Source organism: Gilliamella sp. B3127, from assembly GCF_026536935.1.
Taxonomy (GTDB): Bacteria; Pseudomonadota; Gammaproteobacteria; order Enterobacterales; family Orbaceae; genus Gilliamella; species Gilliamella apicola_E.
The window spans coordinates 57,672-115,342 of the sequence record NZ_JAFNNI010000006.1 but is presented as its reverse complement, the minus strand read 5'-3'; the positions used below and the strand labels follow the sequence as shown (position 1 = coordinate 115,342).

At 33.4% G+C, this 57,671-nt stretch carries 50 protein-coding genes (2 of these 50 cut by a window edge); 14 read left to right on the top strand and 36 right to left on the bottom strand.

Annotated elements, in window-relative coordinates; all coding sequences use genetic code 11:
• A protein-coding gene (locus tag J3U00_RS09985; RefSeq protein ID WP_267332314.1) for an MFS transporter crosses the window boundary here: on the bottom strand, positions 1 to 876 show its 5' portion. Its footprint begins 513 nt before the window's first position; 876 of the gene's 1,389 nt are visible here — the first part of the coding sequence; it begins with the start codon at positions 874 to 876; its stop codon lies off the left edge, out of view.
• A gap of 556 nt (positions 877 to 1,432) precedes the next feature.
• Here J3U00_RS09985 and pntA point away from each other — a divergent pair.
• Positions 1,433 to 2,965: a Re/Si-specific NAD(P)(+) transhydrogenase subunit alpha gene (gene pntA, locus J3U00_RS09980; RefSeq protein ID WP_267332313.1), complete on the top strand. Its 1,533-nt coding sequence runs from the start codon at positions 1,433 to 1,435 to the stop codon at positions 2,963 to 2,965.
• Positions 2,966 to 2,980: 15 nt separating this feature from the next.
• A complete protein-coding gene (gene pntB, locus J3U00_RS09975; RefSeq protein ID WP_267332312.1) occupies positions 2,981 to 4,375 on the top strand; it encodes a Re/Si-specific NAD(P)(+) transhydrogenase subunit beta in 1,395 nt (464 codons plus the stop codon).
• A gap of 66 nt (positions 4,376 to 4,441) precedes the next feature.
• Here the strand turns inward: pntB and J3U00_RS09970 are convergent, their stop codons facing one another.
• From J3U00_RS09970 to oxyR, 3 genes are all read right to left on the bottom strand, one after another.
• Positions 4,442 to 5,470 carry an alpha/beta hydrolase family protein gene (locus J3U00_RS09970; protein ID WP_267332311.1) on the bottom strand — a complete coding sequence of 343 codons (1,029 nt, stop codon included), beginning with the start codon at positions 5,468 to 5,470 and terminating at the stop codon, positions 4,442 to 4,444.
• Positions 5,471 to 5,569: 99 nt separating this feature from the next.
• Positions 5,570 to 6,214, bottom strand: coding sequence for an HTH-type transcriptional repressor FabR (fabR, locus tag J3U00_RS09965; protein WP_065562367.1), 645 nt, complete (start codon positions 6,212 to 6,214; stop codon positions 5,570 to 5,572).
• 31 nt (positions 6,215 to 6,245) lie between these two features.
• The gene (gene oxyR, locus J3U00_RS09960) at positions 6,246 to 7,169 is read right to left on the bottom strand and encodes a DNA-binding transcriptional regulator OxyR (protein WP_065562368.1); all 924 of its coding nucleotides are present in this window, start codon (positions 7,167 to 7,169) and stop codon (positions 6,246 to 6,248) included.
• Positions 7,170 to 7,579: 410 nt separating this feature from the next.
• Between oxyR and pcnB the strand changes: the two genes are divergently transcribed.
• The 6 genes from pcnB to sppA all read left to right on the top strand — a co-directional run bounded on the left by pcnB (position 7,580) and on the right by sppA (position 16,176).
• Positions 7,580 to 8,881 carry a polynucleotide adenylyltransferase PcnB gene (pcnB, locus tag J3U00_RS09955; RefSeq protein ID WP_267332310.1) on the top strand — a complete coding sequence of 434 codons (1,302 nt, stop codon included), beginning with the start codon at positions 7,580 to 7,582 and terminating at the stop codon, positions 8,879 to 8,881.
• 74 nt (positions 8,882 to 8,955) lie between these two features.
• Positions 8,956 to 11,343 carry an LPS assembly protein LptD gene (gene lptD / locus J3U00_RS09950; protein ID WP_267332309.1) on the top strand — a complete coding sequence of 796 codons (2,388 nt, stop codon included), beginning with the start codon at positions 8,956 to 8,958 and terminating at the stop codon, positions 11,341 to 11,343.
• A 62-nt stretch (positions 11,344 to 11,405) separates the two neighbouring features.
• Positions 11,406 to 12,719 carry a peptidylprolyl isomerase SurA gene (gene surA / locus J3U00_RS09945; RefSeq protein WP_267332308.1) on the top strand — a complete coding sequence of 438 codons (1,314 nt, stop codon included), beginning with the start codon at positions 11,406 to 11,408 and terminating at the stop codon, positions 12,717 to 12,719.
• Positions 12,712 to 13,509, top strand: a complete 798-nt coding sequence (rsmA, locus tag J3U00_RS09940) for a 16S rRNA (adenine(1518)-N(6)/adenine(1519)-N(6))-dimethyltransferase RsmA (RefSeq protein ID WP_267332307.1) — start codon at positions 12,712 to 12,714, stop codon at positions 13,507 to 13,509. The genes surA and rsmA overlap by 8 nt, the downstream gene beginning before the upstream one ends.
• A 4-nt stretch (positions 13,510 to 13,513) precedes the next feature.
• Positions 13,514 to 14,326, top strand: coding sequence for a bis(5'-nucleosyl)-tetraphosphatase (symmetrical) ApaH (gene apaH / locus J3U00_RS09935; protein WP_065562373.1), 813 nt, complete (start codon positions 13,514 to 13,516; stop codon positions 14,324 to 14,326).
• Between the two features lie 32 nt (positions 14,327 to 14,358).
• Entirely contained in the window at positions 14,359 to 16,176 is a 1,818-nt protein-coding gene (sppA, locus tag J3U00_RS09930; protein ID WP_267332306.1) for a signal peptide peptidase SppA, read from the top strand.
• A 27-nt stretch (positions 16,177 to 16,203) separates the two neighbouring features.
• On the opposite strand, the gene J3U00_RS09925 is transcribed toward sppA, so the two are convergent.
• The 4 genes from J3U00_RS09925 to moaC form a co-directional block, all read right to left on the bottom strand.
• The gene (locus J3U00_RS09925) at positions 16,204 to 18,018 is read right to left on the bottom strand and encodes a sulfatase-like hydrolase/transferase (RefSeq protein ID WP_267332305.1); all 1,815 of its coding nucleotides are present in this window, start codon (positions 18,016 to 18,018) and stop codon (positions 16,204 to 16,206) included.
• 192 nt (positions 18,019 to 18,210) lie between these two features.
• Positions 18,211 to 18,654 carry a molybdopterin synthase catalytic subunit MoaE gene (gene moaE / locus J3U00_RS09920; RefSeq protein ID WP_267332304.1) on the bottom strand — a complete coding sequence of 148 codons (444 nt, stop codon included), beginning with the start codon at positions 18,652 to 18,654 and terminating at the stop codon, positions 18,211 to 18,213.
• Between the two features lie 4 nt (positions 18,655 to 18,658).
• The gene (moaD, locus tag J3U00_RS09915) at positions 18,659 to 18,904 is read right to left on the bottom strand and encodes a molybdopterin synthase sulfur carrier subunit (protein ID WP_267332303.1); all 246 of its coding nucleotides are present in this window, start codon (positions 18,902 to 18,904) and stop codon (positions 18,659 to 18,661) included.
• Between the two features lie 4 nt (positions 18,905 to 18,908).
• On the bottom strand, positions 18,909 to 19,394 hold the full coding sequence (moaC, locus tag J3U00_RS09910; protein ID WP_267332302.1) for a cyclic pyranopterin monophosphate synthase MoaC: 486 nt from the start codon (positions 19,392 to 19,394) through the stop codon (positions 18,909 to 18,911).
• A gap of 188 nt (positions 19,395 to 19,582) precedes the next feature.
• Between moaC and priA the strand changes: the two genes are divergently transcribed.
• Positions 19,583 to 21,739, top strand: coding sequence for a primosomal protein N' (gene priA, locus J3U00_RS09905; protein ID WP_267332301.1), 2,157 nt, complete (start codon positions 19,583 to 19,585; stop codon positions 21,737 to 21,739).
• A gap of 44 nt (positions 21,740 to 21,783) precedes the next feature.
• On the opposite strand, the gene J3U00_RS09900 is transcribed toward priA, so the two are convergent.
• From J3U00_RS09900 to accD, 21 genes are all read right to left on the bottom strand, one after another.
• Positions 21,784 to 22,083, bottom strand: coding sequence for a ComEA family DNA-binding protein (locus tag J3U00_RS09900; RefSeq protein WP_267332300.1), 300 nt, complete (start codon positions 22,081 to 22,083; stop codon positions 21,784 to 21,786).
• A 152-nt stretch (positions 22,084 to 22,235) separates the two neighbouring features.
• Positions 22,236 to 24,107 carry a SurA N-terminal domain-containing protein gene (locus J3U00_RS09895; protein ID WP_267332299.1) on the bottom strand — a complete coding sequence of 624 codons (1,872 nt, stop codon included), beginning with the start codon at positions 24,105 to 24,107 and terminating at the stop codon, positions 22,236 to 22,238.
• Between the two features lie 127 nt (positions 24,108 to 24,234).
• Entirely contained in the window at positions 24,235 to 26,670 is a 2,436-nt protein-coding gene (lon, locus tag J3U00_RS09890) for an endopeptidase La (protein WP_267332298.1), read from the bottom strand.
• Positions 26,671 to 26,831: 161 nt separating this feature from the next.
• Entirely contained in the window at positions 26,832 to 28,097 is a 1,266-nt protein-coding gene (gene clpX, locus J3U00_RS09885; protein ID WP_065734766.1) for an ATP-dependent protease ATP-binding subunit ClpX, read from the bottom strand.
• Between the two features lie 19 nt (positions 28,098 to 28,116).
• Positions 28,117 to 28,719 carry an ATP-dependent Clp endopeptidase proteolytic subunit ClpP gene (gene clpP, locus J3U00_RS09880; RefSeq protein WP_305054763.1) on the bottom strand — a complete coding sequence of 201 codons (603 nt, stop codon included), beginning with the start codon at positions 28,717 to 28,719 and terminating at the stop codon, positions 28,117 to 28,119.
• An 89-nt stretch (positions 28,720 to 28,808) separates the two neighbouring features.
• On the bottom strand, positions 28,809 to 30,110 hold the full coding sequence (gene tig / locus J3U00_RS09875) for a trigger factor (RefSeq protein WP_267332297.1): 1,302 nt from the start codon (positions 30,108 to 30,110) through the stop codon (positions 28,809 to 28,811).
• Between the two features lie 105 nt (positions 30,111 to 30,215).
• Positions 30,216 to 31,244, bottom strand: a complete 1,029-nt coding sequence (gene lpxD / locus J3U00_RS09870; protein ID WP_267332296.1) for a UDP-3-O-(3-hydroxymyristoyl)glucosamine N-acyltransferase — start codon at positions 31,242 to 31,244, stop codon at positions 30,216 to 30,218.
• Positions 31,244 to 31,732 (bottom strand): OmpH family outer membrane protein, encoded by a 489-nt coding sequence (locus tag J3U00_RS09865; RefSeq protein ID WP_267332295.1) that lies wholly within the window; start codon positions 31,730 to 31,732, stop codon positions 31,244 to 31,246. Before J3U00_RS09865 ends, lpxD begins: the two co-directional genes overlap by 1 nt.
• Positions 31,733 to 31,773: 41 nt before the next feature.
• A complete protein-coding gene (gene bamA, locus J3U00_RS09860; RefSeq protein ID WP_267332294.1) occupies positions 31,774 to 34,203 on the bottom strand; it encodes an outer membrane protein assembly factor BamA in 2,430 nt (809 codons plus the stop codon).
• Positions 34,204 to 34,228: 25 nt separating this feature from the next.
• A complete protein-coding gene (rseP, locus tag J3U00_RS09855) occupies positions 34,229 to 35,539 on the bottom strand; it encodes an RIP metalloprotease RseP (RefSeq protein WP_267332293.1) in 1,311 nt (436 codons plus the stop codon).
• Between the two features lie 13 nt (positions 35,540 to 35,552).
• Positions 35,553 to 36,389, bottom strand: coding sequence for a phosphatidate cytidylyltransferase (locus J3U00_RS09850; protein ID WP_267332292.1), 837 nt, complete (start codon positions 36,387 to 36,389; stop codon positions 35,553 to 35,555).
• A complete protein-coding gene (locus J3U00_RS09845; RefSeq protein WP_267332291.1) occupies positions 36,383 to 37,108 on the bottom strand; it encodes an isoprenyl transferase in 726 nt (241 codons plus the stop codon). Before J3U00_RS09845 ends, J3U00_RS09850 begins: the two co-directional genes overlap by 7 nt.
• Positions 37,109 to 37,155: 47 nt before the next feature.
• Positions 37,156 to 37,788, bottom strand: a complete 633-nt coding sequence (gene crp, locus J3U00_RS09840; RefSeq protein ID WP_034903327.1) for a cAMP-activated global transcriptional regulator CRP — start codon at positions 37,786 to 37,788, stop codon at positions 37,156 to 37,158.
• 85 nt (positions 37,789 to 37,873) lie between these two features.
• Positions 37,874 to 38,080: a YheU family protein gene (locus J3U00_RS09835; RefSeq protein WP_267332290.1), complete on the bottom strand. Its 207-nt coding sequence runs from the start codon at positions 38,078 to 38,080 to the stop codon at positions 37,874 to 37,876.
• Between the two features lie 126 nt (positions 38,081 to 38,206).
• A complete protein-coding gene (locus J3U00_RS09830; protein WP_267332289.1) occupies positions 38,207 to 39,298 on the bottom strand; it encodes a hypothetical protein in 1,092 nt (363 codons plus the stop codon).
• A gap of 117 nt (positions 39,299 to 39,415) precedes the next feature.
• Positions 39,416 to 42,091, bottom strand: coding sequence for an inverse autotransporter beta domain-containing protein (locus J3U00_RS09825; RefSeq protein WP_267332288.1), 2,676 nt, complete (start codon positions 42,089 to 42,091; stop codon positions 39,416 to 39,418).
• Positions 42,092 to 42,557: 466 nt separating this feature from the next.
• On the bottom strand, positions 42,558 to 44,072 hold the full coding sequence (gene purF / locus J3U00_RS09820) for an amidophosphoribosyltransferase (RefSeq protein ID WP_267332287.1): 1,515 nt from the start codon (positions 44,070 to 44,072) through the stop codon (positions 42,558 to 42,560).
• An 18-nt stretch (positions 44,073 to 44,090) separates the two neighbouring features.
• Positions 44,091 to 44,576, bottom strand: coding sequence for a CvpA family protein (locus J3U00_RS09815; protein ID WP_416379913.1), 486 nt, complete (start codon positions 44,574 to 44,576; stop codon positions 44,091 to 44,093).
• Between the two features lie 70 nt (positions 44,577 to 44,646).
• On the bottom strand, positions 44,647 to 45,201 hold the full coding sequence (locus J3U00_RS09810; RefSeq protein WP_267332285.1) for an SPOR domain-containing protein: 555 nt from the start codon (positions 45,199 to 45,201) through the stop codon (positions 44,647 to 44,649).
• Entirely contained in the window at positions 45,191 to 46,480 is a 1,290-nt protein-coding gene (gene folC, locus J3U00_RS09805) for a bifunctional tetrahydrofolate synthase/dihydrofolate synthase (RefSeq protein WP_416379914.1), read from the bottom strand. The genes J3U00_RS09810 and folC overlap by 11 nt, the downstream gene beginning before the upstream one ends.
• 3 nt (positions 46,481 to 46,483) lie before the next feature.
• Positions 46,484 to 47,374, bottom strand: coding sequence for an acetyl-CoA carboxylase, carboxyltransferase subunit beta (gene accD / locus J3U00_RS09800; protein WP_267332283.1), 891 nt, complete (start codon positions 47,372 to 47,374; stop codon positions 46,484 to 46,486).
• A 307-nt stretch (positions 47,375 to 47,681) separates the two neighbouring features.
• Between accD and tmaR the strand changes: the two genes are divergently transcribed.
• Positions 47,682 to 48,002: a PTS system regulator TmaR gene (gene tmaR, locus J3U00_RS09795; RefSeq protein WP_065562399.1), complete on the top strand. Its 321-nt coding sequence runs from the start codon at positions 47,682 to 47,684 to the stop codon at positions 48,000 to 48,002.
• A gap of 56 nt (positions 48,003 to 48,058) precedes the next feature.
• Here the strand turns inward: tmaR and yciH are convergent, their stop codons facing one another.
• The 7 genes from yciH to tmk are packed head-to-tail and all read right to left on the bottom strand — an operon-like array spanning position 48,059 to position 54,679.
• Complete coding sequence (gene yciH / locus J3U00_RS09790; protein WP_065562400.1) at positions 48,059 to 48,379, bottom strand: stress response translation initiation inhibitor YciH; 321 nt, start codon at positions 48,377 to 48,379, stop codon at positions 48,059 to 48,061.
• A 5-nt stretch (positions 48,380 to 48,384) separates the two neighbouring features.
• A complete protein-coding gene (pyrF, locus tag J3U00_RS09785; RefSeq protein WP_267332282.1) occupies positions 48,385 to 49,089 on the bottom strand; it encodes an orotidine-5'-phosphate decarboxylase in 705 nt (234 codons plus the stop codon).
• Positions 49,090 to 49,119: 30 nt separating this feature from the next.
• Positions 49,120 to 50,295, bottom strand: coding sequence for a GDSL-type esterase/lipase family protein (locus J3U00_RS09780; protein ID WP_267332281.1), 1,176 nt, complete (start codon positions 50,293 to 50,295; stop codon positions 49,120 to 49,122).
• Complete coding sequence (locus tag J3U00_RS09775) at positions 50,288 to 51,574, bottom strand: DUF459 domain-containing protein (protein WP_267332280.1); 1,287 nt, start codon at positions 51,572 to 51,574, stop codon at positions 50,288 to 50,290. The genes J3U00_RS09780 and J3U00_RS09775 overlap by 8 nt, the downstream gene beginning before the upstream one ends.
• Before the next feature lie 18 nt (positions 51,575 to 51,592).
• Complete coding sequence (locus J3U00_RS09770) at positions 51,593 to 52,993, bottom strand: MBOAT family O-acyltransferase (RefSeq protein WP_267332279.1); 1,401 nt, start codon at positions 52,991 to 52,993, stop codon at positions 51,593 to 51,595.
• A gap of 58 nt (positions 52,994 to 53,051) precedes the next feature.
• Complete coding sequence (gene holB, locus J3U00_RS09765) at positions 53,052 to 54,041, bottom strand: DNA polymerase III subunit delta' (protein WP_267332278.1); 990 nt, start codon at positions 54,039 to 54,041, stop codon at positions 53,052 to 53,054.
• A gap of 11 nt (positions 54,042 to 54,052) precedes the next feature.
• Positions 54,053 to 54,679, bottom strand: a complete 627-nt coding sequence (gene tmk, locus J3U00_RS09760; RefSeq protein WP_065562405.1) for a dTMP kinase — start codon at positions 54,677 to 54,679, stop codon at positions 54,053 to 54,055.
• Between the two features lie 427 nt (positions 54,680 to 55,106).
• Here tmk and J3U00_RS09755 point away from each other — a divergent pair, with 427 nt between their 5' ends.
• From J3U00_RS09755 to J3U00_RS09740, 4 genes are all read left to right on the top strand, one after another.
• Complete coding sequence (locus J3U00_RS09755; protein ID WP_267332277.1) at positions 55,107 to 55,598, top strand: hypothetical protein; 492 nt, start codon at positions 55,107 to 55,109, stop codon at positions 55,596 to 55,598.
• Between the two features lie 258 nt (positions 55,599 to 55,856).
• Positions 55,857 to 56,378, top strand: coding sequence for a hypothetical protein (locus J3U00_RS09750; protein WP_267332276.1), 522 nt, complete (start codon positions 55,857 to 55,859; stop codon positions 56,376 to 56,378).
• Between the two features lie 266 nt (positions 56,379 to 56,644).
• Positions 56,645 to 57,115 carry a hypothetical protein gene (locus J3U00_RS09745; RefSeq protein WP_065562407.1) on the top strand — a complete coding sequence of 157 codons (471 nt, stop codon included), beginning with the start codon at positions 56,645 to 56,647 and terminating at the stop codon, positions 57,113 to 57,115.
• A gap of 172 nt (positions 57,116 to 57,287) precedes the next feature.
• On the top strand, positions 57,288 to 57,671 hold the 5' portion of the coding sequence (locus J3U00_RS09740; RefSeq protein WP_065562408.1) for a hypothetical protein. 129 nt of this gene lie beyond the right edge of the window; the window shows 384 of its 513 coding nt (coding positions 1–384); its start codon is at positions 57,288 to 57,290; the stop codon falls past the right edge of the window.

The following is a 57,671-nucleotide window of genomic DNA, read 5'->3' as shown; positions in this document are numbered from 1 at the left end:
TGACATCACTAAACCATTAACGATGGCAAAGATCCCAGTCATGGTTAATGTGGTTGTTAATAACAACGCCCAGGTGGCACGCTTTTTCAAATGATTGATTGTGACTAAAGGTTGCTTACTTCTTTTTTCTACATTCCAAAATAAAATAAAACATAAAAAAGCCAATAAACTTAAACCACTAACAATCAGCCAATTAGCATTGCCAAGTTTACCGGCTTCATTAAGTGCAAGTAATAACGCAGCTATTGTTAAAACAATTAACAAAACGCCTAACCAATCCATCTTGGTACCTTTAGAGGGCTGAGATTCTGACGCAAAACGATGAACAAAAAAAGTCGAAATTGCTGCAACAATAGCTATAATCCAAAATACAGACCGGAAGCCAAAATGCGTAGCAAGTAAACCTCCCGCAATAGCATCAACACCAGCAATACCACCATTTACTGCTGTTATGATACCCATTAACATACCATATTGCTTAACGTCTTTTACTTCAAAACTTAACATTAACAAACATAATGGAACCACTGGCCCTGATACACCTTGAATAATGCGAGCAACATACAAAACTTCAATATTCGGCGCAATAGCAGCAATGACTGTACCTAAAGTCATTATAATCAACATGGCTGTTAATACTTTTTTTCGCCCTTTTATATCACTTAATCGGGGCAAGAATAGTGAAAATAGTGCAGCTGCTGTAAAAAAAGAAGTTTGAGATAGTCCGACAGCTGCATCATTAGTTCCTAATTCTTTCGCTATAGTAACTAACACTGGGCTTAACATACTTGCATTAAGTTGGAAAGCAACACATGCAGCAAGCAAAGCAACCATTAAAGCCAAGATATTATTTTTTTTCTGGCTTAGATCTGCCATATATTTACCTCATTAAATGTTTCAATTGATCGGCATTTGAATATCATTAATAACTATACTCAAATGAGATGATCCTTTATTTGTATCTATTTGATATATAATTAAATATCAATAATTTTATTTTCTCACGTATAAAACCAATAAAAGGTTATTATCAGAGATCGTGCTGTCGTTGATGTTTTCAGCTGACTATGAAATATTAATTAAAGTTCAAATTAACCTTGTTGAATTATCAGATAATTGCAAAACTTAGTCTGATAACCCACTCACCAATTGAAATATCTAATTAATATTTAACCATAGGTAGAAAAAACAATTTTTGGCAAACAGAGATGTTCTTAATGGCGATTAAGATAGTTCACTTTTAAAACAAACTATTCACACTGATTACAAGAGAAATATTCTAATTTCAATTCTCAGATTTAAAATCCACTTATTATTAAATTTAATATTAAGATTTCGATAATAAAAAATAAATTACCTACTCGCACTGTCGCTAATTTGTGCTAAAATCGGGAGACATGAATAATCTTTTTTAACATAAGGATGTAACGTAATGCATATCGGTATACCAAAAGAACGGTTAGCCAATGAAGCTAGGGTTGCAGCAACACCTCAAACTGTTGGACAACTATTAAAACTTGGATTTACAGTTTCAGTAGAACAAGGTGCTGGACACGCTGCTCATTTTGAAGACCAAGCTTTTATTGATGCTGGGGCCACTATTCAAAACACAAAGGATATTTGGCAAAATGATCTTATTTTAAAATTTCACGCGCCAACTGATGATGAAATCGCTCTGATGAAAGAGGGATTAACACTCATTAGTTATATTTATCCAGCTCAACATAAAGATCTTTTAGAAAAACTTGCCACTAAAAATATTACTGTAATGGCAATGGATTGTGTGCCTCGTATTTCACGAGCTCAATCACTAGATGCATTAAGTTCTATGTCTAACATTGCAGGTTATCGCTCTGTTATTGAAGCTGCGAACCAATTTGGTCGATTTTTTACTGGTCAAGTCACTGCTGCAGGTAAAGTACCACCAGCAAAAGTATTGGTAATCGGTGCTGGCGTTGCTGGTCTTGCAGCAATTGGTGCAGCAGTTAGTTTAGGTGCTATTGTTCGTGCATTTGATACACGTCCAGAAGTTGCTGAACAAATCAATAGTATGGGTGCTGACTTTTTAGAATTAGATTTCGAAGAGGAAGCTGGTTCTGGAGATGGCTACGCAAAACAAATGTCTGCAGCCTTTATTGAAGCTGAAATGGCTTTATTTGCTGAACAAGCAAAAGATGTTGATATTATTATCACTACAGCATTAATTCCAGGTAAACCTGCGCCAAAACTTATCTCTAAAGAGATGGTTGAGTCAATGAAACCAGGTAGTGTTATTGTTGATTTAGCAGCCTTAACTGGTGGTAACTGCGAATTAACCAAACCGGGTGAAGTATTTGAAACAGATAATAATGTTAAAATAGTTGGTTACACAGATTTAGCTAACCGAATGCCGGCACAAGCATCACAACTATATGGAACTAACATTGTTAACTTATTAAAATTACTCGCCAAAGAAAAAGATGGTAACATCGACATTAATTTTGACGATGTTGTGATTCGTGGCGTAACTGTCGTTAAAGATAAAGAAATAACATGGCCAGCTCCACCAATTCAAGTTTCTGCACAACCACAGAAAAAAGCGGTTGAACCTATTGCCAAACCAGAACCAACACCAATGCAACCTGCAAAAAAATTTGGCATTTTAGCTTTATTGATTATTGCTTATTTCTGGTTAGCTAATGTGGTTCCTGAAACCTTTTTAGGACACTTCACTGTATTTGCTTTGTCTTGTGTAGTAGGGTATTACGTAGTATGGAATGTAACTCATTCATTACATACACCATTAATGTCAGTTACTAATGCTATCTCTGGTATCATATTAGTAGGTGCAATACTGCAAGTCGGTGATGATAATGGCTTAACTACGGCAATTGCCTTTGTTGCTATTTTAATTACTAGTATCAATATTTTTGGTGGATTCTTTGTTACACAAAGAATGCTAAAAATGTTTCAACGTGGCAAGTAAAGGAGATTATTGATAATGTTTAGTCATGGAATAATTCAAGCAGCCTATGTACTTGCTGCATTACTTTTTATATTTAGTTTACGAGGACTATCAAATCAAGAATCAGCCAAATCTGGAAACATTTATGGCATGGTTGGTATGGTAATTGCACTTATTGCTGCTATTGCAAGTATTAAAGGCGGACTACACTGGATCATTATTGCTATGGTCATTGGTGCAGCTATTGGTCTTTATCTTGCTAAAAAAGTAGAAATGACACAAATGCCAGAGCTTGTTGCACTACTCCACAGTTTCGTTGGTATGGCTGCAGTTCTCGTTGGTTTCAATAGCTTCTTAGATTCTAATATTATGGTTTTCACTGGCAGTGAACTTACTGTACATTTAGTAGAAATTTTTATTGGTATCTTTATTGGTGCAGTTACTTTTTCTGGCTCAGTCGTTGCATTTGGAAAACTAAATGGCCGCATTAGCTCTAAACCACTTTCTATTCCTTATAAACACTACTGGAACTTAGCGGCAATCGTTGTTTCAATAATTTTGATGTTTACTTTTATTGGTGTGAAAAGTGGCGCAGGCGCACTTGTTAGTCTACTTGTTATGACTATCATCGCATTAGTATTTGGCTTCCATCTTGTGGCATCAATTGGTGGTGCAGACATGCCAGTAGTTATTTCAATGCTTAACTCATATTCTGGATGGGCAGCAGCTGCAGCAGGATTTATGTTAGGTAATGATTTACTTATTGTAACCGGTGCTTTAGTTGGTTCTTCAGGGGCAATTCTTTCTTACATCATGTGTAAAGCAATGAATCGCTCATTCATCAGCGTCATTGCCGGTGGTTTTGGTAGCAATGGTAGCGCATCAAGCTCTTCAGAAGAAGAACAAGGTGAATACCGTGAAATGCAGCCAGCAGAAGTTGCTCAAACATTAAAAGAAGCACGTTCAGTTATTATCGTACCAGGTTATGGTATGGCTGTTGCTCAAGCACAAGGTGCTGTAAGCAATATTACTGAAAAGCTTCGTGGTATGGGTATAGAAGTCCGTTTTGGTATTCACCCAGTTGCAGGGCGTTTACCTGGTCATATGAATGTATTATTAGCCGAAGCAAAAGTACCTTACGATATTGTATTAGAAATGGATGAAATCAATGATGACTTCCCTGATACAGATGTTGTTTGGGTAATTGGTGCAAATGATACAGTTAACCCGGCAGCGGAAGAAGATCCAAACAGCCCTATCGCAGGTATGCCTGTTCTTGAAGTTTGGAAAGCAAAAACGGTTATTATATCCAAACGCTCAATGAATACCGGATATGCAGGCGTTCAAAATCCACTATTCTTTAAAGAAAATAGTTATATGTTATTTGGTGATGCCAAAGATAGTGTTGAAAAAGTTTTACAAAATCTTTAATGACGATTAGTCTTTAGTAGATACAAAATATTACTGCGGCTTTAGCCGCAGTATTTTTATAAGATGTTAAGGGTTTAAATTTTTTTGATCTAAAAAAGTAGTAATTTGATTAATTATTTCATCATGAATTTCGGTTCTGGTTCGTTCCCCGCCATCTTTACAAATGATACTTTCGCCTTTAGCTTCTTGCTCTAATATTTCTATCGCCTGAGGTTTACAAACTTGTATAAAACTAAAATGCATCGCATCTGGTATAACAGTATAAGTAGATAATGATTTTAAAAGAAACCGTCTTAAATAGCCTGATTCAAGTTCTACATTCATATCACCAACATCAACACCAGCTCCAATAATCAAAGAGGGAATATTAATATTTTCCAGACTTTCGGGAGTAAAACCTCTGACTAACCCTGCATCTAAAGAGATAAATGATTTTATTCTTGAATCTAACATACTTTGAGTTAATTTTGGGTTATCAAGACCTAGTTCATTTACTAATTGGCAAGCTTTCAATTGTGAATTTTCAGTACAATCTTCTTTAAATAGATCAATATCAAATCTTGCACCAGCAAGCGCTATTACGGTCCAACCGCCAAGAGAATGCCCAATGGCTGATATTTTATTCATATCAATATGGTTAGCTAATAGCTTATCTTCTTTTAAAATATCAATAGTTTTACTTAGGTCTTCAGGACGTAGCCATAATTTTCTTGATTGATTAATATCTTTATTAAAAAAAGTTGTTCCTGGATGATTTGGCGCAGCAATAATATATCCCTTACCTGCAAGTTCATAGGCAAGCCAACTTAAATTTTGCCAGCTACCACCGTAACCATGAGAAACAACGATTAACGGAAGTTTCCTGGAATCATTGATAGGTATTGCGTTAGGGACAACTTCAGAACCATAAAAAACTACATTATCGCCTATAAATACTGTTTTCTGTTGATTAGTAGTTGGATACCATATTGCAATGTTAAGAGGTCTACCATCTTCTTTTCCATAATGGATTTCCCTAAATCCAACATTTGAATCTGCATAACCAAAAAATGAAATTGAATATATGAAAAAAAACAGATAGTACACTTTAGCCATTAACTTATTCCCTATATAACTGCATTATATAAATAATATTAATCAATAAGATAGGTTTTGATAATAGTGAGTTAAAATAACGATTTCAACTTACAATAATTATTCATTATTATTTTTGATTTTTTCTTTATGATAAAGGTAATAAGCGCCACGAGAAACCATACGAAGTTGAAAAATAAGATCTTCAATTAGTTCTTGGCGTTGTACTATGTCGAAATCAATTGCTTCCGCGCCAGCATTAAATGCGATAGTCACCATTGCTTCGGCTTGAGCTTCATTATAATGATGTGGCATTTGATTGGCATTGTCTAAATAATCAACAAGCTCCACAATAAAGTGCTGAATTTCGCGTGCAATTGCCGATCTGAATGCTGAAGAAGTCCCAGCTTTTTCTCTGAGCAACAATAAAAATACTTTAGGGTTTTTATCAATAAATTCAATAAAGGTGGTTACCGAAGTTCGAAGAACACTCCCCCCCTTTTCAATACGTTTTCGAGCTTGGCGCAATAATTGACGAAGAGTTAAACCGCTCTCATCAACCATCGCTAAACCTAACTCATCCATATCACGAAAATGGCGATAAAATGATGTAGCTGCTATACCTGCCTCACGGGAAACTTCGCGCAGACTTAAACTTGCAAAACCTTGTTCCGCGTTGAGTTGATGAAACGCAGCATCAATTAAACTTCGACGAGTTCTCTCCTTTTGCTGCGCTCTAACACCACAGGTTTTAACATTTTTCATTTTTTAAATTCTGCACAATAAGAAATATAAATTATTTCTGGCCTAACAGTCGTTCTTTTTCAGCAAAGACTTTTGGCATATGGTCACGAATAGTTTTAGCGATAGTTTCATAACGTGAACGTAATGGAGAACCAGGTCGATAAATTAAAGCGATGCTTCTTGTTGGGACAGGATCAGTACATGGAATATAGCAAATATTATCACGAGTACGTTCATTTGGAGCAGCTAACTCTGGAAATAAAGTAATTCCACGTCCTGCTGATATCATACTACGCAATGTTTCTAAACTCGTCGCTTTAAATTGTTTATCTTCATCAATTCCTACCTGAAAACAATACCCCATAGCATGTTCGCGTAAACAATGACCATCCTCCAACATTAAAAATTTCTTCCCTTTCAGACTAGAAAGCTTAACTGTCTGTTTACTAGCTAATTCATCATTTGCAGGAACGGCTAAAAACATAGGTTCATTGAATAAAGGTAGTTCAATAAATTGTGCGGTTTCTTTTACTTGAGCGATAATAGCACAATCCAATTTTCCACTTTCAAGTTGAGCAACAATATTGGCAGTTTGCGCTTCATGTAAATAAAGTTCTAGTTGAGGAAAGGACTCATGTAATACGGTAATCACATGTGGTAATAAATATGGAGCGATAGTCGGAATTAATCCAATATGCATAGGACCCGCCATCTCTTCCCCTTGACGACTAGCCATCTCTTTTAAAATCTGTATATTACGTAAAATTTCTTTAGCTTGCTCAACAAGCATCATGCCAGTTTGAGTAAATAACACTTTACGACTAGTGCGTTCAAGTAACATTACGCCTAATTCGTCTTCAAGTTTTCTGATTTGACCACTTAGTGTTGGTTGACTAACATTACAAGCATCAGCTGCTTTACGAAAGTGCCGGAATTCAGCTAATGATACAAAATATTCCAAATCTCGAATATTCATAGAGTCCCCAATAAGTTATCAGTTAATATTTTTATACTCTTAATTGTAAACCAAATTAATAATTATTTTTATCAAAATTCTTTTTTTAAAAGAGTATAAGTTTAATTAAATCAATTAGTCATTAATAAAATAAATAAGATAATCTATTTTGAATTAATTTTTATAAAGTTAAAAAATAATCTAACTAATTGTACTATATAAATTACTATTGTTGATAATTATGTTCAAAAAATCAAATAAAATATTTAATTAATATAAAGAAATTTCCTTTATTTTACTTGGTATAACTATTTCAAGAAAAATGGAAAGTTAGATTTAATTGCGATATAATCGCGCGCTATATTTCAGTATAGACCATTATTAATTCGAGGTGCGCTATTTTTAAACAAGTTTCTCGCTTTTATCGTAAAATGTTCCATCACAAAGAGCGACAAGAGTCGCATTATATTTCCATCTCACGTAATGAGCATAATATTTCTCGTAAGAATATAAGCGAAAATGCGTTGAAAGTACTTTATCGATTGAATAAACAAGGATATGAAGCCTATCTCGTAGGTGGTTGTATTCGCGACCTTCTATTAGGTAAAAAACCAAAAGATTTCGATATTGCGACAAATGCTACACCAGAACAAATTCAAAAGATTTTTCGAAATTGCCGCTTGATAGGTAAACGCTTTCGTTTAGCTCATATTATGTTTGGAAAAGAGATAATTGAAGTTGCAACGTTCCGAGGTGATCATGATGATCAGAGTGAACAAAAGAACATATCAAAACGATCACAAGCAGGTATGTTATTACGAGATAATGTCTATGGAACGATAGAGCAAGACGCCGTTCGTCGTGATTTCACAATGAATGCGCTTTATTATAGTGTCAAAGATTATACAATTCGTGATTATTGTGGTGGACTAAAAGATTTACAAAATGGCATTATTCGATTAATTGGTGATCCACAAACAAGATATCGTGAAGATCCAGTCAGAATGTTAAGGACAATCCGTTTTGCAGCAAAACTTAACATGAAAATTGACCCAGCTACTGCTGAACCAATAAAAAAACTGGCTCCATTATTAAATAATATTCCTTCAGCACGTCTTTTTGATGAATCGTTGAAATTACTACAATCAGGATATGGTTACGATACTTATATATTATTAAAGCAGTATCATTTATTTAAACAATTGTTTCCAGTGGTTGAACGTTTATTTACACATGACCATGAAGGAAATATAGAAAAAATGATTGCTCAAGTGTTAAAAAATACTGATTACCGTATATCAAATGAGCAACGTATAAACCCTGCTTTTTTATATGCAGCATTTTTTTGGTATCCAATTATAGAACAAACTCAATTAAACTGCATTGAGAGCGGTTTGCAATATTACGATTCTTTTTCTATGGCAATTAATGATGTATTACATGAGCAATGCCGTATTATCGCTATACCAAGACGTTTTACAGCGGTTATGGGTGATATGTGGCGATTACAATTAAGAATGAAAAAACGAGAAGGAAAACGTGCATTTGTCATCTTAGAGCATCAAAAGTTCCGAGCAGCTTATGATTTATTAGAAATGCGAGCTTCTATCGAAAAAGGTGAGCTTTTAGATTTAGCTAAGTGGTGGGATGAATTTCAACAAGTATCGACTGAAAAAAAAATAGCCATGGTAAGACAACTTGGTAAAACGAATAAACGACGGACTAAACGTTAATTTTCATTCGCACTTTTATAAATAACCGCTATAATGTTTCAATTAAAATAATCATAATCATATTGTAATCATTAATGAAAAAATTATCGCTTTCTCGTATTGCTATAGCTGTAACATTTTCTTTATACAATTATAGCAGCCCAAGTTATGCAATAGATTTACCAAAAAATGACACTACTAATCCGCAGTGTCTTATTGGTGTACCTAAATTTGAGCGACCAATTGTTAATGGAGATATAAATACATTACCTATTAATGCAGAAGCAGATGAGTTTGAAGGACTTTATCCTAATTTAGCTATTTACAAAGGTCGTGTTTATGTAGAGCAAGGCAATCGTACAGTTTTAGCTGATAAAGTGACGATTGACTCAAAAGATGCAAATAATCGGATGGTTACGCTCGATGGTGATATCACTTATCAAGATAATATGATACAAACCAAAGGTAACCACGCATCAATGAATCTAAACAATAATGATGCCAATATAAATCCAAGTGAGTATCAATTAGTTAATAGACTTGGGCGGGGTGAAGCCGATGAGATCAAACTTGAAAAGAATCGCTATGTCATTCTTAAAAATGGAAGTTTTACCTCCTGTCCTGTAGGTGATAGTGCTTGGAATATTAAAGGTTCAACAATTATTCACGATAATGAAGAACAGTTGTTAGAAGTTTGGAATGCGGTATTTAGAATAGAGAAAGTACCTGTTCTTTACTCACCTTATTTACAATTGCCTACAGGCAATAAAAGACGATCAGGGTTGTTAATTCCTAATTTTGGTTACGATAGTGTTGATGGTATCGATTTTTCATTACCGTATTATTGGAACATTGCTCCAAATTATGATGCGACTATAACACCGCGAATACTACAACATCGTGGTGTACAGTTACAAACTGAGTTTCGCTACTTAAATCAATTAGGATTAGGGACTTTCGCTTTTGACTGGTTACAGCATGATAATCAATACAGTGACGATAGAAAAAAATCAACAAATGGTAACAAATACGATAACAATCGTAATCGATGGTTATTCTATTGGAAAAACGACGAATTAATTAACTACAATTGGCGTTTTATAGCTGATACTACACGAGTCAGTGACAATCAATATTTAACAGATCTCAGTTCTAAATATGCGTCTCAAACAGCTGGATATCTGACTCAGTTTTATAAATTAGCATACAATGATGAAAATTGGGATGTTGCTTTAGGTTACAAACACTTCCAACCATTCCACTATGATATTCTTTACCAAACTCAGCCTCAATTAGATATCAACTATTATAACTACGAGCTGGGACCATTAAAATTTAAGACTTTTTCACAACTTTCTCATTTTATAAATTCAACAGATAATGAACCCGAAGCTTGGCGAGTCCATATAGAACCAACTATTAATTATACAGTTACAAATTCTTGGGCAAATTTATCTGCAGAAACTGGTTTTATGGCAACTCATTACAACCAGAAAAACATATTTAAATATAATAATAATCTTGAACACATAAAAGAAGGGATAAAGTTAGATCGCACTGTAAATCGTTTTATACCGAAATTTAGTATTGATGGTAAAGTAATTTTTGAAAGAGACTTTGATCTAATCGATGGGTATAGCCAAACACTCGAACCTAGAGTGAAATATACTTATAACTCTTATCGAAACCAATCAAATATTGGAAATTACGATTCCACACTCTTACAAGCTGATTATATTGGTTTATTTAGAGATCAAACATATAGTGGTTTAGACCGTATTGCATCAACAAATAAACTTTCAACGGGTATAACTACACGTTTTTATGATAGTAACAAAGTTGAAAAATTTAATATGTCCTTAGGGCAAATTACCTATTTTACAAAATCTAAAACCGGTGATCACAATAATGAATTAGATAAAAATTCTGATACAGGTAGTGTCACTTGGGCAACAGATAATTTCTGGCGAATTAGTGACGATATTATTTTCCGAAGCGGGATTCAATACGATACCCGTATCGATACTATTTCGCTAGCCAATACAACGTTTGAATATCGACCATCGGGTGACAAATTAATTCAATTATCTTATCGTTATGCCAATCGTAATTATATTGACACTGTAGATGACAGGTATAAGTATTCCGCATATAGAGGTTACAAACAAGATCTTTCTCAAGCCGGCATTATGGTTAGTTGGCCACTATCTGAAAAAGTGAGTGCTGTGGGATCTTATTATTATGATATTAAGCAAAAACAGATTTCAGACAGTTTTATTGGGGTAAATTATAGCGACTGCTGTTGGGGAGTAACTGTACAATATGGACGCAAATTAACCGACTGGGATAACACAGAACATATAAGTAAATACAAAAACAAACTGTCAATTAACTTTGAAATTAAAGGTTTAGGAAGTAATCGTGACACGCAAGCCAAAATGTTAAACTTTGGTAAACTACCTTATACAACAACATTTGAATAAACATACTAATAAATTTATTGTGGTAAATTTAATACCGCAACAACATAATGAGTTGAGTAAATATGAAATTATTAAAACTTTTTATTGCATTAAACTTGAGTGTTAATTTAGTGCTCTTTACACCTTTTTCAGCAAATGCTGCTCCAAAAGTGGTAGAACAGGTTGCAGCTGTTGTTAATAACAACGTCATTTTAGAAAGTGATGTTAGTGACATGCTCAAAACGATTAAAGCGAGCGCCGATCCTAAATCTTTACCTAATGATAAGATACTTAGAAAACAAATTATTGATCGCCTTGTTGTTGAAAAATTAATTTTACAAAGAGCGGCTAAAGCAAAAATTACTATTAGTGATGATGAGGTTACCGCCGCAATCGATAGAATTGCTGCTGAAAATGGTATGACAATAGATCAACTAAGAAGCAGATTATCAACTATGGGGATGAGCTATAGCACTTATCGTGATCGTATTCATACTGATATGCTAATAGAACAAGCGCGCCTGCATGAAGTTCGACCTAGAATCAAAGTTTCTAATAGAGAAGTAGAACATTTAACCAAAACAATGGCTAACCAACCAACTAACAATATTGATGTTAAAATTAGTCATATTCTAATTACTATTCCAGAAAAAGCGTCTAAACAACAAGTTGACATTGCTACCAATAAAGCGATGGACATCATCAATCGTGCCAAAAAAGGGGAAAATTTTGCTAAATTAGCCGCGTCATACTCAAATGATGATCTTGCTTTAAAAGGTGGATCAATGGGCTGGAAAAAGTTAAATGAGTTACCTACTATTTTTGAGGAACGACTAATTCGAGCGCCAAAAGGAAGTATTATAGGACCAATTCGCTCTGGAGTTGGGATTCATATATTAAAAGTAGACGATAACCGTTCTGAAACACCACAAAAAATTACACTTCAAGAAGTTAATGCTCGTCATATTTTAATTAAAACCAACGTATTAGTTACAGATCAGGTGGCTAAACAAAAATTAATTAACATTCGCAAAGCCATTACCAGCGGAGCAACAACTTTTGCTGCAGCAGCAAAAGCTAACTCAGAAGACACAGGTTCAAAGGATAGTGGTGGTAATTTAGGATGGAATAGGCCAGAAGTTTATGATGAAGGTTTCAGGACTGCATTATCACAATTGAAAAAGGGTGAAATCAGTCAACCAATAAAATCATCTTATGGTTGGCATATAATCCAACTAATTGATACCAGACAAACTGACGGTACAAACTTAGTTAAAAAAGATCAAGCTTATCGTATGATTTTCAATAGAAAATTTGCTGAAGAAGCACAAGTTTGGATTCAAGAGTTAAAAGGTGATGCATATATCAAAATTACAGGTGAAGGTAAGAATGAATAATCGTGTTCATCAAGGTCATTTTGCCCGTAAACGATTTGGTCAAAACTTTCTACATGATAATTATATTATTGAAAGTATTGTGGCAGCCATACAACCTAAGAAAGGGGAAGCACTGGTTGAAATAGGACCAGGGCTTGCCGCATTGACAGTACCTGTAAGTAAATTGGTAGATCATTTAACTGTTATTGAGATTGATAGAGATTTAGCTAGCCGATTAGTTGAAAATCCTTTTTTACAAAATAAAACCAGTGTGATTGAACAAGACGCACTAAATTTTGATTTCTACAAATTGTCCGATACATTAGGTCAACCTCTGAGAGTTTTTGGTAATTTACCTTATAATATTTCAACACCATTGATGTTTCACTTATTCGAATATGCACCAATCATTACTGATATGCATTTTATGCTGCAAAAAGAGGTTGTTACTCGTTTAGTTGCTGCACCTAACAGCAAAAGTTATGGTCGATTGAGTGTTATGGCACAATATTACTGCCAAATCATCCCTGTTTTAGAAGTACCACCTACAGCTTTTAAACCAGCACCTAAAGTTGATTCAGCTGTAGTTAAACTAATACCTTACAAAGAAAAGCCCTATTTAGTTAATGATATTAAAGTACTATCACGTATTACTACCGAAGCTTTTAACCAAAGACGTAAAACAATTCGTAATAGCTTAAGTAATTTATTTAACAGTGTGCAAATAGCTGAATTAGGTATTGACCCGAATTTACGTGCGGAAAATTTGACAGTACAACAATATTGTCTATTAGCAAACGCTTGGAAATAACCTTATGGCAAATCTAATAATTGGTGATATTCACGGCTGTTATGATGAGTTTATGCGACTATTAGAGAAAGCTGATTTTTCATCATCAGATACCTTATGGCTTACTGGAGATTTAGTTGCTAGAGGGCCAAAATCACTTGAAGTTCTTAGATTTGTAAAACAAAACAGCGAACAAATAAGATTAGTTTTAGGTAACCACGACTTACATTTACTCTCAATTTACGCCAATGTTACACCATCAAAAAAGAAGGATAATCTTGACGAACTCATCCACGCTGATGATTTCGATGAACTAATGAATTGGTTGCGTAAACAACCATTAATTCAAATAGATGAAAAATTAAAACTTATTATGACTCATGCCGGAATATCTCCACAATGGGATCTGGAAACATTGAAAAAATGTGCTAATGATCTTCATCAGGTTTTAAGTAGTGACTCATATCCCCTCTTTCTTGACAAAATGTATGGTAACTTTCCTGATGAATGGTCATATGAATTACAAGGGTTAGATCGATTACGCTTTATTGCGAATGCTTTAACAAGAATGCGTTATTGTTACGAAGATGGACGGCTTGATTTTTATTGTAAAGATCAACCAGATGAGGCCCCATCGAAACTTAAACCATGGTTTTCATTACCAAGTAAAATTCCGTCAGAATATAGTATTGCTTTTGGTCATTGGGCAGCATTGAATGGAAAAGGAACACCTGAAAATATTTACGCACTCGATACAGGGTGCTGTTGGGGTGGCAAATTAACATGTTTACGATTTGAAGATAAAAAATATTTCAAAAAGAAAAACATGAAAAATTAAAAATAAAAGAATAATTAAAGGGTTATTTTATTATGTCTGTACTAACTGTTATAAAATCAATTTGGAAAGGTATCAATTTAATTAGAGAAATATTTCTTAACCTAATTTTCTTAATCATAATCCTATTGATCTTGAGTGGTATTGCATTATTTAAAGAATCACAAAAGCAAGACATCATTCCTCAATATGGCACATTAGTTATAAATCTTGAAGGCGTTATTGTCGACAATTCGCTTTATAGTGATGAATTGTATGAAATACAAAATAAATTATATGGTAAAAGAGTAAATCTATCACGTGAAAATAGTTTATTCGATTTAGTGCAAAAAATATCACAAGCTACATCAGATCCTAATATAAATAGCATAGTCCTAAAATTGGACAACTTTGTCGGAGCAGACTTGAGTTCTTTGAAATATATTGGTAAATATTTAGACAGATTCAAAGAAGCAAATAAGCCTATTTATGCTATTGGTTCAAGCTTCAATCAAAGCCAATATTATTTGGCGAGTTATGCTAATAAAATCTATTTAACCCCATTAGGTGCAGTTAATGTTTTTGGATTATCCGCCAATAATTTGTACTACAAAACATTATTAGACAACTTAAAGATTAATACTCATGTGTTCCGTGTAGGAACTTATAAATCAGCGATTGAGCCATTTATCAGAGATAATATGTCAGAAGAAGCAAGAAGTAACACTTCTCGATGGTTAAATTTAATGTGGAATAACTACCTTAATGACATTTCTGCAGAACGCAAAAAAGCACCAACACAACTAGTTCCTTCAACCGATAAAATGTTATCAGAACTAAAATCTGTTAATGGTAATATGGCCCAATACGCTTTAGCAAATGGCTTAATTGATGCGATAAGTGATGAATTTGATTTTGAACTTGAACATAAAATAAAACAAAAAGTCAGTATTTATGATTATAGACTTAAGGAAAATGCTGAAGAATCAAACAAAGAACCAAAAATAGCTGTCATTTTTGTGAATGGAACTATTACTAACGGCACAAATAGCAGTAATGTAGCTGGTAGCCAAGATATTGTTAAACAATTAAGAGATATTCGTAATAAATTACAAAGTAATAATATACAGGCTGTCGTACTCAGAGTAAATAGTCCAGGAGGAAGTGTCGAAGCTTCAGAAGCAATTCGCAGTGAACTAGAAACTTTACGTCGTTACCAAATCCCGGTTGTTGTTTCTATGGGCGGAATGGCTGCTTCCGGAGGATACTGGATATCAACTGCTTCTGATTATATTGTCGCTAGTCCGAATACGATTACAGGTTCTATAGGTATTTTTGGCATTGTACCAACCTTTGAAAATTCACTTTCTCATATTGGTGTTTATAACGATGGGGTTTCAACCTCACCATTGGCAAATAACAGCTTAACTCAAAATTTATCCGATGAAATGAATCAATTTATTCAAATGAATATTGATAATGGTTACTTTAATTTCATCTCTTTAGTAGCAAAAGCTCGTAATATGACCTCAGAACAAGTAGATCATATAGCTCAAGGGCAAGTTTGGCTCGGCTCCGAAGGAAGTAAAAATGGCTTAGTGGATAAGTTAGGGGATTTTGACGATGCGGTTGATATGGCTGCAACATTAGCCAATATTTCTAATTATAAAATAGATTGGCAAAAGCCTGAAGGCAGTTGGTTCAATGCACTTTACTCAGATATGTTTGCTATGATGCCAAAATCAACAGCAGAGGTATTTTTTGAGCATATCCCAGAAGTAAAACAAATTAAGCAACAAGTTTCACTATGGGATAAGTTCCAAGATTCACAAAACCGTTATATTTACTGTCTAAACTGTGCTGATGTTCGATAATAAAAATCCACCTTACGGTGGATTTTTTTATTTTTGTGTCTGGAAAAAATAACGCATATCATTCATTGCCGCCTGGATTGTTTTATAATCAGGTGTCTTATCGACCTGATTATTATGACAATCAAAATAGTGGCTTATACCAAGACGATTAACAAAATAGATGTTGTCTCTAGTCCGAACTGCATAAGAACTATAATTTGACATTAATAGCCAATCTCGATCGATTATTGGGCTAAATAAATCATAACCTGTCGAATAATCTGAAATATCATTTTCCACATGCAAATAATGTCGCATTATTGTTGGAACGACATCTTCATGATTGGTAAATTTATTTATATTATCTGTGATATATTTAAGATCTTTTGCTCCAACTATGATAAAAGGTACTTTAGTTTGAGCATCAGTATAGTTACCATTATGACCCCAAAAACCCAGTTTATTGTCATTCATTTCTTGTGAATGATCACCTGTTATAAAGATTAACGTATTATCTAGCGAGCCTGATCGTTCAAGTTCATCATAGACCTTTTGAAGCAAATAATCATCATAGTAGACACTTTGTTTATAACGATTAAAAATGGGAACAGGATCTGTATCATTGCTTAATGTCATATAATTCAGCTCGCCAATTGGATTGAATTTAACTTCAAAATAATTGGGAAAATCATAAGCATGTGGTGCATCAAAAAATAAAAATGAAAAACTTGGTTTAGATGTATCTCTACTCTTATACCAGTTTAGCCAATCATCAGTTAACTGTTTATCTCGACTCGATGCAGATCCATCTTTACTACTAATTCTTAAGTTCTTAATGGTTAAAAATGCCGTACGATCGAATTCTGGCGCGGTAACTTTGGCTGAAGTAAATATACCTATATTATAATTTTCTTTTTGCAATGTTGTTATGAATAACGAGGGAATTCTATTTCTTAAAAAAGCATCCCAATACGTGCCGGGGATACCATAAAAAAGCCCAAAAATACCAGTTCGAGTTGCATTCCCTGTTGAGTAATGATTATTAAAAATTATTCCATTATTCTGTTTCACAAAATGGTAAGTATTGGGTGAAATTTCTTGACTAAAAGTATCATAACGCCAAGAATCTAAGACAATAAACATAATATTGGGTGTTGTAGTATTATGAGGGTTAATCATCAGCTCATTTTTAGGATAATAGATAGTTGCGTGTTGGTTCTCCTTTTCTATAAGTGTCTTACGTTGCCCTGATTTATCAAACAATCCCATTATCTTTTTCGAGGTAAATGGACGATATAATGGAATATATTCTTTAACAATCATGATGGGGGAATAGGCATAATAAAACGCAACCATATGGATTAAATGACTAATAAAAAAACAACCGAAGAGAAATACTGTCGATACGATTAATATTCTTGAACGTTTTTGGCTAAATTTTTTATCTAACAAATAAAGAATTAAATATTCTGCTCCAAAAGATACTAATATTAACAAAAACATCAAAACATAAGTGATCGTTGAAAAATCGACAACTTGCCCCGAGAAAACCATTGATAGCACAGATTCATTGATATGAAATCGATATTGTTGAAAAACAATAGTATCAACATACAGCACAATCTGTAACAAACTAAATAAAGCAGCTAAACAAATATTACTTAACGTTCTCTTCACCCAAATAAACGGAAAACATAAAATAAAAAGTAATAAATAAACAGAGAAAAAATGGCCTAACACGGCAAATAGAGAAAAAAAGCTTCCATCCCAACTAAACGATGAACCAGGCACCCCAAAATATCGGATAGTAATGATAGACGAAATAAAAATATTTATTAATACGAACGAATAGAGTTTTTTCATATAGCTCCACGAGCAATAGGATTAAAAATTTTTAATAATAGCGATTTTTCTACTTAAAATTAGTAATTTCCTCAAAATTTTTAACAAAAAAAGATAAATATGAAGAGATTAATATAAGCTTAACAAAAAAGGCTCTTTTTTGAGCCTCTGAAGACATTTTGATGATGAAATCTATTATAGACTAAATAAATATTAATACCATTTCTTCAATGCATTTATATCCGATTGCTTGGCTTCTACCCAATTTTCGCCACTAGAGGTCTGTTCCTTCTTCCAAAATGGAGCCTCATTTTTTAGTACATCCATAATAAACTCCGCAGAAGCAAAAGCATCACTGCGGTGTGCTGCACTAACACCAACAAAAACAATACCTTCATTTGCATAAATTTGACCGACACGATGGACTATTGCAACACGATTAATCGACCATCTATCTCTGGCTTGATTAATAATATTGCAAAGCACCTTTTCAGTCATTTCTGCATAATGCTCTAACGTTAAACTTATGACTTGGTTTTCAAAACTACGCACCTTACCCATAAAAGTCACTACAGCACCATCTATAGGCGATTGATAAAGCCAAGTTATTAATGAATTCACATCAATGGGAGATTGGTTAACTTGAATAATGTTCACGCTGTTAACCACCTGTAACTGGAGGGAAAAAAGCAATTTCATCACCCTTTTGAATGACATAGTCATAGTCAACTAAAGTGTGATTAACTGCACATAATACTGTTTTTTCTTTTAAAGCTAATACCCACTTATCACCACGCAAACTAAGGTGATCTAAAAGTTGATTTATTGACATTTGCTCTACTAATAATTCAAGTTTTTCAACCCCAATTAATTCTCTAATTTGTGCAAAAAAAATAATTTTGTTCATAGTATCACTGCTCTGCCGCATTAAATTCGCCCGATTTACCACCAATTTTATTCAGCAACCGAACTTGATTAATAACCATATCTTTTTGATTAGCTTTACACATATCATATATCGTTAATGCAGCAACTGAAGCAGCAACTAAGGCCTCCATTTCGACACCTGTTTGGCCCCTTAGCCGACAAATTGTTTCAATCCTAATGCTGTGATTTTCAAATACAGGTTCGATATTGACTTCAATTTTACTTAGAAGTAGTGGATGACAAAGTGGAATCAAATCCCATGTTCGTTTAGCCGCTTGAATACCGGCAATTCTTGCAGTTGCAAAAACATCACCTTTATAATGTTTCCCTTCAATAATTAGGTTAAATGTTTCAGCATTCATTAATACTATTGACTCGGCTCGAGCTTCTCGTAAAGTTAACTTTTTTTCAGAAACATCAACCATATGTGCATCACCATGCTGATTGATGTGTGAAAATGATGCTGACATTTTTAACGACCTTTAAATATTATGCTTTAACTTGCCGTTCAAGATAACAAATTTTGTTTATGGATACTACTATCATATAAATAAAGTTTTTAGAGAGTTAACTCAAAAATAATTAATTTCTCTATGTAACTTTTGCGAGTTAAATAAAATCTGCGTACAATATCAATTTTTAATAATAGTGATTGTTAATGCTGATTGCCCATGTAGCCTTACCGGTACCCCTTTATCGACTGTTTGATTACAAACTAACAGTACCTGCTGAAATTGGTGCGCGGGTTAGAGTGCCTTTTGGTAAAAGGGAAATGATTGGAATAATCATTAAAATTGATCAGCAATCGACCTTTGATAGCGAAAATTTAAAATCAATTACCGCAATTATTGATACCAAAAACCCCTTTCCTCAACCAATTTGGCAGTTATTGAATTGGGCAACAAGTTATTATCACTTTCCAATTGGCGAAGTCATATTTCATGCCATGCCAGTTCTATTAAGGCAAGGTCGTCAAGCTATCAAGGATGATATAAAACAGTGGCAATTAACACCTCTAGGGCAACAAATTGATTTAAGCTTATTATCACGTGCACCAAAACAAAAGTTATTATTATCTTCACTTAGAAACAACTGTTTAAATGAAGACGAATTTAGTTCAAATTTATATCAAGAATTACAAAAAAAACAGCTTATAGAATTAGTTTATCAACAACCTGACAATATTTGCTGGCAATACTCGACCAACCCAACATCGATCCAATTAAATGATGAACAATCTAATGCCATAGAGACTATTAATAAACAGAATAAACAATTTGGTGTATTTTTGCTTGATGGTATAACTGGTTCAGGAAAGACTGAAGTTTATTTAAATATAATTACAGATGTTTTATCACAAGGTAAGCAAGCTTTAGTTTTAGTTCCTGAAATTGGTTTAACACCTCAAACAATAAAGCGTTTTAAACAGCGCTTTAATGCCCCGATTGATATTTTACATTCAGGCTTAACAGACAAGGAACGTTTAGATGTTTGGTTAAGAAGTAAAGAGGGTGAAAATGCCATTGTCGTAGGTACTCGTTCTTCGCTTTTTACTCCCTTTAAAGATTTAGGTATCATTATTATCGACGAAGAACATGATAGTTCTTACAAACAACAGGAAGGATGGCGTTATAATGCTAGAGATCTAGCAATTATCCGAGCTAGAATTGAAAATATACCTATAGTTTTAGGTTCCGCAACGCCTTCTCTTGAATCGATTAATAATGCACAAACTCATAAGTACCAGCAGCTCAAGCTTACTCAAAGAGCGGGTAACGCCCAATTAGCCAAACAATCTATTTTAGATATTCGCGGCATGGCTTTAGCTTCAGGTTTATCTCAACCTCTTATAGAAAAAATAAAAACGCATTTAAATAACAATAACCAAGTTATGTTATTTCTTAACCGTAGAGGGTTCGCACCATTAATAATTTGCCATGATTGTGGTTGGATAGCGGAATGCCCACGTTGTGATCGCTCTTATACTTATCATAAAAAGCAGAATAAACTGATTTGTCATTATTGTGATACGCCAAGAGAAGTGCCAAAACAGTGCCCTAAGTGTGGTTCGACCCAATTACTACCAATTGGATTTGGAACGGAGCAACTTGAAAAACAACTTAATATTTTGTTCCCAAATATAAAAGTTACTCGTATTGATCGCGACACGATAACTAAAAAAGAAGCATTGAATACCTATTTAAATGATATTCATAAAGGCGGAGCTCATATTTTAGTCGGCACACAAATTTTGGCTAAAGGTCATCACTTTCCTGATGTGACGTTAGTTGGCATAATTGATGTTGATGGCGCCTTATTTTCAAGTAATTTCAGAGCAACTGAAAGATTTGCTCAGATTTATACTCAAGTATCAGGCCGAGCTGGTCGTGAAACAAAAGCTGGCGAAGTAATTCTACAAACCTATCATCCAGAGCACCCTTTATTAAATACTTTATTAAATGAAGGTTATCAGGCATTTGCAAAACAAACATTAATTGAACGTCAACAAACTTTACTACCACCATTTAGTTATCAGGTGTTAATTCGTGCTGCTGACCGTAATAATTTACAGGCACCAAAATTTTTACAGCGTATCCATGATTGGTTAAAGTCTAATTATGACCATAACTTATGGCAACTTGGTCCAATGCCGGCTAGTCAACCTAAAAAAGCGGGTTATAATCGTTGGCAATTATTGTTACAACATACAAACAGACAAATATTACAACAAATATTAGATAATCTTATAACTGAACAGTGGAGTGAAGCATCAAACGTAAGATGGAGTATTGACGTTGATCCAATTGATAATTAAAAATATCTCCCAACAGATTGATTATCTATTGGAAGATAGGATATTTATAAAGTGATTTTTCCTATATTTTTATCCAGCGTTGCTTGACCAATACCAGAAACTTCCTGTAATTGTTCTATAGAGACAAAAGGACCAAATTTTTCTCGATACTCAATAATTTTCTTAGCTTTACTCATCCCAATACCAGTTAATACTTTACTTAGCTCTTCAGCTGTTGCAGTATTAATATTAACTTGTACAATTTGCGCTTCTTTTATAGTGACATCTGCTTTCGAATCAGCAAAACTAACTGTTGAAAAAAGTAAAGATGAAAATAAAAGGCATAATAGTGTAAAAATTTTCATGTAAATTAACTCCAATATAATTATGCAACTAAATTTGCTTCATAACTATCTCATGGAATTAAGTTGCTAAATTTTAATATTCATAAAAATGCGAAAAGCCACCAAAGTGGCTTCTCTTTTTTTGATTTATCACCAAAATTTTTCGATCTTTATCACAAATTTGCATCAGGCATGATTTCGATCTTCGCTTTAGAACGAATATCATTTGCAAGATAATGATAAGTGTCAGACATAGATAATGGTAATAATTTTGGTGAAATATCTTGATACTCCTTAGGCGTATCAACTTTAATTAAGGTGAAAATATAAGCAGTATTATCTTCTAAATATTCCACATTAAACTCATCAGATTTAACACCTGAAATTGGTGGTTCTAAATTAAAAACCATATCAACTACTTTTTTGTCTAAATCTGTCGAATCTCTGTGCAAAACATATTTCTTACTAAAGCTTACTTTATCTGAATTTCCAGTAGTATTTAACTCATTTAAAAGGCTTTCAACATTAGCTTTAAAACGACTCTCGGAGATATCTTTAGATAGTTTTTTATTAATTTCATCTTTAACCTCATCAAAAGGAGCTATCCCCTCTGGGTGATAGTCAGTAACTTGAATAATAAAATCATAACTACCATGAGATCTTTCAACTGGAATTAAGTCTGATAATTTAAGAGTCGGTTGCCCATTAGCGATCATTTCTTCGCTAAAGACTAAATCACTAATTTCAGGATGAATCATGATTGTAGACATATCTTTATAAGTTGTCCAATCAGTCGTTTGAACTTCAAGACCCGTTTTTTCAGATAACTCTTCAATTGATTTAGGTGATTGAGATAAGGCATTTTTCATTTTATCTTCAACAGCATTAAATCCATTTTGTAATTTTTGTTTAGTTAAATTCTCGTAAATTAAAATTGAAGCATAATCAAAATCCATAGCCTTTGGTGGTAACTCAGCATCAAGTTTAATTATGATAAAGCCATCATCAGTCGAAATTGGATTTGAAATTTGATTAACTTTTTTCAAGTTTGCTTTTTTAAAGAACTCAGGCAGAGAATCATCATCAGCAAACCAACCTAAAGAACCATTCTTACCATAAGCTGAAATATTATTATTATTTTGATTTAGACTTTCAGCTATATTTTGAAAATTTGCGCCTGAAGATAACTCTTTAACGATCTTGTCTGCTTGCGCTTTGTCTGTAACAAAAATAGCACTAAACTCTTTTTTTGCTGGGTAGGTATATTTTTTTAAATTTTGTTCATATTCTTTTTTTACATCATCATCAGTAACCTTAATGGTTTTAGCGATGTCATCTTTTGAATTATAAATAAATTTTAATTTTACTCGCTCTTTCCTCATAAAATCATTTTTATGTTCATCATAATACTTTTTCTCATCTTCTTCGGTAATATTAATGTCTTTCATATCATCTATTGAAGAATCAATCTTAGTAGCATAGATAGTTCTTGTCTGATCTTTTAACAAGGAAATTTCAGATTCAGAAGGTAAAACAAAGCTAGTTGTGACTAATGCACCAATAACTTGTTCTTGTTGTAACGATGTTTTTAATAAGCTTGCATAACTTTCAGCAGTAAAACCGTTTTCAGCAAGTAGATTTAAATAATTTTGATTATCAAATTTTCCATCTATAAAGAAAACTTTCTGCTTTTTAATAAAATCTTTTACGCGCTCGTTACTGATTGTAGCATGAATATTTTTTGAAAATTGATAAGCTAAATAATTATCTATTTGCTGAGATAAAACTTTTCTTCGGATTATTTTGGTAAGCGAAGCATCACCACCTGTAGTTTTATTTAATTCTTGCTTTACTTGAGACTCAAATTGAGTTCGACTGATCCCTTCTCCGTCGACTTTAGCAACGTACAATTGCTCATCATTTGCACCACTGCCACCACCAAAGCCTAAAAATCCAACACCAGTAAAAATAAAACATAAAATAATAATAGCAAAGATTATTTTAACAACAAGACTGTTTGCAGCTGTTCTAATTTTTTCCATCATAGCTTGTCATTCTCCATATACCTGAATTTTAATTTCGCAAGTATATCATATTTGCCAAAATTGGCTATTATCTAATTAAAAGTCGAAAAAAAAGCCAACATAAGGTTGGCTTTTTGATTGGTTTATTTTAGTTCAATCGAGTTGAAATATTTGCTGTATTTTTAATTTTTTTAACAGATTTTTTAACTGGCGACTTTATTTGAACTTTTTCCTTAACTGGCTCAATACCAAATGGATTATTTTGCAATGCAATCGTCAATACATCATCTATCCATTTAACAGGTTTTATATCAATTTCAGCTTTAACATTTGCTGGAATTTCTTCGAGATCTTTAACATTATCAATAGGAATTATAGCTGTTTTTATACCACCTCGGTGAGCAGCCAATAATTTCTCTTTTAATCCACCAATTGGTAATACTTCACCTCGTAGCGTAATTTCACCAGTCATGGCAACATCAGCACGAACAGGGTTACCCGTTAAAGTAGATACTAATGAAGTACACATTGCAATACCTGCACTTGGACCATCTTTAGGTGTAGCACCATCAGGAACATGCACATGTATATCACGCTTTTCATAAAAATCGCTATTAATACCCAATTTTTCAGCGCGCGAACGAACAACCGTAAGTGCAGTTTGAATGGATTCTTGCATAACGTCACCAAGTGAACCGGTATAAGTTAATTTTCCTTTACCAACAACACTCATTGATTCAATGGTTAGCAAATCACCACCAACTTCTGTCCATGCCAGACCATTCACTTGACCGATCCGGTTTTCACTTTCGGATTTACCATAATCAAAACGCTGTACACCCAAGTAATCTTTTAAGTTAGTTTGAGTTACACTTACTTTACGCAAACGCTTGTTTAAAGCCAATTGCTTAACAACTTTACGGCAAATTTTAGCAATTTCTCTTTCTAAGCTTCGAACCCCTGCTTCACGAGTGTAATAGCGTATAATGCCAATTACAGCAGAATCATCAATATCAATTTCATTTGCTTTTAGACCATTATTTGCAATCTGTTTAGCAATTAAATGTTGTTTAGCAATATTCAATTTTTCGTCTTCGGTATAACCAGATAGCCGAATAACTTCCATTCTATCTAGTAGTGGTGCTGGAATATTCATTGAATTAGCTGTCGCAACAAACATGACATCAGATAGATCATAATCCACTTCTAAATAATGGTCATTAAATGCATTATTTTGTTCAGGATCCAGAACTTCCAGTAATGCCGATGCAGGATCACCACGCATATCAGAAGCCATCTTGTCAATTTCATCTAATAAAAATAGTGGGTTTTTTACACCAACCTTTACCATACGCTGAATTAATTTACCTGGCATTGAACCAATGTAGGTTCTTCGGTGTCCTCGTATTTCGGCTTCATCACGCACACCACCTAAAGCCATACGAACATATTGTCTTCCCGTAGCTTTAGCAATGGATTGACCTAATGATGTTTTTCCAACGCCTGGAGGCCCGACTAAGCATAAAATTGGACCTTTAATTTTATTTACTCGACTTTGAACAGCCAAATACTCTAAAATTCGGTCTTTTACACGATCCAGCCCATAATGATCTTTATCTAAAACTTTTTGTGCAGCATTAATATCTTTTTTTACTTTACTGCGTTTATTCCAAGGAACTTGTAACATCCAATCAATATATCCGCGAACAACAGTTGCTTCGGCAGACATAGCAGGCATCATCTTAAGCTTGTTAAGCTCAGATAGTGTTTTTTCCTTTGCCTCTTTTGGCATTTTTGCTTTAGTAATTTTTGAGTTTAGCTCTTCAAATTCATCAGGTTTATTATCTATATCACCTAACTCTTTATGAATAGCTTTAATCTGTTCATTTAGATAATATTCCTTTTGCGCTTTTTCCATTTGTTGTTTGACGCGTTGACGAATATTTTTTTCAACTTGCAACAAGTCAATTTCTGATTCCATTAATGAAATAAGCAACTCGAAACGTTTTTCTAAATCAGCAGTAACTAAAATCTCTTGTTTTTGTTCAACTTTTATATATAAGGTAGCAGCTATGGAATCTGCTAATTGAGATGATTCTTTAATTAAATGAATTGAATCAACAACCTCTTGAGTGACTTTTTTATTAAGTTTCGCATAATCATCAAAATTTGATAATAAGACTCTTATCATCGCTTGACTAATATTATCAGCTTTCTTAGATTCTTTTAGAGGTTTAATATTTGCAATTAAAAAATCATCATCTTTTCGTTCAATAATATCAACAATTTTAGCTCGCGCGACACCCTCAACCAGAACTTTAACTGTACCATCAGGTAATTGAAGTAATTGTAAAACATTGGCTATAGTACCGACTTCATACAAATCCTCTACATCAGGTTCATCTTGTGAAGGATATTTTTGTGTTACAAGAAAAACTTGTTTATCCATCTCCATTGCACTTTCCAAACAACGGATTGATTTATTACGACCAACGAAGAGAGGAATTACCATATGTGGAAATACAACAACATCACGTAATGGTAAAATAGGCATAATCATTTGTTTAGTTTGTTTTGTCTTCATTTTATTCTCTCGGTAGTACAAACTTATCTGTCTTATATTGGGGTGATTTTAAGATATTCAAGCTTATCCTGTTTTAAATACGCAGTACAATAAATGTACATGCGTATTTCATTTTTTTACATAAATGCTGCTTACTAGTTTGAATAGGAATTGCTTATCTATTATGCAGATAGTTCTGTATCTTCACGAAAAATCAATTTAGGTGATTGCAAATGATTTACCGTATCTTTCTCAACAAGTACTTTTTTTACGTTTTGCATTGATGGTAAGTCATACATTGTATCTAACAGTATATTTTCGACAATTGAACGTAATCCTCGAGCACCTGTTTTACGTTTCATCGCATTAATTGCAATGGCATCTAAAGCTTCTTTAGTAAATTCCAGTTCTACACCATCCAACTCTAATAAAGCATTAAATTGTTTGGTTAAAGCATTTTTAGGTTCGGTTAATATATTAACTAAAGCATCTTTATCAAGTTCTGATAACGTTCCAATAACAGGTAATCGACCAATAAATTCAGGTATAAGACCAAATTTAACCAAATCTTCTGCCTCTATCTGAGCTAATAACTCAGATTCTGTCGCTTTATTCTTAGTGCTTTTTACATCAGCACCAAAACCAATACCTGTGTTGGTAGAGACTCGATTTTCAATAACTTTATCTAATCCACTAAATGCGCCCCCACAAATAAAGAGGATTTTAGAAGTATCAACTTGTAAAAACTCTTGTTGTGGATGCTTACGCCCGCCTTTAGGAGGAACAGATGCAACAGTACCTTCAATAATTTTTAATAAAGCTTGCTGAACACCTTCACCAGAAACATCCCGAGTAATAGATGGATTATCTGATTTTCTAGAAATTTTATCAATTTCATCAACATAAATAATCCCACGTTGCGCTTTTTCTACATCATAATCACAACTTTGTAATAATTTCTGAATAATATTTTCTACATCTTCACCAACATATCCAGCCTCAGTCAATGTAGTTGCATCAGCCATGGCAAAAGGGACATCAAGAAAACGCGCTAATGTTTCAGCTAATAATGTTTTACCACTACCCGTAGGACCAATTAATAAAATATTGCTTTTACCTAATTCAACATCACTACGGTTAGAATAGCTACGTAAACGTTTATAATGATTATAAACAGCAACTGATAATACTTTTTTAGCCCGCTCCTGACCAATAACATATTCATCAAGATGAGCTCGTATTTCGTGCGGTGTCGGTAATGGTTTACTAATAAATTCTTCATGAGAAAGAAAACTCTTCGTTTCTTCTTTTAGAATATCATTACATAGTCCAATACATTCATTACAAATATAAATAGATGATGGCCCAGCAATTAGCTTACGGACTTCATGTTCACTTTTGCCACAAAAAGTACAATAGAGTAATTTTTCTGAGTTTTCTTTATCCACTTTCTTTACCTATTTATTATTAAGATCGTTTACTGTATATGGCGTCAACTAATCCATATTCAACTGCTTTCTCGGCTGACATAAAGTTATCACGATCTGTATCTTTTTCAATTACACTAATATCCTGACCAGTATGCATTGATAAAATATTATTTAATCGGCTTTTAACCTGTAATATTTCTTGAGCATGAATTTGAATATCTGACGCTTGTCCTTGAAAACCACCTAATGGTTGGTGGATCATGACGCGTGCATTAGGCAGGCAAAAACGTTTACCTTTAGTACCAGCAGTTAAAAGTAATGAGCCCATTGAACATGCTTGTCCAAGACAAATAGTACTAACATCTGGTTTAATAAATTGCATCGTGTCATAAATAGCCATACCAGCAGTCACTACTCCACCAGGAGAATTGATATATAAATGGATATCTTTTTCAGGATTCTCAGCTTCAAGAAAAAGCATCTGAGCAATAATCAAATTTGCCATATTGTCTTCAACTTGCCCAGTTAAAAATATAATTCTTTCTTTTAATAATCGTGAGTAAATATCATAAGCTCTCTCGCCACGAGAACTTTGCTCAACAACCATTGGAATCACACTCATGTATGGTTCTAAAGGCATTTTCATCTCCTAATTAAACAAAATAGCCCAAACAATTGATCCTTATTTGGGCTTATAATGAATTTTAATTAAATAAAGTGACAAGCTGCTTAAGCAACTTGTTGATTCATTAATTCTGAGAATGAATAAGTCTTATCTGTCACTTTTGCGCTAGCTAATAATAAATCAACTACTTGATCTTCTAGTGCAACAGAACGGATATTATCCATTGCTTTCTTATCTTTACGATAATAATCAACCACTTCTTTAGGATCTTCATAAGCAGTTGCAATTTCATCAATTAAAGATTGTACTTTTGCTTCATCAGCCTTTAACTTGTTACTTTCAATGATTTCGCTAAATAATAATCCAACTAACACACGGCGTTTAGCTTCTGCTTCGAATAACTCTTTAGGTAGATCCATTGATTGTTTAACATTACCACCAAAACGAGTTAAGGCTTGTTGACGTAAGACATCAATTTCTCGATCAATTAAAGCAAATGGAACTTCAATATCATTATTTTTTACTAAACCATCAATGACCTGTGTTTTGATTTTATTGCGAATTGTTGCATTAAGTTCACGTTGCATATTTTTACGTACTTCTGCTCGTAAACTTTCAACTGTGCCATCAGCAATACCAAATCTTTTCACTACTTCTTCAGTTAATTCTGGTAACTCAAGTTCTTCAACTTTTTTAAGTGAAGCAGAAAATACTGCTGGTTTACCTTTTAAATTCTCAGCATGATAATCTTCTGGGAATGTAACATTAATATCAAATTCATCTCCAGCTTTGTGACCGATGATTGCATCTTCAAAACCAGGGATCATTCGACCTTGTCCTAATACAAGTGCAAAATCATCAGCTTTACCGCCTTCAAATTCAGCACCATCAACTTTACCTAAAAAGTCAAGCGTGACACGATTTTGTTCTTTTGCTGTCTTTTTAACAACTTTCCAAGTACCTTGTTGTTTACGTAAGGTTTCAATCATTGTTTCCACATCAGCATCAACAACTTCAGCTACGGGTTTTTCAACTTCGATTTTATCTAAATCTTTGATTTTAATTTCCGGATAAACTTCAAATTCAACAGTGAAAGTATAATCTTCACCATTTTTATATTCTGTTGGAATATATGTTGGCGCACCAGCTGGATTTAATTTTTCTTGGATAATAGCATCGATAAAATTACGTTGCATCAAATCACTTAAAGCGTCTTGTAAAATCGAAGCACCATAGCGTTGTTCAACAATTTTTAAAGGTACTTTTCCTTTACGGAAACCATCAATACGGACTTTTTTTGCTGTATTGATAAGTTCTTTATCAACTGCTTTGGTAATATCTTCTGATTTAATTGTAATTGATAAACGACGGCCTAAACCTTCTGTTGTTTCTACCGAAACTTGCATCTTTATACCTCGGAATTATTGAATATATTTGCTCATAATTATAAATTGATTAATTGAGCTAATTAAATTTATAAAATAGGGAAGCATTATACCGACCGTAATCGTCTACGTCGAGACATTTAATAGCTTCTTCTCAAGTGCTTTCAAACGTTTATTCATTTCATCAATATGTAAAACTAATGAAGCTGTTTTACGCCATACTTTATTTTGTTGTAATGGAATACCCGATGAATATACACCCGGCTCAGTAATTGGTCTCATAACCATACCCATTCCAGTCACAGTTACTTGATCACAAATTTCCATATGGCCGTTAATAACACTCGCACCACCAATTAGGCAATGGCGTCCAATCTTTAAACTACCCGCCATAATAACACCACCAGCGACAGCAGTATGATCACCAATAATATCGTTGTGCGCAATTTGACATTGATTATCAATAATGACGCCATTACCGATGACAGTATCATCTAAAGCACCACGATCGATTGTTGTTGATGAGCCAATTTCAACGTTATTACCAATTACTACCCGACCAAGCTGGGGGATTTTTATCCATCTACCTTTATCATTTGCATAACCAAATCCATCTGCACCTATTACTGTTCCTGATTGGATCAAACAGTGTTCACCAATAATACAGTTATGGTATATAGATACATTAGACCATATTTTTGTGCCTGCACCGATTTGAGTATCTTTCCCAATAAAACAGCCAGCACCAATACAACAGTTATCACCAAGATTTACACCACTTTCTATAACAGCATTTGGACCAATTGATACATTTTGTCCAAGCTTAGCAGTAGGATCAATCACCGCAGATTGTGCGATGCCTTTAGCGGGTAACGGGGTCGTATCTAAAAGTTGTGCTAATTTTGCATAAGTAAGATAAGGATCTTTAACAATCAAAGCAGCCCCATTCCAATATTTAAGGCTATCTTCTGTCATAACAACTGCTGAAGCGTTACAAGTTAATAAATTGTTTTGGAATTTTTTATCCGACAAAAAAGTGATTTGACCTTTTGTGGCACTTTTCATTGATGCTACACCGGTGATAGTTAATTCACCATCACCATATAATGTAGCATCAAGCTTGTCAGCTAATTGCTCTAAACGAAAAGCAAACATTATTTTTTAACCTTCTCCAAAACTTTGTCAGTAATATCAACAGCGTCAGAGGCATATAAAACGGTATCTACTCTTAAAATAAGATCATATTTTTCTTCAGCAACGATGGTTTTAACTGCTTCTTGAATTTTGGTTAGTAATTTACCAGCTTCTTTTGTTTCGCTATCACGATATTCATTTGCGAAAGCTGTGGCTTTATTCTGAAAATCTGCGATAGTTTTATTTAATTTAGTTTTTTCAGAAGATGACAAAGTTAGCCCTTCTTTCTTTAAACGTGCAGCTGCTGCATCAGCAAGCTTTTCTTCTTTTTCTAATGCTTTAGCTCTCGCTTCAAATTTTTGGTTCAATTCTTTACCGATTGCTTCTCGTTCTGGCATACGATCCATTACAGATTTAATATCGATAACACCAATTTTAGTTTCAGCGTTTGCAAAGCCTGTAAAAAGTAGAGCAATACTGATGCCAATAACAGATATAATTTTTTTCACTTTATTCACCTATGTGTATTTTAGTTATTAACAACATGGCATTACCATGTTGAACCTATATTAAATTGGAATTGCTGCGCTGAATCACCATGATATTTCTTTAACGGCTGTGCATAAGAAAATACCAATGGCCCTAATGGGGACATCCATTGAACAGCAAGACCAGCAGACATTCTAATATCAGATGGGGAACTATAATCAGGAATATTTTTGCCTTTTAGATCCCATTCGCTATCCCAAACCGTTCCTGCATCAAAAAATACTGATGTTCTAATACTATCTGCATATTTTTCACTTGCAAATGGTGTTGGGACTATTAGCTCCGCACTTCCGAATGCTAAGGCATTACCACCTATTGCATCTTTAGAACTAGTACATTGAGCTGTATCGCCTAAGGTTCTACATCCATCTACGCCTGTTTTAAAATATACTGCTTTAGGACCGACAGTGTTTGTTTTAAAGCCACGCAATACAGTTGAGCCACCTGCATAGAAATTTTCATAGAATGGTAATTCTTTTCCACCAAATCCACCACCATAACCTAATCGGCCACGAGCTAAAAATACCCATTTATGATCGGCATCAATTGGATAATAATAAGAAGCATCACTAACCATTTTATAGAATCTATTGTCAAATACTGGCACTGTCGCTTTTAAATTAGCAGTTAGTTTTAACCCATCTGTTGGGAAGTAACCACGATCTAGTGAGTTATATGTCCAATAAGCGTTCAATAACAAATCATTGGTGTCATATGAATAAGACTTATCTTTATTTTTCATATTTTCACCCATTGATTCAAAATAGCGCCACATATTATACTGAGGTTTCATATCAGCTAATTTATGATTAGCGTATTCTGTGCCAAAACGAACAAAGTTATTTTCACTAATCGGGAAGCCGAGGTCTAAATTAGCCCCCCAAGTTTTACTTGAATACTCAGATTCATCATCATCACTATCAGTTTTATAAGTATTGTAGTAAACGCTACCACCTAAACTAACACCATCAACAGTAAAATAAGGATTAACAATCGAAACAGATGCACTTTTATCACTACTGGTTGTATTAATATCAAATGAAACGCTATTCCCCGTTCCTAACCAGTTATCTTGAGAAATTCCAGCATTAAAACTTATACCACTGTCTGAGCCAATACCCACGCCAAATTTAATACTACCCGTATTACGTTCAGCTACTTTATAAATAATATCAACTTGATCATCAATGCCAGGAACTCGTTCAGTATTCGCTTCAACACTTTCAAAGAAACCTAATCGATTTAAACGTTCTTTACCAAGTTCAACCAAACCATTACTCAACCATGATCCTTCCATTTGACGAAGTTCACGACGAACCACACTTTCACTTGTAATTGTATTGCCGACAATTTTAATATTGCGTACGTAAAAACGTTGCCCTACATCAACTAATACTACTAATTTAACAGTATGTGATGAGTCATCCATTTCAGGCTGAATAGCTACTTGAGGATAAGCATAGCCAAAATTAGCCAACAATCGCTTAATATTATCCTCAATATCAGTTATTTTTTTACCATTATAAAGTTCACCTACAGTAAGCTTTTCTTTGGCTAGTTTTTGGATTGCCTCTTCATGTCCTGCAAAGTTACCTTTAAAATCAAAATCGGCTAACTTATATTGTTCACCTTCATGAATATTAATAGTGACATAAATCCCTTTTTTATCTGGCGTTAAGCTAACTTGTGTAGACTCAATATTAAATCGAGCATAACCTCGATTTAAATAAAAGCTTTGCAACTCATCTAAGTCCGATGCCAATTTTTGCTTTTGATATTTACGATCACCAAGCATATTCCACCAAGGCACTTCATCACGTAATGAAAACCGTGAAATAAGCTCTTCAGATGAAAAAGCTTTTGCACCCACGATATTGATTTGATCTATTAAAGCAGATTTACCTTCAGCAATAACTAATTTTAAATCAACACGATTTCGAGATAATGGTGTTACGACGGCTTTGATTTGAGCATTATATTTACCAACACTATAGTAAAAATCTTCTAGCCCTTTTTCGATTCCTGAAAGCATTGTACGATCTAATGCATCACCTTCTCGAATACCGGTACTATCTAAATTCTTTTTCAACATGTCGTCTTTGACAGATTTGTTACCAGAAAAGGTAATACTTGCTATAGTTGGGCGTTCTTGGACATGGATAATTAATTTATCGCCATCACGAGAAACAGTAATATCATCAAAATTACCGCTGGCGTAAAGTGATTTGATAATGCGACCTAAATCAGATTCATTCACATAGTCACCAACTTGAACAGGCATTTCAAGCATCGCAGCACCGATTGTAACTCGTTGCAAACCTTCAAACTTGATGTCCCTAACCACAAAATCATCAACACAAAATGCATTGGAACTATATACTGCTGTGGTACTAAACAGCAAAGATGCTATAAGTAATTTATTTATTTTCATCGTATATATTTATAACCTCATCCCATTACAATCGTAAAATATCATTAAATAGTGCAATTCCCATTATTACCATTAATAAAACAAATCCGATACGAAAAAAACGCTCTTGTGTTTTATTTGATAAGGCATTTCCTTTTATTTTCTCAAAAAATAAAAAAAGCAACTGCCCGCCATCTAACATAGGTAATGGAACAAGATTGATAACTCCTAAACTTATACTAATAAAAGCTAGAAAATATAAGTAAGGAGTAAATCCATAACTTGCTGTTTGCCCTGCGTTTTTTGCTATTGTAATTGGTCCTGATAAATGTTTTAGACCAATCACTCCTGTTACTAATTGATAAAGAGAACGAACCGTTAACTTAGTCGTTAACATTGTTTGTTTCATCGCTTTATCGAATCCATTAAAAAAATCATATTGTTTAATTACTGCATCAGATGTCGGATAGAAACCTGCAACACCTTCTCCATTTCTATTTCTTGTTGGCTCAAGTGTAAGATCTACGTCTTTATTGTTCCTACTTACCTTCAGTTTTATAATTCCAGCTTTTTTTATAGTATCCGTAAAATCATTCCAATTTTGATAAAGGTGATCATTATAACTCATTATTTTATCACCAACTTTTAAACCAGCTTGAGCCGCTGCTGAATCGGGTATAATTTTACTCACAATTGGATAAATTTCCAATTGTTTAGGTATAAATCCAAATGCTGCGATTGCAGATTCCTTTTCAATATCAAAAGACCAATTACTAATATTAACATCTCGACTAACTTCTTGTTGCTCAATATCAGTACTATAGGTAACATTAATATTGCTTTTACCTAAAGCAGAAATCAATGCTACATTTACATCATTCCAAGTGTCTATTTTAGCATTATCAATCATTCTTAACTCTGCATCTGCTGGCATATTTATAGATGCAGCTGGTGTTGAAGGTATAATACTTTTTATTTTAACAGGATAATCAACCACACCCGTCAAAAAAATAACCCAATAAATAATTAATGCTAAAACAAAATTAGCAAATGGCCCTGCAAAAATGATTGCAGCCCGTTGCAAAATACTTTTTTTATCAAAAGCGCGTTTTTCTAAATTGGGCGATAATTCACTCGTTTTGCTATCGAGCATTCTAACATATCCGCCAAGTGGAATCATAGCGATAACTAATTCAGTTCCATTTGAAAATCTATGCGACCATATTTTTTTTCCAAACCCGATTGAAAAACACTCTACATGCACTTTACATAGCCGAGCAACAAAAAAATGCCCAAACTCATGAACTGTAACTAATATACTGATAGTAATAATAAATAACAACAGTGACCAAAGCAAAATCAGTAACCCTTTAGAATAAATGCAAAGATAATACAGCAAATACAGGAACTGCCGACGTTAAACTATCAATACGATCTAAAATACCACCATGTCCTGGGATAAGATTTCCACTATCTTTAATTCCTGCTTCACGCTTAAACATGCTTTCAGTCAGGTCACCTAATACCGAAGCCAAAATAGCCAATAGGGAGCTAAATAAAAATTGAGTAAAATTAATATTAAAATTACCAGTTAAGTAAGCGATCACACAAACTAAAGTTGCTAAACTGACACCACCGATAAAACCTTCTACCGTCTTTCCTGGTGAGACTTTTACAGCTAATTTCCGTTTACCAATCGCTCTTCCAGCAAAATAAGCACCTGTATCGGTTGCCCATACTAACACAAATACATATAGCAACCAAATAGCCCCAGTATAACTATTAACACTGTAATTAATAGTACGTAATTCAAGCATTCCTATAAAAAAAGGTACTAATGTAAAAAAAGCAAATAACAGCTTAATTAATGGTGATCTAGACCAGTATTTTGCTGAGTTAGGATAACCTACAACTAATAACAAAGCGGTTAACCACCAAATAACTGATAAGCAAATTATTAAAGCAAATAACTTACTTTTTAGTATTGACTCAATTGGTATGAAGTAAAGCAAAACTATTGAAAAAACAATAAAAAACAAAAGAACTGTTTTCTCGGTTCTTTTTGCTAGAAAATTACCCCATTCCCATGCCGCTAATGCACAAACAGCGATGATTAAATAAGAAAATATCGATAAAGGTGCAAAAAATAGTGCAATAATAACAAGGGGAATAAGTACGATGGCAGTTAAAATACGCTGGATTAGCATGAAAGGTCCTCATTTAGAACGCCACCAAAACGCCGTTCTCTAGTGTTAAAAATATTTATCGCTTCATCAAATGATGCCTGATTGAAATCAGGCCACAATGTGTCAGTAAAATACAATTCTGCGTATGCACATTGCCATAATAAAAAATTACTAATTCGGTATTCGCCACCGGTACGAATAACTAAATCAACTTCAGGTAAATCATTCATACAAATAATCGAGCCAAAATATTCCTCATTGATATCCTGTGGCGTTATTTTACCATCTAAAGCTTGTGAAGCTATTTTTTTAGCTGATTCAACAATATCCCAACGACCACCATAATTAGCTGCAATATTCAATGTAAGGCCAGTATTATTTTTGGTTAAAAGCTGAGCATTAATAATAAGATTTTGAAGATTTTGATTAAATTTTGATATATCACCAATGATATTTAATCGAACATTATTTTTATTTAAATTTTTAATTTCGCGATTTAACGCATAAATAAACAGTGAAATTAAAGCAGTAACTTCATTAGCTGGACGTTTCCAATTTTCACTACTAAAAGCATATAACGTAAGCACTTTTACATCTAGTTTTGCTGCATATGTGACAATTTTACGCACCGCTTTTAAACCAGCTCGATGGCCTTTAGCGCGTAATTGATTTCTTTGCTTTGCCCATCGACCATTACCATCCATAATAATCGCCACATGGTTGGGAATATATTGTGTCATGTATAATCTCGTTATATATCTATCATATTAATGATAATTTCGATAAATCAACGGGTGCCATAAACAACTATCGTCTTACCATGTGCTGAAATTAGGTGTTGATCTTCAAGCATTTTTAAAATTCTTCCAACGGTTTCACGTGAACAGCCGACAATTTGCCCAATCTCTTGGCGGGTTATTTTTATTTGCATACCATCTGGGTGAGTCATCGCATCAGGCTGTTTAGTTAAGTTTAATAGTGTTTGTGCAATTCGACCGGCTACATCTAAGAAAGCTAGATTACTTACTTTTTCTGATGTAACTTGTAACCGGCTTGCCATTTGACTAGCTAATCGCATTAATATATCTGGGTTAACTTGCACTAGCTGTTTAAATTTTTTATAGGATATTTCGGCCACTTCACAACTTGTTTTTGCTTTAACCCAAGCACTGCGTTCTGTACCTTCTTCAAAAAGACCTAATTCACCTAAGAATTGATTTTGGTTTAAATACGACAAAATCATTTCATTACCTTCATCATCTTTAATCAATACCGCTACAGATCCTTTTAAAATATAATAGAGAGTTTCGGCTTTTTCACCTTGATGAATAAGGGTACTTTTAGCTGGATATTTATGAATATGGCAATGAGATAAAAACCATTCCAATGTTGTATCTGATTGCTGTTTACCAATCATTATTCCTTCCTCTCTATTCAAATTACTACAGTAACACTATAACAAAGTTACAGAATAAATCATATACTCACTAAAATGATTTTAATCATTATTTAATAAATTTAATGTCTACTGTTTCATGTAATTCAGACCAAAAAATTGCAGCTGAACCATTAATTAAATGAAGTTTTACATCATTCACTTTATCTTTAAGTGATTTTTCTTGCTCACCATAATCAGTCCCTTCACGTAAAACAAAGTATTCTATTAGATTGTTTAATGTAGTTGAATCAAGAGATTGCCAAGGAATTATCATAATTATATTTGCTGAGTTAACTTACATTAATTTATTTTAACAAGTTAATTATAAGAAGTGCATACGGAATATTAAATAAAAAAACCACTCAGTTGAGTGGTTTTAATTAGTTTCATTAAATAATGATTAGTTTGCAGTAACTTTAAGTTTGAAGCCTTGAATACCTGCAACATAGCCTGAGCCACCATTTAAGCTACTGTACACTGCATTATGTTTTCCACCAGCAGGGTCACCTAACTTAATCACGCCATAACCTTCTGGGCTAGCATCTGCATCTCCAGCCGGCACACCAACTAAAGTATCAGCTGCTGCAGCAGTTTGAGATCCATTTGCAGCATTATTATTACCATCTAGACTCCATGTAAATGTGTAAGATCCTGATTGGTTCGTATCTCCACCAGTGAAGTTAGGCGTTGTGCTAGTATCAGTTGGGTTAGCTTTCAGCCATACAATAGCCGCTAGTTTATCACCATATTTTGGTGTTACATCAGAAGTAGTATCAACAAGGTTCTTCGTTAAATCTACACTACCTGAACTAGTATATTTGAATATACCTAACACTGTAGCACCAGGATATTCAATAGGACCGTCCGGAAGATCTGGATCTTTATCACCAGGACCGTGTGGATCTGTACCTGGATCTACAGGATCAGAACCATGACCTGGAGTAGTAGTACCATCCCAAATATCACTTACCCATAACCATTCGTTTTCTCTTGGAGCACCATAAGGAGTAATTTCTTCAAGTTTGAAACCGATTTTTGTAGCACCAGCCATAGAAGGAGTAATTTTGAAATAAATATGACCTGCTTGATCAGAGTTATCAGCTGTTGCAGTAACATCTGTAACTTCAGTCCAAGAAGTAGCATTGCCAGTTTTAATCCAAACTTTAAGTGTATCTGCTACTGCATGTTTATCAGATGGATCTATATCTCCATCTAGATCTTTTAAGTCATAAAAGATATGAATGTAATTACCAACTTTAGCTTTTTCAGTACGACCAAGAGAGGTGGCACCTGTTGTATCATTTGAAATACGAAGAGTCAAAGATCTTTCAACTGCGGTGCCACCAGTAGTTACACCTTTTGACCAAATTACTGGTGCATTACCTACTATCGAATTTTGAGTCATTACTGGATCTAATGCATAAGCACTGCTAGCAGCATAACCAGCTAAAAACAAACTTAATGCAACTTTTTTAATTGCTAATTTTTTCATGTTTAACTTCCTATTTTCTCTAATAAATTAACATGTTATATTTATATGAATACACCGTTTTTATTGGTGTTGCCTTTTAAATCATCTTCGATAATTCGAAGATGATTAAAACTTTTTTTAATTAACTGAAACTTGTAATTTAAATCCTTGATCTCCAGCACATGCTACTGGTGATGCTGTTATCTGGTTTAGATCTAAATATGTAGGAGCTCCAGCCACAGCAGGAATACTTGTACCTGTTGTTGCATAACTAGTCATATTCGTTCTAATAGTGTAAGGTGCATTTGGTCCCATACTTACATTAAACCAAGGGCCATTAGGACTATCAACATAACTTGGTAATGTTGTCATTGCACTTCCAGGACACGCTGGGCTATTTGAACTAACAAGTGACCAGATAACAAATGGGTTGGTAATTTCTACAGCTTCAGTATCATCGACATAAGCTTTTACGGTATATTCAGTACCTACATACCATCCAGTAATACCTGGTTCAAAATCAAGTACGTTTCCATTTTGTCTAGCAACTAAAGTTCCATCACTACGATATACTTTAATATAGCCCGCTCTACCACCACCAAAATTAACCGTAGCTTTGTTGAAAGACTGACCATAACCATCTAATTTGATAGAAAAATCAACTGCTCCATCAAAGTTTGACGCAACGTCGATGGTATAAGTATCACCAATAGCTGTTGTGCCTGCTGCGGTAGAAGCATTTGCTGAAATGTTCTCACCCATTTTGACTTTTTCAAAAGATTTAACAATGACACAACGTTCTGATGTAGGGCAACTTCTTACCGTACCAGAAGTACCATCAATCAAAGAGACTTTTGAACCATTACTGGTTGCTGTCCATAAATCAACTACTGAGGATTTGAATGTATTGCCTACCTTAGACATCAATGATTGGTCACTAAAACCATCATAACCATCCCCAAAGCTTCCACTTCCAGTAGGTGTTCCAGGGGTAACCAAACTTGCTAATAGCGTTACTGAAGTCGTACCATCAGCTATATTTTGCACAGAAGTTGCTGGATTTCTTGAGCTATCAATCGCCCAAATACCTATTTTACGAATACTTAAATTAGGAAGAACTTCAAACGAAACTGAATTAGATGTTGCTGATTTTCCTTTGCTATCAGTAACCGTTACTGCTAGGTTATAAACACCATTTGTACTAATTGGCAATCTGTTCCCATTTCGGTCTACATAACTAGGTGCAACAATCTTCCAATTATTAACATCAGCAGGAGGTGTTAACCATGAAGAGCTAGTACACACTCCCACAGCAGAACACAAGAAACCACCACCATTATCAATATCTCGCATATTGCCTGACCAAACTAAACTTGATATACCTTTGGCGTTATGAACACCTATAACTAGATCATGAGTAGTACCTTCAAGTAATTGAAGAGAGTCTAACCCTAAATCAACAGTCATTTTCTTTTCTTTATATTCAAGAACGATATAGTTATTACGATCAACTAAATCATATCGACTGCCTTTTAAAGAACGTGCCGCTTGAACCATATCCGGATCTAGCTGATCTTTTAACGGTGTACCAATACGATAATTCATGGTTAATTCAGCAGATGTGATTTTTTTACTATCCTGTCCGCGCTTATGTTGAGCTTTAACGGTAAATAAAGGAACTGGGGTATAATCCAATCCGACTGTGATCGCTCTTGGATCTTTTTGTAAATTATCCTTACCAAATAAAGCAACCTTATCACCATAGTATTGTTCATACATAAGCGATCCGCCTAAATGAGGATATTGAGGTAAATAGCCCTGAAAGCGAATATCAAAACCTCTAGCAGCTCGTTCTAAATAGTCATCAAAGTCTCTTGATTCTTTCCAATCAGATAAAGGATGATAATAGTTAGCTGCAAACTTCATATAATCAGTCCAAGCTTCAGCACCTAGACCTAAACGATTGTGTGAACGTTGGAAATCATGGTCAAGAAAGGCGTTATATCCTAATAACCATGTATTATCAGCAACATCCCAACGTTGACCAATACCAAAGTTACCGATATGACGATTATGTTCATATTCTTGGAATGATAACTGACTAAAAATCAATGTGCTGTCCGTATCAATCAATGGGCTAAATAATTTAACATTAATATTATTGAATTCACCCTTATCGCTTAAATCGAACTGTAATTGAGCAGTACCAAAACGCCCTAAAAAATTTTGAGCAGCGCTACGAAGAGGATCTACAACTTGTGAATGAATACCATTGCGAACATAGTTTTCAGCATAATCTTTACCTTTGTTTTTCAAATGGCCAGAGATACCGCCATTATCTGCTGAAGTAATATTTTTCCAATCTTGAGTTGCAAGTGTTTGCAAGGTGGTAGCTACTTGGCTTGATAGTGCATCTTTGTCTTTTTTGACATCGTAATTGTCATCAGAGCCTAGCGAAGGTAAATTTGAGTATTTATCTTTTTTATTATTATTATTTATTGCAGGTAATAAAGGAGAATTTTCAGGTAAAACTAGTCGTTCATCGACTTCAACCATATCTTTTTTATCGAAACGACCTGCATTCATAGCTCGTAATTCAGAAATTGAAATATTGCTTAATAATGCAATCTGATACAAACTACGTTTTTGATTATTAATCATTTCTCGAGCTTTAGTACCATTCTTTAATTCAATGATTTTATTGCTATCAACCTCATTCGATGATAGCTGAGTATCAATAGCATAAGCATAATTCCAACTTAACGTAGCTATTACAAATGCTGAGATAACTCTTAATCTAAGATTCTTTCTCACCGTAGTCATTCCTTATATTTCACCAACTTTACAATGGCATCATATTTATTTACGTCGCCAGGCAGTTATTAAAGTTGTTATTATTTAATATTTTGTTTTTAATATGCGATTTTAATACTAAATATTATTTGCCTAAAAACCTAATACTTCTTTACAAAACAGCTATATTCAGGAGGATTTTATTACATAAATGTAATTTATAAAACTATTTTGTAACTTTTTTTGACATCTTTTTGTAAAGACGTTTTTTTGATATATTAATCAACAGTTTAATTTATTGTATTTTTGTTTAAAACTTACGATTTTTATTAATTAATCAACTTTATATTACTTTTTAGTAATAGAAATTAAGCAACAATATGTAAATTGTAAAGTAAAAAGGTTAATTTATGGGATGCAAATAAGCTTGAACTATTCACTTCAAGCTTATTTATGACTTTAGGTTGTATTTTAGAAAATTAAATGGCTAGTATTGACCTTCATTATAAATTTCAAGATTTTCAGATTCTGGTGTGATTGATTTATTTTCAGCTCTGTGATGCTCTAGCGTATCAAAATAATTATCATCAATTCCTTCAGTAACATATTTTCCATCAAAAACAGAACATTCTAGATGATGAATATTAGGATTTTGCTCTTTAATACAATCAATTAAATCAGAAAGATCTTGAAATATTAATTTATCTGCTCCAATTTCTTTGGCAATTTGACCAACAGAACGGTTATAAGCTATAAGTTCACTAGCAACTGGCATATCAATACCATAAACATTAGGATGTCTAATTTCAGGCGCTGCCGAAGCGAGATAAACTTTTTTAGCACCAACTGAACGCACCATCTCAAGTATTTTTTCTGATGTCGTTCCTCGAACAATGGAATCATCAACTAGAAGAACATTCTTACCTTCAAATTCAATACGATTAGCATTTAGTTTTCTTCTTACTGAAAGTTTTCGTTCCGCTTGACCTGGCATGATAAAAGTACGGCCAACATAACGATTTTTAACAAATCCTTGTCGATAGGGTTTATTCAGAATTCTGGCAATTTCAAGCGCGGCATCACATGATGTTTCAGGAATAGGAATTACTACATCAATATCAATGTCTTTCCATTCTCTCGCTATTTTTTTACCTAGTCTCTGCCCCATTAATATACGGGATTGATATACTGAAACACCATTCATCAATGAGTCTGGGCGGGCAAAATAAACATATTCAAAAATACATGGATAATATTGAGGATTATTTGCACATTGTTTTGAATAAAGTTGTCCATCTTGAGTAATATAGATAGCTTCACCTGGTTCAACATCACGCATAAATTCAAAATCGAGAATATCTAAAGCAACACTTTCCGATGCAACCATATATTCTGTCTTTTGATTATCAAGCACTTTTTTACCTATCACCAAAGGACGAATACCATATGGGTCACGAAATGCGACTAATCCATGTCCAATAATCATTGCAACACATGCATAAGCACCTTTAATGATTTGATGTACCCGATTGATAGCGGTGAAAATATTTTCTGCAGTTAATGGATAGGTAGGGAATTTATCAAGTTCGCTAGCAAAAATATTAAGTAATACTTCTGAATCAGAACTTGTATTAATGTGGCGTCTTGCTAATTCAAATACTTTATTTCTTAATTGGTCAGTATTAGTTAAATTACCATTGTGTGCAAGTGCAATACCATAAGGTGAATTGACATAAAATGGTTGCGCTTCTGAAGGACTTGAGCTGCCCGCAGTGGGATAGCGAATATGCCCTATTCCTAAATTACCTTGTAAACGCAACATATGATGTTCTTGAAATACATCTTTAACTAAACCATTTGCTTTACGTAAGCGAAAACGATTTTGCTCGTCGATAGTTACAATCCCCGCAGCATCTTGTCCTCGATGCTGCAAAACAGTTAAAGCGTCATAAATAGATTGATTAACTGTACTGCATCCTACAATACCAACAACACCACACATACAATGATTACCTCAAAGTTATTGAACTAAAAATGAAGACGACTGCTGTATAAAATCAAAAAACCAACGAATAATAAAATGAAAATGCGGAATTAGCTGCGATTGCGCCCATTCAGGAGATTGGGATAACGGAGTGAAAGTATCGACAAAAAAGAGCACTGCCGCAACAACTAAAATACCCCTTAATACACCAAAACAAATACCTAATACGCGATCCGTACCTGATAGTCCTGTTTTTTGAACCAATTGCCCAATAATATAAGAAACAATGGCACACACAATTAGTGTAGCAATAAATAAAATAGCGATAGCTATAGCAATACGAATTACATCACTATCAAAATAAGTTAAGTAACTAGTAATATGCATGTAAAAACGACTTGCTATAAAAAAAGCCAGAACCCAACTTATTAGGGATAACGCTTCTTTAACAAAACCTCTAATAATACTAATTAGTGCAGATAAAATAATCACACCAATAATCGTATAATCAACCCAATTCATCATAATAACTCACAATTTTATATTAATATTTTTATTTAATGTTTGTACTCATTAAAGAGTAAAATAATTTTTAATTTGTAACAATAACACCTTTTAATTTTGTTAAATTGTTTAGGTTACTAAGCAACTGCTCTGCTTGCTCTTTTTTTGCATAAGGACCGACCTGTAATTTTATTAATTGATTAGGTCCTGGATTACTCGGAATGATTCTAACGTCATAATTGTTTAGCCTTAATAATGCCACTAATTCCTCAATTTTTTTCTTATTTTTCAATGCGCCAAGTTGAATCATGTAGGGCTTATCTGTTTGTTCAGGAATAGATGAAGCGTCACTATTATCATTATCAGGTGATGCTAAAGAGCTAGTATATTGATCAGAATCAGGTGTATAAGATTGTTCAAATCCTGAACCACCATTAATAGTTGACTCATTTTGTGATGTAATCACTTGATTTTGTTCATTTACTACTTCTGGTTGTAAAATAGGAATTGTAGGCGTATGTAAATTAGATTTATCTGTAATGATATTAGGTGCAATTATAGCAATAATTAGCAATAATGTAGCAAAACCAACTAGTTGATTCCTAATTTTATTTGAAGTAGTTTTCTCTTGATTAGTATCCATGATTACATTTGCCTAATTTATCTAAAACGGCAGATACAGTATAAAATGAACCACAGACGACAATAATATCATCTTCTTTTGAATCTTGCATGGCCTTTTGATATGCATTATCAACTGATTCAAACGTAGTTATATTTTCTACTTTATTATCTTGCAAATACTGCTTTAATACCTCAGCATTACATCCACGCTCACCGTAAAGTGAAGCACAATACCATTGATCAGCATTTAATAAAGATAGAGTGCTTTTAATATCTTTATCTTTCAACATACCAATGACAAACCTAATCTTACCAATAGTAGGTTGTTTCTTTACCAATAACTTAATTTGGTTAGCTAAATAGTTAGCAGCATGAGGATTATGTGCAACATCAACAATTACAATTGGTGATGTCTGTATTATTTGAAATCTTCCAACTAAATTTGTTTTTTCAAGACCCTCGATTATTTGATTCTGGTCAATTGAAAGCGAAGAATAAGTTAGTGCTGCTATTGCAGTAGCAGCATTAGCTAAAGGCACATTGGGAATAGGCAATTGATCATACTGTTTTAACGGTGAAATGAATTGCCATAATGAATCATCAATTTGTTGATATGACCAATCTTTATTAACTACATAAATAGGACAATTCACAGTTTTAGAAACATCTATAATAGATGATGGTATCTCTGGCTCACCAACTATAGCAATACTATTGGGTTTAAAAATACCTGCTTTTTCTCGACCAATACTTTCTCGAGTATTGCCTAAATATTCTACATGGTCGATACCGATTGTAGTAATAATTGCCATATCAGCATCGATAATATTGGTGGCATCAAGTCTTCCACCTAAGCCTACTTCTAGAATAACTACATCCAATTGAGCCTGTTTAAATTGATATAATGCAGCTAACGTTGCATATTCAAAATAAGTTAAGGAAATATTTCCTCTCACTTTTTCAATTTCAACAAAGGCATCAACTGTGTCTTGTTCTTTTGACTCTTGATTATTTATTCTAACCCTTTCAGTAAAACGCACTAAATGAGGAGAGCTGTAAACTCCAACACGCTTATTTGCAGCAAGTAATATCATCTCAAGCGTGCGGCAAGTCGTTCCTTTGCCATTAGTCCCAGCCACCGTAAAAATATAAGGGGCTGGCTGCAAAAGATCTAGATGCTCTGCGACTGTTCTAACACGCTCAAGCCCTAAATCAATGGTTGTTGGATGTAATTGTTCCAAATAAGAAAGCCATGTTTCAAGATTAGACATGGCATCAGGAATTTCAGTTCGCATGATTAATTAAATAGTCTCATCATCAACAATAGAATCAAAAGGAACTGGGAGTTGCATTAATTTAGCTAACAGGCCTGCAATTTTAGGGCGCATATCACGACGATCAATAATCATATCAATCGCACCTTTTTCTAATAAGAACTCGCTACGTTGGAATCCTTCTGGCAGTGTTTCACGCACTGTTTGTTGAATTACTCGAGGCCCCGCAAAACCAATTAACGCTTTAGGTTCAGCAATATTAATATCACCTAGCATCGCTAGACTAGCAGATACACCACCCATTGTTGGATCGGTCATTACAGAAATATAGGGTAAACCTTCATCTTGCATTTTTGCTAAGATAGCACTAGTTTTTGCCATTTGCATTAATGAAAATAATGCTTCTTGCATTCGGGCTCCACCGCTAGTAGAAAAACAGATTAATGGGCACTTATCTTCAATTGCCTGTTCTGCAGCTCGAGTAAATAAAGCACCAACCACAGACGACATCGAACCACCAATGAAAGCAAATTCAAAGCAGGCAACAACAACTGGAATGCCCAGTAATGAGCCTTTCATTACTACCATGGCCTCTTTTTCATGCGTTTCTTTTTGAGCAGTTGCTAAACGATCTTTATATTTTTTTGTATCTTTAAACTTTAAAATATCTTTGGGAGCAAGTTCTGAACCAATCTCTATATCAGAACCTTCGTCTAAAAAACGATATAAACGAACACGGGCAGGAATATGCATGTGATGATCACATTTTGGGCAAACCTCTAAATTACGATCAAGTTCAGCTTGATAGATAACCTGCTCACAATTACTACATTTGGTCCAAACACCACCTGGAATATTTGCCTTTTTATGATCTGACGATATATTATTTTTACTCAGAATTTTTTCAATCCAGCTCATTATGATTCTCTCATTTGGTACTCTTTTCAGTTAACGACACATTGTATAATACTTTGCAATAATTCTTAATAGTTGTTTTTATTTTTATCGCAATTAGAAGGAAAATCGATAAATTTATCGACAATTTTATAAAAATATTATTATTTCATACTTCAAAAAATTTGATTTAAAACAAAACTCAGCAAGCTTGATTGATATTTAAATTTAACATTTTTCAATAAAAGTATATTTAGTATGACCTTAAAAAATTATTGGTATATAATTAACTCAGAATCGTTTTCCATTTTTTAGAAATAAGGGGTTATAGATGGACAAGGAAAAATCAGCCGCACCATCATTTCAAGATGTACTAGAATATATTCGTTTATCACGTCGTTTAAATAAATTAAAACGTGAAATTTCAGATAACGAGAAAAAAATTCGTGATAACCAAAAACGTGTGCTATTACTTGAAAATTTAAGTGATTACATTAAACCTGATATGACTTATGAAGAACTTCAAGCTATTATTGCTAATATGAAGAGTGATTATGATGATCGTGTTGATGATTATATAATCAAAAATGCTGAAATATCTAAAGAAAGACGTGAAATCAGCAAAAAAATGCGAAGTTACCGTTCTAATTAATGTTTTTTGAATAACAACGCCCTTTTTCTCAATAGGGCGTTATTATTTTTAATCAATTAACCGCCAGCAAATTTAACTTTAAAACCTTTATCTTCTAATAATGATTTTAATAGTTCACGTTTGTCGCCTTGAATTTCAATTTTTCCGTCTTTAACTGAACCTCCACAACCACAACGCTTTTTCAGCTCAGCAGCTAATTGCATCAACTGAGAATCCTCTAAATCGAATCCCTCAATAACACAAACTCCTTTACCTTTACGCCCTGATGTCTGGCGTGAAATACGGATAAAACCATCGCCTTTAATACGAGGTTTAGCAGCCTGCTTTGGCGTAATTCGACCATGTTCAGTTGAATAAACAATAGCGTTATCAGACATAATTATTAACTCTTTGATAAATCTAGTGTTGTTAAAATAGTATGTAATGCTTTGGTTGGGTCTTCCGCTTGAGTAATAGGACGCCCAATCACTAAATAATCTGAACCAGCAGCTTGTGCGCGTTGGGGTGTCATAATACGGCGCTGATCATCAGGTGTTGATCCTGCTGGACGAATTCCTGGAGTAACTAATTTAAAATCACTTCCTAGTCTAGTTCTAAAACTTTGTACTTCTTTAGCAGAACATACAACTCCATCGAGTCCGCAATTCTTTGCCAGTAATGCCAGCTTTGTTGCTTGCTCTAATGGTGAAACGTTAATACCTATTTCTTTAAGATCAGAAGACTCCATACTCGTTAATACAGTCACTGCGATTAACATTGGTGCATCCTTACCGTATGAATAAAGCGCATCTTTTGCAGCTTCCATCATACGAGCACCACCACTAGCGTGAACATTTGTCATCCAAACACCTAAATCGGCGGCTGCAGCTACTGCTTTAGCAACAGTATTAGGAATATCATGGAATTTAAGATCCAAAAAGATATCAAATCCTTTTTGTTTTATTTGCCTAATAAAGTCAGGACCTGCATGAGTAAATAATTCTTTGCCTATTTTAAGACGACAATCTTTTGGATCAACTTGGTCTATAAAGTTCCATGCTGACTTAGTATCTGAAAAATCAACAGCAACAATGATTGGAGATGACATAACTTATTTGTTCCTTTTTAATTATATATTCTATCTTTTCTTCTTAATAAACTCATTAAAACCAGTATAGAAAATTTTAGCACTTTCTTTGTAGCCTTGTAAGGTTTGATGTACTAAATCTGGTCGAGTCAGTCCACGTTTTTGCCAAACTTTAACTGAACCAGCTCCCCCCATAGCTGCTTGCCAATTCCAATATAGTGTCCTTTCAGATTTAGCTACTTGCTTTTGAATACTCATAATTGCTGAAAATGATTTAGGGATCTTATTTTCATTTACCATTGTATCTGGTGGTGTCATCAATAAAATGGCTGCATTAGGTAATGCTCTACGAATTTGGCGAATATTATTCACTAAGTTTTTGCGGTAATCATTAACATCTAAAGTTTCATCAAAACTTTCATTTGTTCCGTATTCAAGAATAACTAAATCACTTTTTGAAGCAGATAATTCTTTCAACCAACTTGAACCCCATTTTTGCCATATGCTCTGTTTAGCGCCATTAGTTGCAATTGAAGATACAATAACCCCTGATTTTTTTGAGCGATTTAACCAAATTCCTCCAATTTCAACATCGCGGTTTCCTTTAATCGTAAAAGGGTTTTTAGTCACAAATGACACCGTTTGCCAAACACTACTTTTGGGTAAATAACTTATATTTATTTTTTTACCATCAGCATCATAAATGCTCAATAAATTAGGGGTATTCTTCAATGCTCTGAAGGTTAATTTTACTTGCCAATTTTTGTTATCTAAACTTTTTGGTATTATTTGTATAGTGGCTGAATCGTTAGTCGCTTTTGCAATAAATCCACCCATTGGAAAATCTACGTCACTTACTGTACGGCTACTTGTTACACGCCATTCTTTTACTTTCCAACCAACTGCTGTATGGTTTTGACCTTTAATGGCAACAGGTGTAACCCAACCAATTCCGGCATCACCGTATTTTTGTTGCATTAATGTTCGAAATTCACCAGTAAAAAAATCTGCTGCTGAATGCGAATCTCCAAATTGTGTAATATTAACGACTTGGTTACCATTTCTATTTCTAGCTAAGGAATTTAAACGTTGAGCAAATTTCTTTGCATTTGGGTCACCAAAGTCAACAACAGTCGATTGTGCATCAGTTTTACTTTCTGCTACACTGCATCCTACTGAAACAGTGATAGTCACTATAGTAATAATATACTTTAAAAGTTTAATCACTATCGTCATCCTCTAATTGTTTAAAAATGATTTTATCCATAATTGCTTTAGCTAAAATTTTTTGGCCTATAGGTGTAAAATGGATTCCATCATCAACTCTAACTTTTATTTTATCTTTATTAGATTCAATAAAACTATTAAATGTATCATAAGTACAACCTAATAATTGATTAGTTGTTAAAAAGTGTTGTTGTCTCTTTTCTACTTCAGACTGATACAGCGTATTTAAATAAACCATCCCTAAATTTAGTTGCGGTTTGCGCATACAAGGAGCAGCCAGCCAAAGAACTTGAACATTATGTTCACTAGCACTATTTAAAATTGTGGCGACTCGTAAACGGTATTGTTCTTCCCACAACTCTGATTTAAATTTAACGTATTTAGCATAACCTGTTACAGGAAAGTCCCAAGGATCATTAGGTCCTAAAAAAACAACAAGTAACTTGATAGAAGGATCGGCACTTAAATTATCATTGATTGTTTTTGGCCAATTGAAAGCCTTTGGATAAGCGAGTCCAGTACTTTGTTTACTTAGATTCACACTTTCTATTTTATATTGTTTAAATAACATTTTTTTAACATATGGTGCAACGCCTTGCATCAAAGAGTCGCCAACAAACAATACTTTGTCATTTTGAGTTAATACAATCGGTAAAGGCTCATGAATTAATGGAATATTTTCAATTTTAGGTGCATCATCTTTAGCTTCGGTATCTATCTGTTCAGTTACTGGCGTTCCATCAAACCTAGTTTTGCTTAATTTAGTATTTTCTTGCTTAATTGATATTGGTTGAACATGAATTTTTTGCCTTTTTTTATCTTTTTTAATATTAACCATTTCGGATGGTGAAATAACTAATACATTTGTTACTGGTTGTTTTAAATATGACTCTTCATCAATGGAGCTAATGACATTATTTTGATCAATAACTACATCTTTCGAATATTCTTCTACTCGACCATCAGAATCGTCTAGATCCGTTTTTTGGGTCATACTTCCTGAATTAAAGAGATCATGATGATACGTTTGTTGCCAATAAATTAATACCGATTTGTGATAAATTGCTATTAATGCTATTGCGGTAATCAATAGCATAATAAAAACATATTTAGGTGAAAGTGATTCTTTTTGAGTTATTGCAGCTTCTGATGCTTTAGTTTTAGCATTATGCTTTCTTGATTGCTCATGTAAGCCATTTTCGAAAAAATCAATTTGTTGCCTATTTTTTTGAGGCCTATTTCTTCGTCTATTTTTTGATAATGTTTTTTTATATTTCATTTTTATTGTTCATCATAATCAAAAATTAGCATAAATAAAATTTGGCACTCCAGATGGTGCAAAATAGATAGTTAGCCATAATATAAATATAAAAATGATAGGCAAATAAATCCTATTTATTTTGCTAAGTTGTAAAGCGCACCAATCAGGAATATTTTTAAATAATGGGTATAACAAAAATATGACACATATACTTAGAAATACCTCAATATAATGTGACTCAATTAAAAAGTTATGACCTAGAGCCGTCAAATAATCTAATGCGTCAGGTAAGCTTGCACAATAAAAAAATAACCAAGTAAAACAGATATAATGCCAAGTAATTAATCTAGCAATAATTGGGGAACGTTGAGTAATCCAGCTTCTTCCCATATAACAATCTAATATATTAAGAACAATAATCCCCAAACCATGACATCCACCCCAAATAACAAAATTAATCCCAGCTCCATGCCATAAACCTGACAATAACATAGCTGACATAACATTAATTTGAGTGCGAATAAAACCACGACGATTACCACCAAGAGGGATATAAATATAATCGCGAATCCAATGAGATAAACTAATATGCCAACGTTCCCAAAATTCGCGGACATTACAGGCTAAATAAGGAAAGTTGAAGTTGATAGGAAGTCGAAAACCTAATAATAAAGCAATACCTGTAACAAGGTCGGTATAACCAGAAAAATTCAGGTAAATTTGTATAGCATAACCGTATAAGCCTACCAATAAATCAAGAGTACTGTATTCTAATGGATTTGAAAAAATCGGAGTTATCCAGTTTTCGCTAATTAATCCACCTAAACAATAAACTTTTATCACGGACAGAATAATTAACGTAAATGCCCGAAAGGGTTCTAAAATCTCTCTAGGTTGACTCACCACAATTTGAGGAATAAATGTTTTTGCTCGATTAATTGGACCCGCAATTATACAAGGAAAAAAGGATAAAAATAAGGCAAAATCCCAGAATTTAGCAACAGGTAATTCTTTCTTTTTTATCGAAACTAAATAGTTTACCGAGTGGAACGTATAAAAGGAGATGCCTATTGGAATAAAAATGGTTATTGCTGGCAATAATATAGATAAATTTAGATAGTTAAGCAATGACTGTAATTCATATCGAAAAAAATCAAAATATTTGAACAATGTTAAATTGATTATTGCGGCACTTAATCCTAAAACCAGCCATCTTTTTGCGTGTTTTTTAGACGTTGCAATCATTATTGAAAAGAAATATATCACGCAAGTGTAGCTAAAAAGGATAACAGCAAATTGAACACTATAACTAGCAACAATAAGGTAACTTGAAATCAAAAGTAAATTATTTTGGAATTTTGGTAATAATCTAAAAGCCCAATATATAGCAAAGAGAACTACAAAAATTAGACCAAACTCAATTGATAAATAACTCACTGCAATCCTTTCATATGTAAATCTACTATTGACCTAAAATTTTATTATTCTATAAAGTCTATTTCTGATACCCAATTAATTGTGATTGAGCAAGAACATTATAGACAATCAACTCCCTATTTAACCCATTTATCGATAACAAGTTTTTTGCCTTTAACCACAGTTGATAAAGCGAAATAATTTCATCATTACTTTTTGTGGCAAGTAGCCTAACTAACGGAACCTGATCACGATTCACAATATATCGACCAACTTTTTGTTTAGCTTTTAACGCATCACCTAGCAATGCACAAAACCAAGTGATACGCTCTAAAAATTCCTCATGATTAAATGTCTTTGCTAATTGCCAAAAATTGTTTTGTGGCAAGACATTTAACAAGTTTTCACAAAATAATTTTCTTTGTTGCCAATTTTCGGGTTGCAACAGAAGAGCTGCATTTAGTGGCGCATTTTCACTCAATAACAGAGCAGTGGCAAGCTCATTATCACTGTATAAATCATTGTGTATCTTTTTTAACCAATTAATAGATTCTTCTATTTTTGGTATTTTTAAAAAATAACAAAAACAACGGCTATGAATTGTAGGTAAAAATTGACTATTATGGTTATCACTTAAAATAAAATAGGTATTTTCTGGAGGTTCTTCTAACGTTTTAAGCAATGCATTTGCAGCGGCTTCTGTCATAAAAGCAGCATGTCTAATCCAGATGACCTTATTACCGCCCTGTTGGGATTTTTCATAGAGTTTTGTAGAAATATTCCGTATTTGATCAATACCAATCGATTGTTTTCCCTGTTCATTTGTTATTTGGTAATAATCAGGATGATGTTGAGATAAAAATAACTGACAACTATGACATTTACCGCATGGTTCCAACTGTTTTGAAGATTGACAGAGTAATCGATTAGCTATTAAGTTGATTAGTTCTTCTTCGCCACTACCTTGAATATAATTGATTAACAAAGCATGATGAGCACGATGATTAACAATCGTTTCTGCTAACTGTTCAAAAGGTAATTTAAGCCATGGATATTCGTTGAAAATCATAAAATCGAAACCTAATTTGTTAACCATGAATTTAATGTTGTTTCAATTTGAGCTGTCACTTCTGTAATTGATTTTGATGCATCAATAGTAATGATAGTGTTATCATTTTCAGCTAACTCTAAATAACGCTGACGAATTCGCTCAAAAAAAGGTAGTGATTGTTGTTCAATACGATCAAGTTGCCCTCGAGATCTGGCCCTCATCAATCCAAGTTCTGGTGAAATATCTAAATACAACGTTAAGTCTGGTTTAAAATTACCTAAAACCTGAGAGTGTAGTGTTTCGATAAAAACTCTGTCTAACTCTCGTCCGCCACCTTGATAAGCTTGAGTAGATAAATCATGTCGATCACCAATGACCCATTTCCCCATTTTCAGTGCAGGCTTAATCACGTTATCAACTAATTGAATACGTGCAGCATATAACATAAGTAATTCAGCTTTATCAGTTAATGGCTCATTATCTAAACCATTTTTAATAATATTACGCAATGCTTCAGCAATCGGGGTACCACCCGGTTCACGAGTAAATTGCAGATCGCAAATATGATGTTGATTCAAAACACGCGCAACAGTATTTATGGCTGTCGTTTTACCGGCGCCTTCCAAACCTTCGATGACAATAAATTTGCCTGTCATACTTATTTCCTAAACTAATTAAGCTGATGAACGAGTAAACATTGCGCTATTGTACGCTATTTTTACCAATTATTTTAGTTCGTATCGTAAATACCTTGTTAATACTTATCAAATATGAGTACTTTTTAATATACCGACATAGTAGAACTATCCTGTTTAATTATTAGCGATTCGTTTATAAGATCGAAACAAATCAAAATAAAAATAGTTTGATGTTGTTCATTAATAGGAAAATCATTGTGTATATGAACTTTGTATTTATTGCCTTCTAGAAAAGAGATATCGATTGATATTTTTCACTCACTTATCATTTGTTTAATAAACAATTCATAGTAGTATTAATGAGTATTTAAAAACTGTGTTGCGAAAGAAAATTAATCTGGAATGCCAAAGAATGAAAAAAATACTCCTACTATTAGTCACATTTATGTCAATAGTAACATTAACCAGTTGTAACAAAACACCTTTAGAAAAGGTTTTAAAAGATGTAAAAAACAATCATCCTAAAACCATAACCTTATCTGATTATACTAATTTTAAATGGGATGAAGTTTGGTTAATCAGTGGCAGTATTGGTGGAAGGTATATCATATTAATGCGAGAAAAAAATATTGATGTCAAAAAAATAAAAATACCTGGATTGAAATATGGAATTGCTCAAGAATTCTCAAATACAGTTGTATATGTATATAATAACAAAGTGGTTTATTACGAATTTCCTCCAGATGCTAGGGATTATGTGGGTTTAGCTTCAGAAGGAGCATTAGCTCTTTTAGATTTTAAACTAGAAAGAGGGCAGATTATAGTTGTTTCCAGTAATAATTCTGTATGTGAAGTAAAAGATGGAGATTTAGTTCCCATTAAGCCTATTAAGATCTACGAAAACATGGATGAAAAATTGAAACCGATAATTAATTAACACACAAAGTGTTAGATTATTATTATGAACATGGTTTATGGGAAGCAAAAAAAACAGAAAGTGGAAAATGGCAAGTATTCCAAACCAAGTTACCGAATGAACAATACAACGCACTCAAACAAGCTATTAACCTAATATCGTTATGGATACTATAAAAATACTTTCGATTTTGTTTTAAGAGAAAAATTAAAAGTAAGTGAGGCCAATATAGCTGGTCTAAAACCATACCTAAAGCAAAAGAATATTAAGAAATTAAAAATGAGAAGAGTAATAATACTATTAGTAATAACATTCATATCAATAGTAACATTAACCAGTTGCAACAAAACACCCTTAGAAAAAGTAGCCGAATATATAGAACAAAATCACCCTAAAATTATAAAACTCTCTGATTATACTAATTTTAAATGGGATGAAGTTTGGATAATAAGCGGTAGCATCGGAGGAAAGTATATCCTATTAATGCGTGAACAAAATATTGATGTTAAGAAAGTAGAAACTTCTCCAAATTCTAGATATGGCATAGATAAAGATTATTTTAAAACTATAGTATACATATATAATAAAAAAGTAGTTTATTACGAATTTCCTCCGGATGGTAGGGGAAATTCCTTATTTGACGATATAGAAGCAATCTGGACGCGTGCTGATTTTGATTTAGAAAGAGGACAGATTATAGTTGTTTCAAGTAATAATTCTGTATGTGAAGTAAAACACAGAACATTAGTACCCATTAAGCCGATTAAGATCTATGAAAACATGGATAAAAAACTGAAATAAACCGATAATGAATTATCAGACAAAGTGTTAGATTATTATCATGAACATGGCTTATGAGAAGCGAAAAAAACAGAAAGTAGAAAATGGCAAGTATTCCAAACCAAGTTACCGAATGAACTATACAACGCACTCAAACAAGCTGTTAACCTAATGAATCGTTATGGATACTATGAAAATACTTTCGATTTCTTTTAAGCAATTTAGAGGTTAAACAAGAAGACATAGTCTGGTTTAAGACCATACTTAAAGCAAAAGAGCATTAAATAATGAAAAAAATCATACTATTGTTACTTATGTGTTTATTTCTAACCAGTTGCAACAAAACACCTTTAGAAAAAATTGACAATTTTTTGGATAATGCTAATTCATCAGATACATTAGTATTATATAATTTCACAAATTTTAACTGGGATTATTTCATAATTATTACAGCAAGAGATATAAAAAAAACGGACTCTATATTAAATCAAAAAGGAATTTCAACGAATAATATTCAAAATATAAAAGTATTAAGAGAAACTGAATCTTGGACTGAAGTAATATATTTTATTTATAAAAATGATGTTATTTATGTAGATGTTTTTCCAGATAATAACAAGTTCTATTTTGATAATATAAAAAATGGAAAAACTATCTTTAAAATAGATTATCTATGGCCTAGAGAAAAAAGTATTTTTAAGATAAATAAAGATTCTTTGCAAGGGAATTCTTATAAATTAACACCTATAATTAAATAGATAATGAATTATTAATTTATCAATAAGTTACTTCTTTTGTTATTTTTCATATTATCAGGATGTCAGGAAGGCGAACCTCTTGATTCTAGAATTTGGGGTTCATCAAATATTGATAATAGAAAATATGATATGTCAATTTGGATGATAAAAAATAATGAGTAAGGAATGCCAAATGATTAAAAAAATCATACTATTATTATTTATGTGTTTATTTCTAACCAATTGCAACAAAACACCTTTAGAAAAGGTTTTAAAAGATGTAAAAAACAGTCATCCTAAAACCATAACCTTATCTGATTATACTAATTTTAAATGGGATGAAGTTTGGTTAATCAGTGGCAGTATTAGTGGAATGTACATTACGTTAATGCGAGAACAAAATATTGATGTCAAAAAAGTGGAAATGGCTGATGATAATCCTGACTTTGGAAGAACTCAAGAATTCTCTAATACAGTTGTATATGTATATAATAACAAAGTAGTTTATTACGAATTTCCTCCAGATGCCAGGGATTATGTGGGCTTAGCTTCAGAAGGAGCATTAGCTCTTTTAGAT

Coding starts and splice junctions, on each gene's coding strand:
- pntA (WP_267332313.1), top strand. CDS start 1,433: ATGCATATCGGTATACCAAAAGAACGGTTAGCCAATGAAGCTAGGGTT.
- pntB (WP_267332312.1), top strand. CDS start 2,981: ATGTTTAGTCATGGAATAATTCAAGCAGCCTATGTACTTGCTGCATTA.
- J3U00_RS09970 (WP_267332311.1), bottom strand. CDS start 5,470: ATGGCTAAAGTGTACTATCTGTTTTTTTTCATATATTCAATTTCATTT.
- fabR (WP_065562367.1), bottom strand. CDS start 6,214: ATGAAAAATGTTAAAACCTGTGGTGTTAGAGCGCAGCAAAAGGAGAGA.
- oxyR (WP_065562368.1), bottom strand. CDS start 7,169: ATGAATATTCGAGATTTGGAATATTTTGTATCATTAGCTGAATTCCGG.
- pcnB (WP_267332310.1), top strand. CDS start 7,580: ATGTTCCATCACAAAGAGCGACAAGAGTCGCATTATATTTCCATCTCA.
- lptD (WP_267332309.1), top strand. CDS start 8,956: ATGAAAAAATTATCGCTTTCTCGTATTGCTATAGCTGTAACATTTTCT.
- surA (WP_267332308.1), top strand. CDS start 11,406: ATGAAATTATTAAAACTTTTTATTGCATTAAACTTGAGTGTTAATTTA.
- rsmA (WP_267332307.1), top strand. CDS start 12,712: ATGAATAATCGTGTTCATCAAGGTCATTTTGCCCGTAAACGATTTGGT.
- apaH (WP_065562373.1), top strand. CDS start 13,514: ATGGCAAATCTAATAATTGGTGATATTCACGGCTGTTATGATGAGTTT.
- sppA (WP_267332306.1), top strand. CDS start 14,359: ATGTCTGTACTAACTGTTATAAAATCAATTTGGAAAGGTATCAATTTA.
- J3U00_RS09925 (WP_267332305.1), bottom strand. CDS start 18,018: ATGAAAAAACTCTATTCGTTCGTATTAATAAATATTTTTATTTCGTCT.
- moaD (WP_267332303.1), bottom strand. CDS start 18,904: ATGAACAAAATTATTTTTTTTGCACAAATTAGAGAATTAATTGGGGTT.
- moaC (WP_267332302.1), bottom strand. CDS start 19,394: ATGTCAGCATCATTTTCACACATCAATCAGCATGGTGATGCACATATG.
- priA (WP_267332301.1), top strand. CDS start 19,583: ATGCTGATTGCCCATGTAGCCTTACCGGTACCCCTTTATCGACTGTTT.
- J3U00_RS09900 (WP_267332300.1), bottom strand. CDS start 22,083: ATGAAAATTTTTACACTATTATGCCTTTTATTTTCATCTTTACTTTTT.
- J3U00_RS09895 (WP_267332299.1), bottom strand. CDS start 24,107: ATGATGGAAAAAATTAGAACAGCTGCAAACAGTCTTGTTGTTAAAATA.
- lon (WP_267332298.1), bottom strand. CDS start 26,670: ATGAAGACAAAACAAACTAAACAAATGATTATGCCTATTTTACCATTA.
- clpP (WP_305054763.1), bottom strand. CDS start 28,719: ATGCCTTTAGAACCATACATGAGTGTGATTCCAATGGTTGTTGAGCAA.
- tig (WP_267332297.1), bottom strand. CDS start 30,110: ATGCAAGTTTCGGTAGAAACAACAGAAGGTTTAGGCCGTCGTTTATCA.
- lpxD (WP_267332296.1), bottom strand. CDS start 31,244: ATGTTTGCTTTTCGTTTAGAGCAATTAGCTGACAAGCTTGATGCTACA.
- bamA (WP_267332294.1), bottom strand. CDS start 34,203: ATGAAAATAAATAAATTACTTATAGCATCTTTGCTGTTTAGTACCACA.
- J3U00_RS09850 (WP_267332292.1), bottom strand. CDS start 36,389: ATGCTAATCCAGCGTATTTTAACTGCCATCGTACTTATTCCCCTTGTT.
- J3U00_RS09845 (WP_267332291.1), bottom strand. CDS start 37,108: ATGACACAATATATTCCCAACCATGTGGCGATTATTATGGATGGTAAT.
- J3U00_RS09835 (WP_267332290.1), bottom strand. CDS start 38,080: ATGATAATTCCTTGGCAATCTCTTGATTCAACTACATTAAACAATCTA.
- J3U00_RS09830 (WP_267332289.1), bottom strand. CDS start 39,298: ATGAAAAAATTAGCAATTAAAAAAGTTGCATTAAGTTTGTTTTTAGCT.
- purF (WP_267332287.1), bottom strand. CDS start 44,072: ATGTGTGGTGTTGTTGGTATTGTAGGATGCAGTACAGTTAATCAATCT.
- J3U00_RS09815 (WP_416379913.1), bottom strand. CDS start 44,576: ATGAATTGGGTTGATTATACGATTATTGGTGTGATTATTTTATCTGCA.
- J3U00_RS09810 (WP_267332285.1), bottom strand. CDS start 45,201: ATGGATACTAATCAAGAGAAAACTACTTCAAATAAAATTAGGAATCAA.
- accD (WP_267332283.1), bottom strand. CDS start 47,374: ATGAGCTGGATTGAAAAAATTCTGAGTAAAAATAATATATCGTCAGAT.
- tmaR (WP_065562399.1), top strand. CDS start 47,682: ATGGACAAGGAAAAATCAGCCGCACCATCATTTCAAGATGTACTAGAA.
- yciH (WP_065562400.1), bottom strand. CDS start 48,379: ATGTCTGATAACGCTATTGTTTATTCAACTGAACATGGTCGAATTACG.
- pyrF (WP_267332282.1), bottom strand. CDS start 49,089: ATGTCATCTCCAATCATTGTTGCTGTTGATTTTTCAGATACTAAGTCA.
- J3U00_RS09775 (WP_267332280.1), bottom strand. CDS start 51,574: ATGAAATATAAAAAAACATTATCAAAAAATAGACGAAGAAATAGGCCT.
- holB (WP_267332278.1), bottom strand. CDS start 54,041: ATGATTTTCAACGAATATCCATGGCTTAAATTACCTTTTGAACAGTTA.
- tmk (WP_065562405.1), bottom strand. CDS start 54,679: ATGACAGGCAAATTTATTGTCATCGAAGGTTTGGAAGGCGCCGGTAAA.
- J3U00_RS09755 (WP_267332277.1), top strand. CDS start 55,107: ATGTCAATAGTAACATTAACCAGTTGTAACAAAACACCTTTAGAAAAG.
- J3U00_RS09750 (WP_267332276.1), top strand. CDS start 55,857: ATGAGAAGAGTAATAATACTATTAGTAATAACATTCATATCAATAGTA.
- J3U00_RS09745 (WP_065562407.1), top strand. CDS start 56,645: ATGAAAAAAATCATACTATTGTTACTTATGTGTTTATTTCTAACCAGT.